52 protein-coding genes, 2 tRNA genes and 1 other RNA gene (1 of these 55 running past the window's edge) are annotated in these 57671 nt (G+C 30.4%); 35 read left to right on the top strand and 20 right to left on the bottom strand.

Going from position 1 to position 57671, the window contains the following annotated elements; genetic code table 4:
• A protein-coding gene (plsX, locus tag OF365_RS00275) for a phosphate acyltransferase PlsX (RefSeq protein ID WP_334307598.1) crosses the window boundary here: on the bottom strand, nucleotides 1-460 show its 5' end (the start). Its footprint begins 554 nt before the window's first position; only the first 460 of its 1014 coding nucleotides appear in the window; it begins with the start codon at nucleotides 458-460; the stop codon falls past the left edge of the window.
• Nucleotides 457-2139: a DAK2 domain-containing protein gene (locus OF365_RS00270; protein ID WP_263817626.1), complete on the bottom strand. Its 1683-nt coding sequence runs from the start codon at nucleotides 2137-2139 to the stop codon at nucleotides 457-459. Before OF365_RS00270 ends, plsX begins: the two co-directional genes overlap by 4 nt.
• Nucleotides 2140-2387: 248 nt before the next feature.
• Here OF365_RS00270 and rpmB point away from each other — a divergent pair, with 248 nt between their 5' ends.
• Entirely contained in the window at nucleotides 2388-2585 is a 198-nt protein-coding gene (gene rpmB / locus OF365_RS00265) for a 50S ribosomal protein L28 (RefSeq protein WP_263817625.1), read from the top strand.
• Between the two features lie 51 nt (nucleotides 2586-2636).
• On the opposite strand, the gene rpiB is transcribed toward rpmB, so the two are convergent.
• From rpiB to tyrS, 4 genes are all read right to left on the bottom strand, one after another.
• Complete coding sequence (gene rpiB / locus OF365_RS00260) at nucleotides 2637-3104, bottom strand: ribose 5-phosphate isomerase B (protein ID WP_263817624.1); 468 nt, start codon at nucleotides 3102-3104, stop codon at nucleotides 2637-2639.
• A complete protein-coding gene (gene upp, locus OF365_RS00255) occupies nucleotides 3091-3714 on the bottom strand; it encodes a uracil phosphoribosyltransferase (RefSeq protein ID WP_318031857.1) in 624 nt (207 codons plus the stop codon). The genes rpiB and upp overlap by 14 nt, the downstream gene beginning before the upstream one ends.
• 103 nt (nucleotides 3715-3817) lie before the next feature.
• Nucleotides 3818-3913, bottom strand: an RNA gene (ffs, locus tag OF365_RS00250) — signal recognition particle sRNA small type.
• 41 nt (nucleotides 3914-3954) lie between these two features.
• On the bottom strand, nucleotides 3955-5199 hold the full coding sequence (tyrS, locus tag OF365_RS00245) for a tyrosine--tRNA ligase (RefSeq protein ID WP_263817623.1): 1245 nt from the start codon (nucleotides 5197-5199) through the stop codon (nucleotides 3955-3957).
• A gap of 143 nt (nucleotides 5200-5342) precedes the next feature.
• On the opposite strand from tyrS, the gene OF365_RS00240 reads away from it, so the two are divergent.
• The 6 genes from OF365_RS00240 to OF365_RS00215 all read left to right on the top strand — a co-directional run bounded on the left by OF365_RS00240 (nucleotide 5343) and on the right by OF365_RS00215 (nucleotide 12838).
• On the top strand, nucleotides 5343-6230 hold the full coding sequence (locus OF365_RS00240) for an ABC transporter ATP-binding protein (RefSeq protein WP_416906738.1): 888 nt from the start codon (nucleotides 5343-5345) through the stop codon (nucleotides 6228-6230).
• 14 nt (nucleotides 6231-6244) lie between these two features.
• Nucleotides 6245-8650, top strand: a complete 2406-nt coding sequence (gene secA / locus OF365_RS00235; protein WP_318031856.1) for a preprotein translocase subunit SecA — start codon at nucleotides 6245-6247, stop codon at nucleotides 8648-8650.
• Nucleotides 8640-10646 (top strand): excinuclease ABC subunit UvrB, encoded by a 2007-nt coding sequence (gene uvrB, locus OF365_RS00230; RefSeq protein ID WP_263817621.1) that lies wholly within the window; start codon nucleotides 8640-8642, stop codon nucleotides 10644-10646. The genes secA and uvrB overlap by 11 nt, the downstream gene beginning before the upstream one ends.
• Nucleotides 10647-10760: 114 nt before the next feature.
• The gene (locus tag OF365_RS00225; RefSeq protein ID WP_263817620.1) at nucleotides 10761-11414 is read left to right on the top strand and encodes an MPN555 family protein chaperone; all 654 of its coding nucleotides are present in this window, start codon (nucleotides 10761-10763) and stop codon (nucleotides 11412-11414) included.
• Between the two features lie 72 nt (nucleotides 11415-11486).
• Nucleotides 11487-12161 carry a GntR family transcriptional regulator gene (locus OF365_RS00220; RefSeq protein WP_263817619.1) on the top strand — a complete coding sequence of 225 codons (675 nt, stop codon included), beginning with the start codon at nucleotides 11487-11489 and terminating at the stop codon, nucleotides 12159-12161.
• 77 nt (nucleotides 12162-12238) lie between these two features.
• A complete protein-coding gene (locus tag OF365_RS00215) occupies nucleotides 12239-12838 on the top strand; it encodes a hypothetical protein (protein ID WP_263817618.1) in 600 nt (199 codons plus the stop codon).
• Nucleotides 12839-12897: 59 nt separating this feature from the next.
• Here the strand turns inward: OF365_RS00215 and OF365_RS00210 are convergent, their stop codons facing one another.
• Entirely contained in the window at nucleotides 12898-13758 is an 861-nt protein-coding gene (locus OF365_RS00210) for an HAD family hydrolase (RefSeq protein ID WP_263817617.1), read from the bottom strand.
• Between the two features lie 79 nt (nucleotides 13759-13837).
• Nucleotides 13838-14845: a tryptophan--tRNA ligase gene (gene trpS, locus OF365_RS00205; RefSeq protein WP_263817616.1), complete on the bottom strand. Its 1008-nt coding sequence runs from the start codon at nucleotides 14843-14845 to the stop codon at nucleotides 13838-13840.
• A 64-nt stretch (nucleotides 14846-14909) separates the two neighbouring features.
• On the opposite strand from trpS, the gene OF365_RS00200 reads away from it, so the two are divergent.
• Genes OF365_RS00200 through OF365_RS00185 form a run of 4 tightly spaced genes read left to right on the top strand, consistent with a single transcriptional unit; the run spans nucleotide 14910 to nucleotide 16693 of the window.
• The gene (locus OF365_RS00200) at nucleotides 14910-15290 is read left to right on the top strand and encodes a Spx/MgsR family RNA polymerase-binding regulatory protein (protein ID WP_263817615.1); all 381 of its coding nucleotides are present in this window, start codon (nucleotides 14910-14912) and stop codon (nucleotides 15288-15290) included.
• Nucleotides 15250-16089, top strand: a complete 840-nt coding sequence (locus OF365_RS00195) for a diacylglycerol kinase catalytic domain-containing protein (RefSeq protein WP_263817614.1) — start codon at nucleotides 15250-15252, stop codon at nucleotides 16087-16089. Before OF365_RS00200 ends, OF365_RS00195 begins: the two co-directional genes overlap by 41 nt.
• Nucleotides 16090-16097: 8 nt before the next feature.
• Nucleotides 16098-16463 (top strand): PTS sugar transporter subunit IIB, encoded by a 366-nt coding sequence (locus tag OF365_RS00190; protein ID WP_263817613.1) that lies wholly within the window; start codon nucleotides 16098-16100, stop codon nucleotides 16461-16463.
• Between the two features lie 11 nt (nucleotides 16464-16474).
• Nucleotides 16475-16693, top strand: coding sequence for a hypothetical protein (locus OF365_RS00185; RefSeq protein ID WP_263817612.1), 219 nt, complete (start codon nucleotides 16475-16477; stop codon nucleotides 16691-16693).
• Between the two features lie 2 nt (nucleotides 16694-16695).
• Here OF365_RS00185 and rlmH read toward each other — a convergent pair whose 3' ends face one another.
• Nucleotides 16696-17172, bottom strand: a complete 477-nt coding sequence (gene rlmH / locus OF365_RS00180; protein ID WP_263817611.1) for a 23S rRNA (pseudouridine(1915)-N(3))-methyltransferase RlmH — start codon at nucleotides 17170-17172, stop codon at nucleotides 16696-16698.
• Between the two features lie 81 nt (nucleotides 17173-17253).
• On the opposite strand from rlmH, the gene OF365_RS00175 reads away from it, so the two are divergent.
• Nucleotides 17254-18000 (top strand): hypothetical protein, encoded by a 747-nt coding sequence (locus tag OF365_RS00175; protein WP_263817610.1) that lies wholly within the window; start codon nucleotides 17254-17256, stop codon nucleotides 17998-18000.
• Here OF365_RS00175 and OF365_RS00170 read toward each other — a convergent pair.
• Both OF365_RS00170 and OF365_RS00165 read right to left on the bottom strand, forming a co-directional pair.
• Complete coding sequence (locus OF365_RS00170; RefSeq protein ID WP_263817609.1) at nucleotides 17990-18148, bottom strand: hypothetical protein; 159 nt, start codon at nucleotides 18146-18148, stop codon at nucleotides 17990-17992. The two genes, OF365_RS00175 and OF365_RS00170, sit on opposite strands and share 11 nt — an antisense overlap.
• 4 nt (nucleotides 18149-18152) lie before the next feature.
• Complete coding sequence (locus tag OF365_RS00165; RefSeq protein ID WP_263817608.1) at nucleotides 18153-18986, bottom strand: Cof-type HAD-IIB family hydrolase; 834 nt, start codon at nucleotides 18984-18986, stop codon at nucleotides 18153-18155.
• 175 nt (nucleotides 18987-19161) lie between these two features.
• Here OF365_RS00165 and OF365_RS00160 point away from each other — a divergent pair, with 175 nt between their 5' ends.
• From OF365_RS00160 to OF365_RS00140, 5 genes are all read left to right on the top strand, one after another.
• Nucleotides 19162-20913: a ribonuclease J gene (locus tag OF365_RS00160; protein WP_263817607.1), complete on the top strand. Its 1752-nt coding sequence runs from the start codon at nucleotides 19162-19164 to the stop codon at nucleotides 20911-20913.
• Between the two features lie 256 nt (nucleotides 20914-21169).
• Nucleotides 21170-22972, top strand: a complete 1803-nt coding sequence (gene dnaK / locus OF365_RS00155) for a molecular chaperone DnaK (protein ID WP_263817606.1) — start codon at nucleotides 21170-21172, stop codon at nucleotides 22970-22972.
• 76 nt (nucleotides 22973-23048) lie between these two features.
• On the top strand, nucleotides 23049-24356 hold the full coding sequence (gene cysS, locus OF365_RS00150; RefSeq protein ID WP_263817605.1) for a cysteine--tRNA ligase: 1308 nt from the start codon (nucleotides 23049-23051) through the stop codon (nucleotides 24354-24356).
• Nucleotides 24357-24359: 3 nt separating this feature from the next.
• On the top strand, nucleotides 24360-25073 hold the full coding sequence (gene rlmB, locus OF365_RS00145; RefSeq protein ID WP_263817604.1) for a 23S rRNA (guanosine(2251)-2'-O)-methyltransferase RlmB: 714 nt from the start codon (nucleotides 24360-24362) through the stop codon (nucleotides 25071-25073).
• 72 nt (nucleotides 25074-25145) lie between these two features.
• Complete coding sequence (locus OF365_RS00140) at nucleotides 25146-25442, top strand: hypothetical protein (protein ID WP_263817603.1); 297 nt, start codon at nucleotides 25146-25148, stop codon at nucleotides 25440-25442.
• Nucleotides 25443-25464: 22 nt separating this feature from the next.
• Here OF365_RS00140 and OF365_RS00135 read toward each other — a convergent pair whose 3' ends face one another.
• Together OF365_RS00135 and OF365_RS00130 are read right to left on the bottom strand one after the other, a co-directional pair.
• Nucleotides 25465-26511, bottom strand: a complete 1047-nt coding sequence (locus OF365_RS00135; RefSeq protein WP_263817602.1) for an alcohol dehydrogenase catalytic domain-containing protein — start codon at nucleotides 26509-26511, stop codon at nucleotides 25465-25467.
• Nucleotides 26512-26631: 120 nt separating this feature from the next.
• Nucleotides 26632-27531: a DUF6856 family protein gene (locus OF365_RS00130; protein ID WP_263817601.1), complete on the bottom strand. Its 900-nt coding sequence runs from the start codon at nucleotides 27529-27531 to the stop codon at nucleotides 26632-26634.
• Nucleotides 27532-27613: 82 nt separating this feature from the next.
• On the opposite strand from OF365_RS00130, the gene mnmA reads away from it, so the two are divergent.
• Complete coding sequence (gene mnmA, locus OF365_RS00125; RefSeq protein WP_263817600.1) at nucleotides 27614-28750, top strand: tRNA 2-thiouridine(34) synthase MnmA; 1137 nt, start codon at nucleotides 27614-27616, stop codon at nucleotides 28748-28750.
• Here the strand turns inward: mnmA and tilS are convergent.
• On the bottom strand, nucleotides 28747-29994 hold the full coding sequence (gene tilS, locus OF365_RS00120) for a tRNA lysidine(34) synthetase TilS (protein ID WP_263817599.1): 1248 nt from the start codon (nucleotides 29992-29994) through the stop codon (nucleotides 28747-28749). The genes mnmA and tilS overlap by 4 nt on opposite strands.
• The gene (gene pth, locus OF365_RS00115; protein ID WP_263817598.1) at nucleotides 29966-30529 is read right to left on the bottom strand and encodes an aminoacyl-tRNA hydrolase; all 564 of its coding nucleotides are present in this window, start codon (nucleotides 30527-30529) and stop codon (nucleotides 29966-29968) included. Before pth ends, tilS begins: the two co-directional genes overlap by 29 nt.
• A gap of 594 nt (nucleotides 30530-31123) precedes the next feature.
• On the opposite strand from pth, the gene OF365_RS00110 reads away from it, so the two are divergent.
• The 9 genes from OF365_RS00110 (at nucleotide 31124) to OF365_RS00070 (ending at nucleotide 41335) form a co-directional block, all read left to right on the top strand.
• Nucleotides 31124-32269: a DNA polymerase III subunit beta gene (locus OF365_RS00110; RefSeq protein ID WP_263817597.1), complete on the top strand. Its 1146-nt coding sequence runs from the start codon at nucleotides 31124-31126 to the stop codon at nucleotides 32267-32269.
• Between the two features lie 87 nt (nucleotides 32270-32356).
• On the top strand, nucleotides 32357-32581 hold the full coding sequence (gene yaaA, locus OF365_RS00105; RefSeq protein WP_263817596.1) for a S4 domain-containing protein YaaA: 225 nt from the start codon (nucleotides 32357-32359) through the stop codon (nucleotides 32579-32581).
• Nucleotides 32582-32598: 17 nt separating this feature from the next.
• Nucleotides 32599-34548 (top strand): DNA topoisomerase (ATP-hydrolyzing) subunit B, encoded by a 1950-nt coding sequence (gene gyrB / locus OF365_RS00100; RefSeq protein WP_263817595.1) that lies wholly within the window; start codon nucleotides 32599-32601, stop codon nucleotides 34546-34548.
• Nucleotides 34549-34565: 17 nt separating this feature from the next.
• Entirely contained in the window at nucleotides 34566-37112 is a 2547-nt protein-coding gene (gene gyrA / locus OF365_RS00095; RefSeq protein ID WP_318031854.1) for a DNA topoisomerase (ATP-hydrolyzing) subunit A, read from the top strand.
• 72 nt (nucleotides 37113-37184) lie between these two features.
• The gene (gene smpB / locus OF365_RS00090) at nucleotides 37185-37622 is read left to right on the top strand and encodes an SsrA-binding protein SmpB (RefSeq protein ID WP_263817594.1); all 438 of its coding nucleotides are present in this window, start codon (nucleotides 37185-37187) and stop codon (nucleotides 37620-37622) included.
• On the top strand, nucleotides 37550-39352 hold the full coding sequence (locus tag OF365_RS00085; RefSeq protein WP_263817593.1) for an ABC transporter ATP-binding protein: 1803 nt from the start codon (nucleotides 37550-37552) through the stop codon (nucleotides 39350-39352). The genes smpB and OF365_RS00085 overlap by 73 nt, the downstream gene beginning before the upstream one ends.
• Before the next feature lie 7 nt (nucleotides 39353-39359).
• Nucleotides 39360-41126, top strand: coding sequence for an ABC transporter ATP-binding protein (locus OF365_RS00080; protein ID WP_263817592.1), 1767 nt, complete (start codon nucleotides 39360-39362; stop codon nucleotides 41124-41126).
• Nucleotides 41127-41181: 55 nt separating this feature from the next.
• A tRNA-Ile gene (locus OF365_RS00075) sits at nucleotides 41182-41258 on the top strand.
• Between the two features lies 1 nt (nucleotide 41259).
• Nucleotides 41260-41335 (top strand) — tRNA-Ala (locus tag OF365_RS00070).
• 132 nt (nucleotides 41336-41467) lie between these two features.
• Here the strand turns inward: OF365_RS00070 and rnr are convergent.
• From rnr to OF365_RS00045, 5 genes are all read right to left on the bottom strand, one after another.
• Nucleotides 41468-43699, bottom strand: coding sequence for a ribonuclease R (gene rnr, locus OF365_RS00065; protein WP_263817591.1), 2232 nt, complete (start codon nucleotides 43697-43699; stop codon nucleotides 41468-41470).
• A complete protein-coding gene (locus OF365_RS00060) occupies nucleotides 43699-43932 on the bottom strand; it encodes a preprotein translocase subunit SecG (protein ID WP_263817590.1) in 234 nt (77 codons plus the stop codon). The genes rnr and OF365_RS00060 overlap by 1 nt, the downstream gene beginning before the upstream one ends.
• Before the next feature lie 83 nt (nucleotides 43933-44015).
• On the bottom strand, nucleotides 44016-45605 hold the full coding sequence (locus OF365_RS00055; RefSeq protein WP_263817589.1) for a Vmc-like lipoprotein signal peptide domain-containing protein: 1590 nt from the start codon (nucleotides 45603-45605) through the stop codon (nucleotides 44016-44018).
• A 189-nt stretch (nucleotides 45606-45794) separates the two neighbouring features.
• Nucleotides 45795-46853, bottom strand: a complete 1059-nt coding sequence (locus tag OF365_RS00050) for an iron ABC transporter permease (RefSeq protein WP_263817588.1) — start codon at nucleotides 46851-46853, stop codon at nucleotides 45795-45797.
• Between the two features lies 1 nt (nucleotide 46854).
• A complete protein-coding gene (locus tag OF365_RS00045; protein WP_263817587.1) occupies nucleotides 46855-47904 on the bottom strand; it encodes an iron ABC transporter permease in 1050 nt (349 codons plus the stop codon).
• A 175-nt stretch (nucleotides 47905-48079) separates the two neighbouring features.
• On the opposite strand from OF365_RS00045, the gene OF365_RS00040 reads away from it, so the two are divergent.
• From OF365_RS00040 to OF365_RS00005, 8 genes are all read left to right on the top strand, one after another.
• Nucleotides 48080-49180, top strand: coding sequence for a Vmc-like lipoprotein signal peptide domain-containing protein (locus OF365_RS00040; protein ID WP_263817586.1), 1101 nt, complete (start codon nucleotides 48080-48082; stop codon nucleotides 49178-49180).
• A gap of 205 nt (nucleotides 49181-49385) precedes the next feature.
• Entirely contained in the window at nucleotides 49386-50918 is a 1533-nt protein-coding gene (locus tag OF365_RS00035) for an ABC transporter ATP-binding protein (RefSeq protein WP_263817585.1), read from the top strand.
• Entirely contained in the window at nucleotides 50893-51789 is an 897-nt protein-coding gene (locus OF365_RS00030) for an ABC transporter permease (protein ID WP_263817584.1), read from the top strand. Before OF365_RS00035 ends, OF365_RS00030 begins: the two co-directional genes overlap by 26 nt.
• Nucleotides 51789-52778 (top strand): ABC transporter permease, encoded by a 990-nt coding sequence (locus OF365_RS00025; RefSeq protein WP_263817583.1) that lies wholly within the window; start codon nucleotides 51789-51791, stop codon nucleotides 52776-52778. Before OF365_RS00030 ends, OF365_RS00025 begins: the two co-directional genes overlap by 1 nt.
• 3 nt (nucleotides 52779-52781) lie before the next feature.
• The gene (locus OF365_RS00020; protein ID WP_263817582.1) at nucleotides 52782-54791 is read left to right on the top strand and encodes a type 2 periplasmic-binding domain-containing protein; all 2010 of its coding nucleotides are present in this window, start codon (nucleotides 52782-52784) and stop codon (nucleotides 54789-54791) included.
• Between the two features lie 85 nt (nucleotides 54792-54876).
• The gene (locus tag OF365_RS00015) at nucleotides 54877-55482 is read left to right on the top strand and encodes a suppressor of fused domain protein (RefSeq protein ID WP_263817581.1); all 606 of its coding nucleotides are present in this window, start codon (nucleotides 54877-54879) and stop codon (nucleotides 55480-55482) included.
• Between the two features lie 5 nt (nucleotides 55483-55487).
• Nucleotides 55488-56510 carry a 3'-5' exonuclease gene (locus OF365_RS00010; protein ID WP_263817580.1) on the top strand — a complete coding sequence of 341 codons (1023 nt, stop codon included), beginning with the start codon at nucleotides 55488-55490 and terminating at the stop codon, nucleotides 56508-56510.
• A complete protein-coding gene (locus tag OF365_RS00005) occupies nucleotides 56504-57448 on the top strand; it encodes an RluA family pseudouridine synthase (RefSeq protein ID WP_263817579.1) in 945 nt (314 codons plus the stop codon). The genes OF365_RS00010 and OF365_RS00005 overlap by 7 nt, the downstream gene beginning before the upstream one ends.
• Nucleotides 57449-57671 lie beyond the last annotated feature (223 nt).

Below are 57671 nucleotides of genomic sequence, written 5' to 3'. Positions count from 1 at the left end.
ATAAATCGTATTCATCTACTTCAATGGATGCTCCAACATCTAATAAATTTAATCCAACACCATCAACCGTGGGGACAAAAGGCATAAATGCTGGTTTTTTAACATGCTCAATCAAACCAATAATGCTATAAGCATAGTATACAAATACAGCAGAATTAGCTGCTGATACTAATCCTTGAAAACTAGAGTCATCTTTTAATTTTTTAAATGCAATCGATAATGATGAGTCACGCTTATGACGAATACTTAAAACGCTGTCGTCTTGACTAATAAATTCACTTGCGTGTAAAATCGGAAATTCGTTTTCACAGACAAATAAAGGGCGAATTAATTGTTCATCACCAACCAGAGTGATTTGTACATTTGGGTGTGTTTTCACAAATGATCGAGCAGCGCTAATTGCATGTGAAAGAGGGTTTTCGTAACCCATAACATCAAATAAGATTTTGTACATATTTATTGAATTCCAATATAATAATCGTAAAGTTTTTGCTCAGTATGAATCACTTCACATAAAATGTTATGATGCATACTTAAGTGTTCATTAATTTGTTCAATATCACTTGCTTTAGCATTTTTACCTGCATATATGTAGCAAATTTCTGGGTGTTTTTTTAGATCAATTAATACCTGAATTGTTTGTTTTAGATTCTTTAGTGAATCATTGCTAGCGCTAACAATTTTTTTATTAATGATACCAATGTAATCATTTTTGTTGACTCGTAAATTTTCAAAATTAACATTCTTGATTGAACGAGAAATTTTCGCTGAAATAGCTTTTTTAATTCCTTTAATCATGTCTTTTGAGTTCTTTGCAGCATTATTGCGTTCATCAAATAACGAGATGGCAATCAATGCTTCAAAAACGTTTTTACCAGGAATAATAAAACAGTTAATATTTTGCTCCGCTGCAATTTTAGCGGCATGATCGGCTGCCATAATATAATTTGGATCATCAGTTACAATGAAAACGTTTTTTGACTCAGTTTTTAAAATTAAATCAACATAATCCTGGATAGACGGAATATTTTGGTCTTCAGTTACCAAAATATGTTCTAATCCATAATCAGTTACAAATAATGTTTTGAATTTTGCTGATGGAACACTCACGATAATTTGTTGATCATGCACAAAATCTGGTATTTTCTTTTTTTCTAAAGCAATCCCTTTTTGTTTTAATGTTTCATAGAATTGATTAGTCATGTTGTCGATTTTAATCTTGTCAAATTCACCATATTTTTGAGAAATTTGCAAAAGTTTATGTGGTGTTAGTGTATGAATGTGAACTTTTACATAGTTATCATCTTGTACCAAAACTAAACTATCACCTATTTGTTCTAATTCAGATTTATAATTTGATAAATTAAAAACTTTTTTATTAGGAGCATCAGGAATAATTTTGTGGTTTAAATTCATCACAATTTCGCTACAATAGCCAAAACTTTCAGTTTCGTCGTGTTGAGTTACAAAATCAGTTTTCTTGACGTTTTTTTGCTTATATGCTTCCCATTTTTTTTCTGTATTAATAATGGCATTATGATCCAAAACCGATAGCATACCTTTTAAAAAAGTTAATAATCCGTAAGCACCTGAATCTACAACATTAGCTTCTTTTAATGAATCTAGCATTTCGGTTGTTTGGCTCACCACATCTGAAGCAACTTCCACAATTTTTTGAAAGAAATCGTTTATGTTATTAAATTCCATTGGTGGAATTTTTTCAGAAAGAACGCGGATGACTGTAAGCATTGTTCCTTCCACTGGGTTGCTTACTGAATCATATGCTTTTTTCGCTGCTAAAATTAGACCTTGTTGAAAGTCTTTAATTTCCAAAATATCTGAATCAACATTTAAAGCGTCAAGGAATCCTCGGAAAATTTGTGAAAAAATTACTCCGGAATTTCCCCGCGCATTCATTAATAAACCTTTAGCGTATGCAGAACTAAAATTTGCATAATTTAAAGATTCATCACTAATGTATTCTAATGCTCCACTTGTTGTTGTTTTCATATTCGAACCTGTATCGCCGTCGGGCACAGGAAAGATATTGAGTTCGTTGATATAAGTATATTCTTCAGCAATTGATTTCGTTCCAGCAAAAATCATTTCACGAAATAAACTTATTGGTATATTTTTCATAATATCATCCTAAATCTTCTGAATATCTGGTGTCAATAATTCACATTATTAATTAATAATACCGTTTTTAATCAAAATATGATTTATTATAAACATTAATATATTATAATTTAATACTATTAAAAAACATCACTAGATATTAAATAAGCAACCGTTTGTCCAATATTTATGGACAAAACAGGAGTTTTTTAGTAAAATAAATAAGTAATTGTGTAATCACACAATATTGTTATTGAAAGGAACATCATATGGCACGAAGAGATCAGATAACTAATAAGAAAGCAATGTCTGGAAACACCAGATCACATGCTATGAACCACTCACGTCGTCGTTGAAACCTTAACTTACAATACGTAACCATTAAAACAGACAATGGTGGTACTCAAAGAGTTAAAGTTTCTGCAAAAACAATGAAAACGTTGCGTAAACATAATATGTTAGCGTAATCACACACGTGATTTTTTATAAAAAATAAACCTTGGTTAACCAAGGTTTTTTTATTTCTTTTTTTGTTTATTTTCATATTCAGAAATTAGTGTAATTCGTTCCTCGTGCCGTTCGTGCATAAATTCACTATCTAAATAAGTTTTTAACATTTTTTTTATTTCATCAATCGAATGTTCGCGTGCACCTATACAAACTACATTCGCATTATTGTGTTGTTTAGCTAAACTTGCTGAACTCTGGTTGTAAAGAAGAGCAGCGCGTATGCCATTAACCTTGTTAGCTGCAATACACATCCCAATTCCAGTACCACACAATAAAACGCCTATACTATGACTGTCTTTTTTAACGTTATCCGCTACTTTAACTGCATAATTAGGATAATCAACACGACCATCATTTATTTGCGATCCTTGATCTTCAACTACATATCCTAAAGTTTTTAAATAGTTTACTAATTCATTTTTGATTTCATAAACAGCGTGATCATTGCCGAAGTAAATTTTTTTATTTAGTTCCAAAAATACGATCTCCTGCGTCCCCTAATCCAGGCACAATATATCCTTGATCATTTAATTTTTCATCTAACGAACCTGCATAAATATCCACATCTGGATGTGCATCTTGAACGTTTTTAATTCCTTCTGGAGAAGCAACTATACAAATAAACTTAATTGATTTTGGATTGTGTTTTTTAATAATATTAGCTGCGGCAATCACTGATCCACCTGTTGCTAACATAGGATCTAAAATAATTACATCTGATTCATTAATATTTTGTGGGAATTTCTTAAAATATTCGATTGGTTGTAATGTTTCCTCGTTTCGATATAGACCGATATGCCCAATTGTCGCAGTGGGAATTAAACGTTTAACACCATCTACCATGCCAATTCCGGCACGCAAAATTGGTACTAAACAAATTTTATTTTTTAATTTAAAACCAACTGCTTCATTGGTTACTGGTGTGTCAATTAAAATATTTTTTAATGTTAAATCTTTAGTGGCTTCATAAACCATTAATTGAGTTAACTCTTCTAAATTAGTTCGAAAAACAGTTGAAACTGTTTCTTTTTTACGCATTCTTGTTAATTTATCTTTAACTAAAGGGTGGTCAATAATTTTATACACAATAATAATCCTCTTTTTTACTTTTATACATATTATAAAGGAATCATTTTTAAACTTAAAGATAAATAAAAAAAGTTAGCATAAATTGCTAACTTTTGTTTTCTTTAAAAAGTGTCATTACACATAAAAAGATTATGCTATTGCTGCTGGATCTCTCCCCTGACAAGATACGCCACTTAATATTGTAATGACATATAAATTATAAACAAATATTTGTATTTTGCAATATATCTCTTGTGTTTATTTAATAATACGTGCTAAAAAATAATTTCTTTTGCCTTTTTTCACCAAAATATATTGATTTAATAAGAGATCCTTGTTGACTAGAACATACTGTTCATCATTAATTTTTTGACCATTAATCAATAATGAATTATTGATAATTAATTCTCGCGCTACTCGTTTTGACGCAGCAATTTGCATTTCTATTAAAAAATCAACCAAAGAAACGGGTAGTTTTTTAATTTCAACACTTGGAATTGTTTTAAATGCAATTTCCAGATCATCAGGTGATAAAGCATTTATATTGCCATTAAATAAAGCTTGTGAAATGGCAATTGCTTGCTGTAATTTTTCTATTCCGTGTATATCAACTACAACTGTTTCGGCTAGTTTTTTTTGAGCTAAACGTAAATGTTTTTGCTCTTCGTGCTCGTTTAATAACTGCTTAATGTCAGGCACACTGATTAATGTTAATGAATAAAGCAATTGGGCGATATCATCATCTGCTTGGTTAATTAGAAATTGATACATTTCATATGCTGATGTGTATTTTTCAGACAAATAAATAGCACCTTTTTCAGATTTACCAAATTTTTTACCATCCTTATTTACTAATAAGTTAATTGTTAAGCCACAAGCAAGGTTATCATCACCCATGTTTTTTCTGATGATTTCAACCCCAGTAGTGATGTTTCCTCACTGATCTGAACCACCAGCCTGAATTGCTATTTGATGATTCTTATATAATTGCAAAAAGTCATATCCTTGCAAAAGGTTGTACGAAAATTCTGTAAAGGAAATTCCCGTAGCCAAACGCGAAGAGATAATCTCTTTTTCTAAAAGATAGTTGACATTAATACTTTTTCCAACATCTCGTAAAAAATCTAGAAAATTCATTTTTTCATAAAATTGATAGTTATTAAGAACTTCGCTTTGTGCATATGTAATTAATTGTTTAGTTACATTTGTTATGTTATGAGTTAATGTTTCCTTGTCTAATAAATTTCGTTCTTGACTTTTACCGCTAGGATCGCCAATCATTCCTGTTGCACCACCAACAATAGCTACTGTTTTAATGCCTGCTTGGTGAAATCTTCTAAGTAACATAATCATAATATAATTACCTAGATGCAATGAATCAAAGGAAGGGTCAAACCCCACATAAATGCCATAACCTTTTTTGAGTGCGTTGGCGAGTTTTTCTTCATTAGTAATATTGTTAATCAAGTTGCGATCACGTAGTTCACTGATAATGTTTTTCATTTTTATTTCCCTGTTTTTTTAATCGTTTAATACCTATTCAAAGCGAATAGTTAAACGCACTATATTATATAATATAATTAAATATTAGTATTATAGCAATATAATTCCAAATTATAGGAGATCAACTTATGAGCGAAAAAGTATTAACTACTCCCAAAACAAAAACCGATAGCATCTCTAAAACAACTAATAAAAAAGCTATCCTTTCTTCTTTGGATAAGGAAGAAAAAAAACTTTTAAAAAAACGAATTGCAGAGATTAAAAAAGCAAATAAGCCACATAAAGGTCCCATTGACACGTCTATGCACAATGAAGAGAACGTGATCGAGCTAGTTAATGTTAGCAAGACTTTTGAGAATTCATTAGTCATTTATGAGGCATTAAAAGACATTAATATTTCCATTAAAAAAGGTGATTTTGTAATCATTTTAGGGCCTTCTGGTTCAGGAAAAACCACTTTGATGAACATTATGTCAGGTTTAGACAGAGCGACATCAGGGGACGTTCGTGTTTGTAATAAAGCGTTGATTAATATGAAAGAATCACAACTAACAAAATTCCGTAAAGACCACGTCGGTTTTGTCTTTCAACAATATGGATTACTAAGTTTATTGTCTGTAATAGACAATGTCCGTATGGGTGCTGACTTGCAAAGTGATAAAAATTTACGCATAGACCCATTAAAAGCTTTGGAAGGTGTTGGAATGCTTGAATACCAAAATAAATACCCTAATGAATTGTCTGGTGGACAACAACAACGTGTTTCTATTGCTCGTGTTTTAGCTAAGAATCCTAAAATTATTTTTGGAGATGAACCTACTGGGGCTGTTGATGAAACAATGTCAAAAATGATCTTAAATCGGTTTGTGGAGGTTAATAAGGAATTAAAAACAACAATTATTATCGTTACACATAACCCTATTTTTGCTGACCTTGGAACTTTAGTTGTTAAAGTAAAAGATGGTCGGATTCATGAATTAATTCGCAACGAAAATCCTAAATCAGTTGCTGAGTTAAAATGAGATTCTTAAGAAGAGAGGTATCTATGAATTTATTCAGCCAAATATCACCAAAAAACCGTATTTTACACCAAGCTAATTTAATTGCCACAGACGTTTTAAAGTTAGAAAAAGAGTTTGCTATTAAAACCGATGAAGAATTACGCAGCATGTCTGCTAATTTAATTGATTTTTTAAATGATAACAACCCTTTAGACGACCGATTAGTTGAAGCCCTAGCTTTAATACGTGAAGTGGTTTATCGAGTACACAACAAATATGCGTATAAAGTTCAGCTAATTGGAGCAATTATTGTTTATTTTGGTGACTTTGCCGAAATGATGACAGGGGAAGGTAAAACACTTACCCTTGTTTTAGTTGGTTATTTAAATGCTCTTTATAAAAAAGGTGTGCATATGGTAACTGTTAATGAATATTTAGTAAAAGTAGGTGCCGAGTTCTGTACGCCTGTTTTTAGCTTTTTAAATATGTCTGTTGGTGTTAATTTAGCTAGTATGAGTGAGTACGAAAAAAGAACAAATTACAATTGCGATATTACTTATACAACCAACTCAGAATTAGGTTTTGATTATTTACGTGATAATATGGTGACTAATTACAATGACAAAGTTCAACGCGGCTTACATTTCGCTATTATTGATGAAGGCGATTCTGTTTTAATCGACGAAGCACGAACGCCTTTGATTATTTCTGGTGAGCCACAAGATGAAGTTAGTAATTATGTGAAAGCAGATCGTTTCGTTAAGAAACTCGATTCCAATGATTATTTAGTAGATCCGGAGTCACAATCAGTAATTTTAACTGTTTATGGAATCAAAAAAGCTGAAGAATTTTTTAATGTAACTAATTATTTTAATATTGAAAACTCCGACAATATTCATAAAGTAAACAATGCATTACGAGCTAATTTTACTTTTGTTAATGGTCGAGAATATATTGTTCGCCAAGATGAAAACGGCGAAGACGTTATTGCCCTTGTTGATCAATCAACAGGACGGATTATGGATGGAAGAAGTTATTCTGCTGGTTTGCAACAAGCTATTCAAGCGAAAGAGTATTTAAAAATTGAGCCCGAAAATTTGACAGTTGCTACCATTACTTATCAATCTTTATTCCGATTATATAAAAAATTATCTGCTGTTTCGGGAACGGCCATTACAGAAGCTGAAGAATTCTTGAATATATATAACATGGTTGTGGTAAGTATTCCTACCAACAAACCGATTCAACGGATTGATCATCCAGACTATATTTTTGATAACAAACGAACAAAATGAAAATATGTTATTGCGGATGTTATTCGACGACATGAAAAAGGCCAACCTATTTTAATTGGGACAGCTTCGGTTGAAGATTCAGAAATTTTACACCGTTTATTAGAAAAAGTACATATCCCCCATGAAGTTTTAAATGCTAAAAATCACGCTCGAGAATCAGAAATTGTAGCACGAGCTGGCGAGTTTAAAGCAGTGACTATTGCAACTAATATGGCTGGACGTGGAACTGATATTAAATTATCACCAGAATCCTTAGCTGTTGGTGGATTGTGTGTGATCGGAACGGAACGTGCAGATTCTCGTCGTATCGATAATCAGTTACGCGGTCGTTCAGGCCGTCAAGGAGATGTCGGTGAGTCGCGTTTCTTCATTTCAATGGAGGATACTTTATTCTCGCGTTTTGCTACTGACTCTTTAAATAAGGCTGATGAGGAGTTTTCTGAGGACGTCACTTCAACTAATTTCTTTACACGATTATTGAACAATACCCAAAAACGGGTTGAATCATTAAATTACGATACTCGTAAAAATTTAATTGACTATGATAGCGTTCTAAGTAATCAGCGGGAATTAATCTATAAACAACGGGATGCAATCTTAATGAGCAAAAACAATAAGGTGTTGTTTTATCGTATGCTAGATATAGTCATTGATGATTTATTATACCAAGCTCGTAATGTACCAAATCACGATATTATTGATCCTCATAAACTAATTGAAATTACTACGAATGAATTATTAGTTAATTACACGTTAGATGTTCATTTATATATTGGTAAGAATTATGAGCAGATGCGAGAACAATTGCGTTATGACTTACGTGCCTATTTTGATCAAAAAGAACAAAACATGACACCCGAATTCTTCAATCGTGATCTAAATACTTTAATGATTTCCATTATTGATCAAAAATGAACAAAACATTTAGATGTTACACAAAAAGTTCGTGAAGGTGTTAATTTGCGTGCTTATGAACAAAAAGTTCCTTTAAATATTTATGTGCAAGATACCGATAAGTTATTTGAAGAACTAAAAAACGAGGTTGCTCAAGAAACTGTTCGCATCGCTGGTAAGTGAAATTACGCTTTTAATAATGATATTAATGAAGAAGATAATTTAAGTTTTGATTTTGGTCAACTAGACTATGTTAGTTAATAAACCTTTTAAAATTGTCAGCAAACACACTCCTGCAGGTGATCAAAAACAAGCTATTGATCAAATGGTCAGAAATATTCAATCAAACGAAATTAAACGCCAAGTTTTATTAGGGGCAACGGGTACTGGGAAAACTTTTAGTGTCGCTAATGTCATTGCTCAAACACAAATGAAAACATTAGTTTTAGCACATAACAAAACTTTAGCTGCTCAATTATATACAGAATTAAAAGAGTTATTTCCCGAAAATAAAGTGGAATATTTTATTTCATATTTTGATTATTATCAACCAGAAGCTTATAAACCCAATACAGACACGTATATCGAAAAAGATGCTATTACTAATCAAGAAATAGAACGTATGCGTTTATCAACTATCAATTCGTTAGCTACTGCTAATGATGTAATTGTTGTCGCGAGTGTTGCTTGTATTTATGCTTCGGTTTCTACAGCCGAATTTATTAAACATCAAATTTTCTTAAAACAACACAGTACCCTTGATTTTAGTAATTTTAAAAAACAGTTAATCTTATTGGGTTATGAACGTGTTACAAACGACCTACTCCCTGGGACTTTTAAAATAAAAGGGGGAGTTGTCGAAATAATGTTTGGTTATGCAGATGATTATAAAATCGAAATTGTTTTAGATTTTGATGAAATAGCTACTATTTCAAAGAAAGAATTATTAACAAATAAGTTAATAGAAAATTATAGTGAAATTTCAATATATGCAGCTACTGAATATATTTTTAACGAAGAAAAGTTGGATATTGCTATCCAAAATATTCGTGATGAATTAAAATCGCGTGTAGCTTTTTTTAATAAGGAGAATAAGTTGATTGAAAGTCAACGTATTGAACAACGAACAAATCAGGATATTGAAGCTATTCTTGAATTTGGTTATTGTTCAGGTGTAGAAAATTATTATCGACACTTAGAACATCGCGAGCCTGAACAAACCCCGTGAACTATTTTTGATTTTTTTAGCATTAAACAAGAGCCTTGATTAATGATTATCGACGAATCACATAACACTTTACCGCAAGTCAAGGGAATGCACAATACCGATCGTTCTCGTAAACAAACATTGGTTGATTACGGATTTCGTTTACCGTCCGCTTTAGATAATAGACCATTAAATTATGATGAATTTAATCAAACTTTGGATAATGTTATTTACGTTTCAGCCACACCTAATGATGAGGAAATTGCTCTGTCAAACGGCGTTATCGTTAGTCAAATTGTCCGACCAACTGGTTTACTTGATCCTGTAATTGAAATCCGTCCTACCGAATTTCAAATCGATGATTTAATCCGTGAGTTAAATATTTTACACGACAAAAATGAGCGTGCTTTTATTAATGTTATGACTATTAAAATGGCCGAAGAATTATCTAGTTACTTAAATAATACAAGTATTAAGTCAGCATATTTACATAATGAGTTAAAAACACTTGAAAGGACATATATCATCAACCGAATGAGGGCTGGTGTTTTTGATTGCATTGTCGGAATTAATTTGCTAAGAGAAGGAATTGATGCTCCCGAAGTTTCTACTGTTTTCATCTTTGATGCAGATAAACCTGGCTTTTTTCGAAGTGATAAGTCTTTAATTCAAATTATAGGTCGTGCGGCTCGTAATGCTAACGGCAAGGTTATTATGTATGCTGATATCATTACTCCAGCTATGCAGACAGCTATCGATGAAACTAACCGCCGTCGCCAAATTCAAATGAAATATAATGAAATTAATAATATAGTTCCAAAAACAATTGTAAAACCTATTCCAATGGACTTGAATGAACCTAAGAATTATAAAAAATACGAAAGAATGATTGGTGTGAAAGATCCTAAAGCGTTCAACGATCAAATTCGTGAACTTAAAAAACTGATGCAGGATGCAGCTTTTAACCAAGAATATGAACAAGCGGCTTATTACCGCGATTTAATTTTTGAATTACAAGCTAATAAGAAAATTAAGGATGGCGATAAATAGCATTTTTTTCGCTTGTTTTTCTTTGTTTATTTTAAACATTGCGCGCACCTTGATAATATGGTTTATAATTAAAATTATTAAAGCAACAACGACGAAAGAAAAGGAAGAATAAATATGGAATTTAAATCAGAAATTAAAAACAAACGTCCGATTGATTGAAATCACACGATTGAAATTGAAGAATTGCGAATTGATCCTAAAATGTTGGAAATGCACCGCGAACGTGTTAACCAAGTATTCGCAAATGAAACAGAAGAAAAGAAAGCTCAACAAATCCACAATATTGTCATCCGTGAAAACGCATTCAATTTAGCTATGGACTATTTGGTTGGTTTTTATGATGTTGATGTGCATGAAGATGATGTTAAAGAATTAGAGCCTAAAATTAAACAAGTTTATGGTGATCAAATTAAAGACGATCAAGTAGAACAAGTTTTAAATAAAATTATATACCGTGGATTAATTTTTAAAGATCTACAAAAGGCATTGTCAATTAGTGTAAACGATGAAGAGTTAGATTCGATTTTAGATAATTACTACGAACAATCAAACCAATCAATTCGTAATTTCAAGGAAAATAAAGCACAATACGAAGCTGCGCGTGAAACATTGTTAGATGAAAAAACAGTTGCTGAAATTATTGGTAGATTTACAATTGATACATCTAAATACGAAAAAAATCTTCGAGATTCTTTAGGTGAAAAAATGGAATTAGACAAAAAGATCGAGGATATAAAAAAAGAAGGCAAACTTGCTGAAGAAAAATAAAAACAGGAATATTGTTGAAGCAGACATCGCTTGGGTTTAGTGATGTCTTTTGTTTTTATAGGAGGAAAATGTATGACTAATAAATCATATATTTTGCGTTATATACTTTATAAAATTGCTGTTGGCGAGTATGCCTTAAATGCAAATATCCCCAGTGAACATAGCCTTGCTGAATACTTATCAAGTTCGCGCATAACTATTCATAACGCTTTAGAAACTTTAAAAAGTAATTGCTTATTAAAATCTGTTAAAGGGAGTGGCTATTATGTTGATATGAGTATTGATGCTTATTTAAATTATCCCTTAGCTCACTTATACACTCGCACATCTGATATCAAGGTTAAAAAAATGGATTTTTCTGATTTTGTTTTCAATGGTCGCAAGTTTAATTATGGATATCAATTAACTTTTTTGCAAAAGCAAAAAATTTTGTGCACGCATTATGTTTTTTCTTGTCAGAAAATTTATTGAAAACTCAAGAATCACGAATGAAACCTTGCCCGCTCATATATTCTTTCTGGCATTGATGACTTCTTTTCAGTTAAATCATTAATTTTACCTAATTTCAATGAAGTCCAACATCAATCATCATACGCTTTTTTATGCCCCTTAATTGTTGATGAGTTATTAAGATCTGTTGTTGCCATTCATGAATATGATAATATAAAAGAAGAAATCCAATTATTGACAGTTACAAAATTTCCGTCCAAAAACTTTCTTTTGCGAGATAAAAAGAAAGTTAGTTAACTTCATGAATAACATATTAACAAGGTTTTTTCTGATATACTTATATAATTATCAAATTTTAATAAGGAGAGTTAGCTGTGATCAAAATTAAACGTTCAGGCGTCAGTATTATTGTCTCATGAATTTTTATGTTAATTTTTATAATTGCTGGTTTTTCAATACTTTATGGTCTAATACAATTAGTTAATCAAGGGAATCCTAATCCTAATCACGTAGGTGATTTAAAATTCAGTTTTTCAACCGTACGTGCTATTTATGAAGTAGCCATTTATAACGGAAAAGTTTATCCTTACCAAAATGACTTTCATGCATTTGTTCAATACCAACATGTTTTGCAATTTTTAAAAAACATCTATTCAAGTACTGTTTTTGCTTTTGCTGGTATTGGTTCTGTGGATAGCGTATTCCCAGCGTTATGTAGCCTTTCTGCTTTCTTCTTATTTTTAACTGTTCTAATATATATTATTATGAAAATTAGAATGCTTGTTTTATGGAGAAGATTGCGAAAAATTGATCGTGATATTTTATCGCTACTATGTTTAATTGGTGCTTTTTTACCATTAATTTTTCTAGATTGATGAGTGGCCATTTCAAGTATTCGTTTATATAAAAAAGCTAAGAAACTAAAAGAAGAATCTACAAATATCACCAAAAACCCGTGAGATATTCGAAAATAATTATTCTAATAATACCCAGACAAAATAAAAAAACAAGCAAGATTAATTTGCTTGTTTTTTTATTTTTTTAGTTGGCTTAGGAAATAATTTATCTCTCAAACAACGCCGTCTTCTGTGTTTGTGTGTTTTGTAATGTGGCGTGCTAATAATTTAGCTGCTCTTGTTCCGTTTTTCATAGCAAATCCATAACCTGCCTGATTTAACATTGTTAAGTCATTTTCTCCGTCCCCAAAGGCAATACAACGATCTAGCGGGATTCCATAGTACGATGATAAATAACGCATTGCCATTGCTTTATCTGCAAATGCTGAGTTAATTTCAATTACCTCAAAATTTTCTCATTGTGGTAATGATCAACTACGAACAGCTAATGTTGGTGCAATTTTTTTAACATGGTATACGATAGAGTCGAAAATGTTTTTATCTTTAACATATAGTAATAACGAGTTTACATCACGGCTACAATTATCTAAAGAAAATAAGACTTTGTCTTGCGTTTCAAAAGGGATATGAAAAAAGTGTTTAAATGATTCTAAAAATTGTTCATCTTCAGTATCGTTAAAAATTAACGCATGATCGTCCGATTCAATAACTGCATTTGTTATATTTTTATTGATAAAAGGATCATTTAATATCGTTGATACGATTTGCGCGTTAAATTTCATATTGATTGGATCAAAATCAGGATCTGAAGGATTAGAAATATAAGAACCATTATAGTTAGCCATTAAGGTTTTTAAGCCTAATTGATTATAGATGTGAATTGCCCCACGGTATGGACGACCTGTAATAATACAGAAAATATGCCCAGCATCAATTATTTTTTTAACTTCTTTAATTGTTCGTTCTGATAAAGTTTGGTCATTTTGTAACAAGGTTCCATCTAAATCACAAGCAATTAAATATCGGTTATCATTCATTTTAATTCCTCCTTCTATTCCTTAATAATAGCATATAAAAAGCGAAACGGAGCACAAGAAAAAAAGATATGAAAATATCTTATTTCAAGTGCATTAATTTCATTGTATCGTTCACAATTTTTTCGGCTATTTCATTAGCTTTTTGATTACTTTTTTCAATAATCGCATTTAATTCTTCGGAATTTAATCAGTAATCAATTTTCGTTTGTAAATTTTGAATAAAATTAGCAACAATTTCAGCTAAATCATTTTTGAAAACACCGTAATTACTTTCAGCATACTGTTTTTCAATTTCTGAAATTGATTTGTTTGTTAAAGCATGATAAATGACAATTAAGTTAGCAACACCTGGTTGGTTCTTCGGATCGTATTTTATTTTATTAAACGAATCTGTTACAGCAGCGCGAATTTTTTTTATAATTGATTCTTTGCTATCTGATAAAAAAATTGTTCCTTTTGGATTCTCAGAAGATTTAGACATCTTTTTGTTAGGATCTTGTAGATCCATAATTTTGGCTGTTGTCTGACTGATATACGTTTGTGGATAATGAAAATGTTTTATTTTAAACTTCTTATTAAAACGTTCAACTATACTTTGAGCTAATTCCATATGTTGTTTTTGATCTGCGCCGACGGGTACCAAGTCTGCGTTAAATGCTAATATATCAGCCGCCATAAGTATAGGATATGTTAGTAAACCAGTTGGGATAGATATGGTGTTGTTTTCCTGCTTTTTCACTTTTTGCGATTTATCTTTAAATTGAGTCATACGCTCAAGTTCACCCAGATTAGACATACACAATAAAATATGTGATAGTAAAGGTATACTGCTAACACTTGACTGAAAAAATAGTGTGGCTTTTTGCACATCAATTCCTGCAGCTAAATATGTTGCAATAATACTACGTTTAACGTCCTGAAAATTTTTAGGTAGTGGTTCTTGAGTTGTTAGGGAGTGCAAGTCTGCTACAAACAAAAAGACCTCAAACTCATTTTGTAAATTAACAAAATTACAAATTGCTCCTAAAAAATTGCCCAATGTTAGATTGTTTGTGGGCTGGATCCCAGAAAGCAGTCTTTTTTTCATTATGTTGTTCCTTTAATTCGTAATTATTAGTTTATATATATTATAATAAAAGGCAATTAATATTATGATATTTGTTTTATATTCCTTAAACTCACGTTCGTGTAAGCGTGTCATTAGTTTTTTTAGAACTCATCAAATTTCCTTCAATCGTATTTTGCTTGGCAAAGATCCAGTCCCTATTCAACTAATTAAGGACATTTTGGAATTAACATTTGACGGATATGAAGAGATTTTCAGTTTCAAAACACAAGCTTTTTTAAGGCTAAATATTAGTAAAAATAAGTTATTTGAGATGCATACAAATGAAGTTCTTGAATTGCTATCTCGAGATTCTGAGCTCTTAAAACGTCCAATTGTTTTTCAATACGATAAATTTAACAAACCTTTAAGGTTAATGGTTGGTTATGACAACGAGGAAATTGAAATCTTTTTGCGCGATGAATAAAAAAATGATTTTTAATTATGAAATTCTGTGTTCTAAAAAATGTAACGATTATGCTATTCACAATGAACTGCATCAACACTTAAATAGTAATCCATCATATGAATTTAAACAATCACAAGATAGTTTATCGTACTTGTTTGTTTTGGGCGGTGATGGAACTTTTATAAACCAATTAAAACCTTATATCCCATCAAAAAAACCTTTACGTGTTATTATGATTAATTTTGGCAGTTTAGGTTTCAATGCAAGTTATGAAACGATTCAAGAAATTGTTATAGAAGATATAGTTAACGAAAAATATTTCCAAGCTATTAACGTTTTGGAAACTATCATCAATAAGAAGGTAAGGGTTCATAGCATTAACGAATTAATGTTGTGAACACCAAAAATTATGCACTTGGATGTTTGTATTAATCATCATCATCTTGAATTTTTCAAGGGTTCGGGTGTTATTGTCAGTACTCAAATTGGTTCCTCAGCAACTAATAAATCAAATCAAGGTGCTATTATTGTTGAAAATCAAAATGTTTACCAATATTCAAAAGTATTAGCATGAAATGTTAAGGATAATATTTCTTTAGCAAATCCCTTAATTTTGCATCTTGATCACTCATTAGAATTTGAAAACATTAATCAAAATGAGCCATTTGAAATTATAAATGATGGGCAAAAAGTTGAAATAAGTTGTAAAATTAAACATATTTTATCGAAATTAATTCCTACGAATTTGTTCATTTTTAACGAACATCGATTAATTTCATATATCACAGCCTTGCGTAAGGCATTTATTAAGGATTAGATAATCAAATGAAAAATTGAAAAATTGTTTTACTAATTATTTGTACGTTCGGAATAGCTTATTTTATTCTAAAAAAGAAGGCAAAAGAAAAAGCGTTGCAAACTAATACAGAGCTTACTGTCAGCAAAAAAATTCCTTTTCATATGGATCAGTTTTACCAAGCTGTAGGAGGTGTGCAAAACATTGAATCATCAACAGCAACTCTAAATTCTTTAAAGTTGGTTTTAAAGAAACCAGAGCTGGTGAATGTTACTTCATTAAAGGCATTAAATGCTAAAGGAATTTTAAAATCGAACAATTCCTACCGGATGACATTAGGTGATTTCGCCATGTCTCTATCAGAAACTATTAATCAAGAATTGTCTAATCAATAGGAGTGAATTACATGATTACTATACACCCGCAGAAGCGGAATGATAAAATTTACGAAATTATCTCGATTAACGAAGATAAAATTACGATAAAAAACGACTTTGATGATGTTAAAGTCCTTAATTTGTATGAATTTGATATTCAAAATATAAACCCAGAAATCAATAAAACAATTGTGTTGGTTCGTTTTGAACCAAATGGTTGTTCAATTATCGAAGAAAATTTTGAATAAAATTATTTGTGATATTTTGTATTGTTTAAAATATTAAAAGCGCGATATATCTGTTCCACTAGGATGACTTTTGCTAAATTATGAGCAAAGGTCATTTTTGACATTGATAGTAATACATTCGCACGCTTGTAGACTATTTCATCTAAACCATGGGACCCACCTATCACAAAAACCATCGACTTAGAAATATTTTGATTGTTTTTAATTAATTCTGCCAATTGAACACTGTCAAAACTTTTCCCTTCAATAGCTAAGCAAACCACAAATTCTTCCGGTTTAATCTTTTTTAAAATAGCTTCTGATTCATTTTTTTTAATTTGTTTTATTAGAGAATCATTGAGGTTGTTTGGTTCTTTTAAATCGTTGACCACCTCTTCTTGAACTTTACAAAAAACGCTAGTGCGCCCAATATAGTCCTTAATTGCTTTTGATCAATATTCTGTTTTGATTTTACCAACCGAAATGATTTTAATATACATAAAAAGCTCCTAAAATAAAAAAGATTACCTAATAACATATTATACTTTTATACAGATAAAGAAAAAAAGGAAAGCATACATATGAACCAAAAAATTTACATTAATTTAAGTTATCCCGAACAAGATAAGGGTAAGTATATCAGCGGTTTACCTGTCATTCTTGAATCGCCTGAAAATGCTACGCATATCCTAGAATATTTGAAGTTAAAATATAATAATCAAAAAGTCGACTTATTTGATAACATTTTAACTTTTAAGTTTGACGAATTATACTTACACGTATACATTCCTACAATAGAAGAAAAACCTAATATATTTGATCAACAAACACACGCTAAACACGTCAAAGAATTCGTGTATTTTGATTTGAAACCTGTAAACACACCATGAATGTTTTATGAGTCTAAGTACATTAAAAAACTCCACGCCTTGTTGTGTGAAGTTTTAGAACGCTTTATGAATTATGTTAAATTTGTTGATTTTTGAGCAGTTCACATGCACATTAATAGCTGAGTTGTCTTTAGCAATTATGATTTCCGAGATGTTCACGTTAAGAATCCTGATTATTTAAAAGAAATTTTTTACACTAAGAAAAACGATTTGCCTGGGTATACATTTGTTATGCATTTACGAGCTTATGGCTTTATTAATCTAGCTTTTAAAAATGACTACTTTAATGTTAAACAAATCGAAATCTACGACTTTATACGCCAATTAGTAGCTGCTGATGACGAAACTGTGGTTGCATTATATAAAAATTGACAGAATGAACACCAAACGTCAAAAATTAAAAATAAAGAGGAGTTATTCTTAGTTTCTAAAGATTAATATCTAAGCAAGCATCGTCCATGTCTGCGCAATGCTTTTCGTGCTGGAACATGAAATCCTCATAATAATCTTTTGAAAGAGAAATCTGATAAAAACAATTGTTGCAAATATATTTATTATCTTTCTTTGTTCATAATAATTTTTCCATGTCATTATTCCTTTAACAGGTGTTGGATAAACTTTCCAACACTATTTTTGTTATTTTTTTTATGCATAACTAGATCAACATAATCTAAAATTTTTTTATTGCGAACTTTAGCAGCAGCTCTTAGATTTGTTTTTAAAAACATAGCCAGGTCATTCATGCTATCGCCAATGGAAGCAGATGTTTTTAAATTAATTTCCATATAGTTAGCTAACCACTCAATAGCATAACCTTTGTTAATGTTTCGATTAGTTATTTCAATAATTCAAGGGTTTGTAAAAATTATTTGTAATCGATCTTTAAAGTATTTTATTATTTGTTCGTAAAAATTTGTTGGAATTTTTTTAAAAATACTTGGAGACAAAACATTTATTTTAAAAACGCCTGTGTTATCAAAGTTTAGAGGATTGATATCAAATTGATATTCTTTATGTCATAAACGAATTCATCGTCAATATGGTATGTTTTTAAACTGAATTGTTTGTTGATTTGTAAAAAGATTATTGTATGGTCATAAACCAAACCTTTTTTCTAATACATAGTCAAAAGCTTCTTGGGCAAGTAATGGATCTATTTGCGATGACAATAAAACTTTTTTACGTAAATTATCATAAATAAGAGCACCACCAAAACAGATGAAATAAGGTACAATGTATCCGGTCTTTTCAAGGATTTGATCAGCAATTACAACTGTTCGTTCTAACGACCGACCCGTAACAAAAATGAGTGTTCCACCAGCTTCATAAAATTTCTTAATCATCTGGTAGTTAAATTTACTAATTTTTTTATTTTTTTGTAATAGTGTTTGATCTAGATCACTAAAAAGATATGGGTGTTTCATAATATTTTCCTTAATTTTAATTTAAAATGTACTTCCTAGTGTTTTTCATATAAAATTATAGTATATACATATCATAAATTATGGTAATACCATTTTGTTATAAAAAAATAGTAAATATAATATATAGCATATAGCCATTTGCAAAAATGGTGTTTTATAAATATAGGAGAAATTAATGAATCAAACTAAACAAACTCCCACTTATCTTTTTGCTTTAGGTGGTTTAGATGAAGTTGGAAAAAATACATATATTATTGAACATGATGATGAAATTCTAATTATTGATTGCGGAATTAAATTTGCTAATGCTAAAATGCCAGGTTTCGATGGCTTGGTCGCAAATTATGATTATTTAATTCAAAATGCACATAAAATTCACTCGTTAGTAATTACTCATGGGCATGAGGATCACATTGGTGGAATCCCTCATTTATTGCGGCGTGTAAATATTAAAAAAATTTATGCCCCACCTTTGGCTGTTAAATTAATTGAACGACGTTTACAAGAAAACAAGGATATTAAACCGCCTCAAATTGTTTCCTTTTTAGATGACGACCGTTTTAGTTCAAAACATTTTAAAGTAGATTATTTTAGAGTTTGTCACTCTATTCCTGACTCTTTTGGAATTGTTATTGATACACCTAATGGTATTGTTGTAGAAACTGGGGATTACCGATTCGATTTTGCTACAGCAGGGGATCAAACGAATTTACACAAAATTGCGGAAGTGGCTAAACGAGGTGTAGCTGTATTAATGTCAGAATCAACATCGGCTGAAATACCTGGATTCTCGGAGTCAGAATTGTACATTATTCAAAATATTTACGATTACATCAAGAAAGCTAAGCACCGTGTTTTCATTTCGACATTCGCATCTAACCTTGGTCGTGTAGAACAAATCATTGCGATTGCTGTTTCAATGAAGCGAAAAATTGTTATTGCAGGAAAGTCAATGGAAGCAAACGTGAAAACTTCTCGCCGTTTAAATTATTTAAATATCGATGATCGCTCTTTTGTTTCAATTAAAGAAATTGATAATTATAAGGATGAAGAGATTTGTGTTATCTTAACTGGTTCACAAGGTGAAGAACACGCTGCTCTTAATGTCATGGCGAATGGCGAACACTCGCGCATCACTTTAAAACCGACTGATACAATAATTCTTTCATCTAACCCAATTCCTGGGAATTATATGCAAGTTGAGAAGATGATTAATAAGCTTTATCGTTTAGGAGTTACTGTTTACGAGAACTCTGGTGACAAAAAAATTCACTCTTCAGGACATGCAACACGAAGTGAACAACAACTGATGATTCAAGCTGTTAGTCCTGATTATATTTTCCCGATCCATGGGGAGCATAAAATGTTAAAAGGGATTAAACAAAATGCGATTGATTTAGGTTTTGATCCTGAAAAGATCATTGTAGCCACTAACGGGGAACGTTTGATGTTATTAAATGGAGTCTTATCTGCTACTAACGAATTCATAGATGCAACACCTAACTACATTAATGGAGCCGATGTTTCTTCACGTTTTAATGAATTACTAACTCAACGGAATATTTTATCTAGTGATGGTGTTGTTAATTTGGTTGTTTGCATTAACAAAAACAAAGTTACAACAAACCCAACAATTAGTACGCGTGGATGTTTTTTTGCAAAAGAATCAGTTAATTTAGTTAATAAGTTAACAAACACAATTAAAGAAAAGACAAACGCTTTATTAGCAAAAAACGAATCATTAGAAAATATTCGCCAAGAGTTAATAAAAGAAGTTAAATCTATCGTTTGAATCTGAAGAAAGAAAAATCCATTAATTGATATCAATTTAATTAACAACGACATTTTTGTTAAGAAAATTAAAAATAGAAATTACATTAAACCTGTTGAAGTGTCAAAAGAAAAAGCAGAAGTGCAAGTAAATTAATAAAAAAAACGCCACAAAGGGCGTTTTTTATAAACTCTACTAATCTAATATCTATACTATAGCCACTGATATAAATAATAAACAAGCTTCGTTTGTAGAAAGTAATAAACCGTTTTTAGTCCTCTTAAAATTCTACATACATTATTATATAACTTAAGAAAGAAATAAAAAAGATTTCTTTTTTAGCACTCTGGCTTGCTATCTGCTAAAATTGTGTTATAATTTAGTATAGTTTAATCAAAGGAGAATACAAATTATGGCTAAAGAAATAATTTTAGGAATTGATTTAGGTACAACCAATTCATGTGTGGCAGTCTACCGTGATAACACCCCATCAGTTATTGAAACGCCCGAAGGAAAACGAACTGTCCCTTCTGTGGTTTCGTTTAAAAAAGGGGAAGTAATCATTGGAGATGCTGCTAAACGCCAACAAATTACAAACCCAAACACTATCTCATCTGTTAAGAGATTTATGGGTACTGATAAAAAAATTAAAATTGTTGATAAGGAATATACACCAGAAGAGATTTCGGCAAAAATTTTATCTTATATTAAAGAATATGCTGAAAAAAAACTGGGAACAACTGTTAAAAAGGCTGTAATTACAGTCCCAGCATATTTTAATGATGCACAGCGTCAAGCAACAAAAAACGCGGGTGTAATTGCGGGGCTTGAGGTTGCTCGAATCATCAACGAACCTACAGCTGCAGCACTTGCTTATGGTATTGAAAAATTAGATAAAGAACAAAAAGTTCTTGTTTTCGACTTAGGTGGTGGGACGTTTGACGTTTCTATTCTAGATATGGCTGATGGAACTTTTGAAGTTCTATCAACATCTGGAGATAACGAATTAGGTGGAGATGATTTTGATGATGTGGTAATTAACTGATTATTAAAATCAATTATTGAAGACCACAACATTGATTTAACTAATAACACAATGGCTAAGCAACGTCTTAAAGATGCTGCAGAAAAGGCGAAAATTGAATTGTCTGGTGTTAATTCAACATTGATTTCATTACCTTTTATAGCAATGGATGAAAATCAAAACCCCGTAAACTTCGAACGTGAGTTAAACCGTGCTACTTTTGATAAATTAACAGCGCATTTAATTGAACGATTGAAAAAACCGGTTTTAGATGCGATTAACGAATCGAAAATTGGCTTGAACGAAATTGATCAAGTTTTACTTGTTGGTGGTTCAACAAGAATTCCAGCTGTTCAAAAATTAGTGGCTGAATTGACAAATAAAGAACCAAACCGTTCATTAAACCCCGATGAAGTTGTGGCTATTGGTGCAAGTATCCAAGGTGGGGTATTAGCTGGTGATATTGATGATATTTTATTATTAGACGTAACACCATTAACTTTATCAATCGAAACTATGGGTGGAGTTGCCACTCCATTAATCCCAAGAAACACGAAAATTCCAGTTTCGAAATCACAAGTTTTCTCAACTGCAGCTGATAATCAACCATCAGTCGACGTTCGTGTTTTCCAAGGTGAACGACCTATGGCCGCTGATAACAAATTCTTAGGTCAATTTGAACTTTCAGGTATTGAACCAGCGCCACGTGGAACACCTCAAATTGAAATTAAGTTCAGCATTGATGCCAACGGTATTATTACAGTTACTGCCAAGGATTTAAAAACACAAAAAGAAACTATGACAACAATTAAAGATGCTCAAGGTTTAAGTGAAGAAGAAATCCAACGAATGGTTAAAGAAGCAGAAGATAACAAAGAAAAAGATGCTAAAATTAAAAAAGAAAAAGAATTAGTGAACGAAGCCGATGCTTTAATTAATCAGTTGGAAACAATTACTAAGGATGAAAAATTCCCAGCAGAGCAAAAAACAAAATTCGAAGAAGAAATTGCTAGTTTAAAGAAATACAAAGATGCTGAAGATTTTGAAAATTTAGAAAAAAAGATTAATGAAATGAAAACGTTAATTAACCAAGCAATGCAATTTGCTCAACAGGCAAGTCAATCTCAAGACAAACCAAAAGATGACGAAGTTACAGAAGCTAAAGTTAACGAAGCAGAAGATAAAAAATAGTTAATTAAATGTTTCCTCTAATAAGGAAACATTTTTTTGTCTATAATTATAAAGATAGACGATAAAGGGTGATCATATGAAATTATTTGACTCTTATACTAATGCACTTGTTGACTTCAACGAAAGTGATATCAGTATTTATAATTGTGGTCCTACAGTGTATAACCACATACACATCGGAAACGCTCGTCCGTTAGTGAGTATGGACGTTTTATATCGTTTCCTTTTAGCAAAAAACAAAAATGTAAAATATGTTTTAAATATTACCGATATTGATGACAAAATAATTAATTATGCACTGGAAAACAACCGTAAAGAATTAGAAGTTTCAGAAGAATTTTTCCAGGCTTATTTACAAATTAAGAAACAACTTAATACGTTAACAATGGTTAATCCTAAGGTGTCAGACCACATGAATGAAATTATTGATTATATTAGTGTTTTACTATCACAGGATAAAGCTTATATCGTTGGTGATGATGTTTATTTTGACACAAGTTGTGTTAATAATTACGGTGAGTTATCAAAAATCAAAGTCGATGAGAATATTCATGGTAAACGAATATTTAATGTTAAAGAAAAGCGTAACCCCAATGATTTTGTTTTATGAAAAAAGACTGATAAAGGCTTAGTTTGAACAACACCTTTTGGCGTAGGTAGGCCTGGGTGACATACTGAATGCGTTTGTTTGATTAACAAATATCTAGGAAAGCAAATTAGTATTCATGGTGGTGGAATGGATTTAAAATTCCCTCATCATGAAAACGAAAACGCTCAAAATAATGCGATATACAATCAAAACTTAGCACGTATTTGAATGCATTTTGGTTTGATTAACATTGATAATCAAAAAATGTCTAAATCGTTAAATAATTTCATTCTAATGAAAGATCTTTTAAAACAATATTCATACCAAGTTATTCGCTGATTCTTCTACCAAACTAAATATTCGCAACCATTAAATTTTTCGCACGAAATTTTAAAACAATGCGAAAACGATGTTTTAAAAATCAAACAAACAATGATTCGATTGATCAATTTCTTCGTTATTAATGAATGTGAATTCACAAATTTAAAAAAAGAGGTGTGTGTTGAGTTTGACGAATATGCTGAAAATGATTTGAATTTCGCGAACATGATTAAAGTAGTTTTTGATTTAGTTAAAAATGCTAATTTGTTATTGAAATCAAAAGATTTATTAAAAATCAGTCGCGTTTATCAACAACTTATTTATTGTTTAGATGTTTTAGGGATTGAATTTACAAACGTGCACACCCCAGATAATATTGCACTTCTAAGAAAATGACACAATAGTGTTAAGCACCAAAATTATGAAGAAGCCGATAGATTAAGAACAGAATTGATCGGTCTAGGATTGTTATAAATAATGTTAAATTTTAATAAAAAAGCTTTATACGACGCAATTAATGCTCATATTGCCATTTCTAAAGTATATATTGGTTCTTATGATCAAAAAATTATTGATTTGTTAGAAGAAAGAAATATTCCATATGAAATTGTTAACCGCGTTTGATTTAACCGTTTTGATAAACAATTAAATCATCAGTTCCTAGCATTCGAAACTAAACAAGTTATCAAAAACGTTGCTTTAAATGAATTTTTAACATCTCATCAGGATTCCCCTGGCTTAATTCTTATGTTAGACGAGATCCAGGATCCCCATAATTTTGGTGCTATTTTAAGAAGTGCTGATGCTTTTGGTGTTAAGGCTGTTATTTATAAGAAAAATAATCAGGCAAGTGTGAATGAATTAGTTATTAAAACCAGTATGGGAGCCATTAATTATCTAAACTTAATTTGTGTTGCTAATTTATCACAAAGCATTAAATTATTGCAAGAACATGGTTATTGAGTTTATGCTAGCGCATTAAATCATCAAGCACAACCATACAATCAAATTAATTATCCAAATAAAACGGTAATTATTGTTGGCAATGAGAATAAAGGAATTTCACCTTTAGTTTTAAAAAATGCTGATCAGCAAGTTTATGTTCCGATGTATGGACACGTTCAGTCATTAAATGTATCAGTGGCAACTGGAATTTTATTAGCTTTTATTAGTCAACATTTAAATAAATAATTCTGGTACCTATATAAAGACATTTTTTTCTTTTTTTTGTTTAATAAAATATGATGATTGTGGAGGTATTGTATGTCTCATCATGTATCTTATAGTTTTGACACGGAATTGCAAAAACTTTCTTTTTTAGTTTTGACTAAAAAAATGTCTTTAAAAGAGTTCGAAAAAATTTTGTTGGCAAGAGAAAAACAACTAGCACTTTTGGTTAATAGCAAAACAGAAACAACTAATTTGTGCTGTTTAAAAAAACAAATTGATGTTTTACAAAAACAAATTAACGATTTAAAGATCCAAATTAAAAAAATCCGAACAAACATAGAAGTGTTGAATCAACAAATTCTTATTTTGCAAAAACAAGAAAACAACTAATGTTCATACATTAGTTGTTTTCTTAAAAGTTAATGATGATTTTTATTGCTTTAGAATTTTTTGCATCTTTAAAAGCTTGGTATGCTTCACAAATATCAGCGAAGTTAAAACTGTGTGTTATTAGCTGACTTACTTGTTTTTGTATTTTAGGTAGTTTTGCATATAGTTCATTTGTTGTGTTCGTATTTACTAGACCTGTGCTAATCTTAATATTTTTTATTCACAAATCTTGTAGATTAAATTCAACAGGTTTTCCATGAACACCAACGATTGCTATTCGCCCTCCGACTCTAACTATTTTTTCAGCTAATGCTCATGTGTGAGGGATACCCACTGCCTCAATCACTACATCTGCATCAGTAGAACCAATTGTGTTTTCTAAATGATCCGTTAGTTTATCATCCACAAGCAAAGCATGTGTTGCTCCCATTTTTTTAGCTATTTGCAAGCGATTCTCATCTAAATCTAAAACTGTAATAGATTTTGGTTCATATTGTTGTGCAGTAATCAAGGCACTTAAACCAATTGGACCTGCTCCGATGATAATCACATCATCACCTTTTTTAACTTCACCATACAGAACACCAATTTCGTGTCCTGTAGGCAGTGCGTCAGATAACATTACACTTAAATCTAAATCGGTTTCGTCATTAATTAAATGTAAACTATTGTCAGCAAAGGGAATACGAACAAATTGTGCTTGTGTTCCGTCAATCATATATCCTAATTTTCATCCGCCCTCTACTTCTTGACAGTGTGAATATAATTCTTGTGCACACATAGAGCACGTCTGGCACTTACTAATGCATGAAATAATCACTTTATCATTGGGTTTAAAGTTTTTTACTTCTGAACCAATAGCATACACAACCCCTATTCCTTCATGCCCTAATATCCGTGGAGTTCGTACTTCTGGATTTTTATTTTTGATAATCCCTAGATCAGTACCACAAATTGTTGTTTTTATCATTTTAATAATTACATCTGTCGGTTTTTTAATAATTGGCATGGGCATATCTTTTAGTTCGATTTTTTCATTACCCAAATAAACAAGTGCACGATTTTTCATAACTTACCTCTTTTTTATTAATTATATTGTAATTAAAAATTATTTTGTTTTAGAAAAAACAAAGAATATAGAAAAAACGAACCGTTTTTTTGGTTCGTTTTTGTTTCTATTCAATGTTTCTTAGATGTCTTTATGATAAATAGCTCCAACAGCTGCGTTAAATTGGCCACCAAACGCATCATTACTTGAATTTCATGGCATTGCACCGTCAGGATAATTATTTGGTTGTTGCGGGTTTTGGGGATTCTGTGAATTTTGTTGTGGTTTTGAGAAGTTATAAACAAGGGGCATTTTTTCATTTTCTTTGTAAAACAAAATAATCCCTGGAGCTGTTGGTGTGTTTAGGTCAGCTATTTTATCAGCACCGATAAAGTTCTTTAAATATTCCATTGTTTCACGCATCATTTTAGCTTGGTTATCTGAACGATAAAATACTTTTTTGTTATTCACATCCATGTATGATGCTTGTGGATCAAAGACATAAGAAGAGCTGGCATTATTTGCTCAGCGTTTTTCATTAGCGATCGATGATTGAGAAAATTTATTATATTCTTTTAAATAAGCTTCTTGTTGAGCAAAAACTTCCTCATTTATAACATCGATTAAGCAAACGATTTCTGGTGGATTTTGATATTCATTATTGTATTTCTGCAAATTTTTTAAAACCTTTGCTAAAGCACCTTCAAACTTAAGATGAGGGTTGTTTTTTAGAGATTCAACGTGACTAATTTTATTTGCGTCGTTGTCATAAATAAAATTATTGTGTTGTAAATTAGCTTGCGTTCCAATATATAAAATGTAGTTGCCGTTATTAATTTTTTTAGTTCCTAGAATTAAATCGTGTAGGGTTGCACTTGTATTTTTTAATGAAGTTAAGGTCAATGGTTTATTAACTTGTTCGGGATCCAATATTTTTGCGTAATTTTTTGCTTTACTTTTTAACACAACGAATGTTGTTGTGGTTGTAATTGCAGCCACAGCCGTTAAAACAGCGGTTGTAATTAAAATACCTTTTTTCATAATTCTCCTTTTATATATGAACAAAAGTCCATTATATTATTATATTATATATAGAATAAAGTTCAAAGAATATCAAGGAATAATGATGATTAATAAAAAAAACAAAACTGTTGTCGTTGGTTTAAGCGGTGGAGTTGATTCAGCTGTAACTGCCTTGTTATTAAAACAACAAGGATATGATGTTATTGGTTTGTTTATGACCAACTGAGACGCTAGTGTTAACCAAGAATTAAATTTTAAATCAAAGCAAAAACACGGATGCGATAACCAAAAAGATTTATTGGATGCCAAAAGAGTTGCTGAACAAATCGGTATTAAATTCGAGACTATTGAATTTATTAATGAATACTGGGATAATGTATTCCAACATTTCTTAAATGAATACCAAAATAATCGAACACCCAATCCCGATATATTATGTAACCAATTTATTAAATTTGACGCCTTCTTAGATTATGCTGTTAAACATTTTAATTGTGATTTTATAGCGATGGGGCATTATGCTCAGATCGTGCACACACCCAAACAATCTACACTTTTGAAGGCTGTTGATGAAGATAAGGATCAAACTTATTTTTTGTGTAACTTAAAACAAGATCAATTACAAAAAGCTCTATTTCCTATAGGGCATTTAACCAAAAAAGAAGTTCGTCAGATTGCTTACGAAAATCAATTAAATGTTTTTGATAAAAAAGATTCTACTGGGATTTGTTTTATTGGAGAACGTAATTTTGTCGAATTTATGAATAATTACATACCTAATCAACCAGGCGATATTATCGATATTACAACAAACAAAAAAATAGGTGAACATGTTGGTACTATGTATTACACAATTGGTCAAAACAAAGGACTTCATTTGGGCGGTCAAAAAAGTAAAATGTTTGTTTGTCAAAAAGATTTAAAAAATAAAATTATTTACGTTGCTCCTAGTGAATTAGAATGGGATTATTTAATGTCCAATAAAGCGGTGGTTAAAAATTGCAATTGAAACCAAAATGTTAGACCAGAAAAACCATTACAAGTTCGTTTTCGACATCGTCAAAAACTCATCAATGTTGATGTCATTGATTTTATTAACAATAATGATGTTCTTATTAATTATGCGTATGCTAGAGCTATCACGCCAGGACAATATGCTGTTTTTTACCAAGATGATGTTTGTCTAGGTGGTGGAGTTATAGATAGTGTCTATCAAGATGATAAAAAACTAAATTAGTTTTTTGTAATTTTGAAAAAACCGTATTCGTTAATAAAAATAAATAATTCTTCGTTAACTTTGTATTTTACATTGGGTGCTGGTTTTTGATCTATAAATATTTTTAGTGGGAAAATATCATAATCGGTTGGGTTATTGTTTGTAATATCAATTAATCATTCTCTGATTAATTGATATTTTTCGTTGTCTGTTAAATTAACATAAAACCCAAGGGGGAAGTGTTTATCTTTAAATTCTTGATATTTATTTTGGTATATTTTTTGTATTTGTGATTCGTCTTGATCAATAAAAGCTTCATCAATATCATTGCTTATTTTAGGGTCAATGATCACTTGGAGATTGTTTTGTTTATTAATAATTAAAAACTGGTCTTCTTTTAATCGGTATTGTTTATTTGCGATATCCTTTTTATTTAAGAAAGCCATAATTCCATTAATCTTATTCTCACTAACATTCGAAATTTTATTATCATTCAAAAAATAAAAAAGTAAGAAAAACTGTTGTGTGTCACTTAGTTGTTTAAAAAAATCATAATCAAATTGTTTTTTTGTTCAATCTTGATAAGTTGTGTCAATAACAATACTTTGAACTTCGTGTTCTTTGTTGTATTTGTTTATTTCTTTTTGAAAATTAAAAATTTTTCCATGATCCCAAGTAGCTATCGTTTTGCGCACTTGATTGCGTTCGTAAATGTCTTTAAAATTCGTTTCATCGATTGCATATTTAATATCGTGTTCCTCACAATAACGTAACAAAGTTGATTTTCGGAGTTTTAGAACCGGTCGATAAATTAGAACGTTGTTAATCATAACTCGTTCGCGAATCCCATAAAATAAAGCTTTTGATTCACGCTGTTTTTGCATATAAGCTGTTTCAAGAAAATCATCTTGGTTGTGCGCAACAATTACTGTATCAATATTTTTTTCTCTAGCAATTTCAGCAAAAAAAGCATAACGGATAGCTCGGGCTTTTGCTTGAAAATTATTAATATGACTAAATTTTTCTAAAACGTTGTTGTCTACATGTAAAACATAATATTCAATATTGTATTTACGACAATATTCTTGAACAACTTGCATATCATAATCAGAATTTTCGCGGATATGATAATTCACATGGCAAACTACTTTAATTTGTTTCCGATACATATCTAGCATAGCCATAGAATCTGGTCCACCGGACACTGCTGCAATATAATTTTTAGGTTTGAATAAACTAATTATTCGTGCTCATAACTTTTTCAAAACTATCACCTTTTAATCACTGCATAATTGCGTTTGTTACCTTGTTTAAGACTGGCTGAATTGAAATTAATTCTTCTGGTTTAAACCTCGATAAAACATAATTAGCTAAGTCCTTGTGTTCTTCTTTACCAATACCAATACGAACTCTTTTTAATTCGTTATTAGGGAAATGCAATAAAATATTTTTCATTCCATTCTGACCACCAGACGATCCTTTAAGGCGCATTTTAAAATTTCCAATTTTTGTATCAACATCGTCATAAATAATTAAAACATTGTTTTTTGGTATATCAAAAAAGTTTATAAATTTACTAACAAAGTCACCAGACAAGTTCATATAAGTACTAGGTTTGGCAAAATAAACTACTCGGTTATTAATAAGAGTTTTTGTATAATCTCCATTAAATTTATGATCAGTCATTTGTAAATTTAGAAAATGTAAAATATTATCAATTGACAAAAAACCAATATTATGGCGAGTGTGATTATATTTTGATCCCGGATTTCCTAAACCAACAATTAATATTTTTTCCATATAATATTCTACCCTTTTCTTTAATATTTTCATTATGTTATATACTTTAAACTTTTTTTAATTATTTAGCAATAAAATTAACAATCATACAATTCTCTTTTTACATCTTAACTCTAGAAGTATAAATTTTACTTTTTTAACAAAATCAAGAAAAAAACAAATTTTTTTGACAAATTTTGTGTCGATAAAAACAATCTTATCGACAGGTTTCTTTTGTTCTTTTTCTTAAAAAAGTTTTCGACATTGTTTCGACATGTTTATCGACAAATTTACAAGGTTTTTTATTTTTTTGAAGTTTTTATTCACAATTTTTGTTTTTTGTTCTTTTAGACATAGATATCGACTTACATTATCGACAATCTTAGACAATAATAGACATGATTTCGACTTGTTTTTCAACACGCTAAGTTGTTAAAAAACCCTTATTTTATCGGGTATTTTTTATTTATTGACATTTAGACACAGCGTATAGTAATAATAATAGTGAATTAAATATAAATATATAAAAAATATATTATAAAAAATATTTATTTATTTTCTTTCTTTTGTGTGTTTCATAATAAAATTAATATATTGTAGTTAAGTAGGAATATTATGCAATTAACAGTTAACACTAAAAAATTTATTCAAGGTATTAAATTCAATCAAACTATTGCTAATTTAAATATCACTAATCAATTCTTAACGGGTGTTTTAATTAGATTAAAAGATAACAGAATAGAAATCAAAGCAACGAACACACAATTATCAAGTTTTTTTTATATTGATAAAGAAGATTTTGAAACTGATAGTGAAGGTTTTGCGCTATTAATAAATGCAAAAATACTTTACGGGTTAATAAACAAGGTGACCGAAGAAAAAATTATTTTAAATTTAATTGATGAAAATACATTGATTATCAAAACAAAGAAGTTTGAAACGCAAATTAATACAATTGATTTACAAGTCTTCCCAATTTTTGAATTAGATCTTAATAACTCCGAAGAAGTTTGTCTTCCAAAAAACTTATTTAACGAAATAAATAACAAAATCCTCCCTGCTATACCAAATTTAAACGGCACAGAAAAGATGCTAACGTTCGCAGGTGTGAACATTAACAGTACAACTAAGCCAAACACCTTGACAATTCTAGGAACAGATAAAATTCGTGCTGCAATTTTAAATAAAAACTTTGATAAAGGTACATACAACTTTATTATTAGTTACCAATCGATGCGTATTACACTAGATATTTTAAAAAACAACATTAATAATACAGTTGATGTCAAACTTTTTTTGAAAGAAAAAAATATAATTTTCGCCTTTGAAAATGCTTATTTAATAACCAAAGCAATTGAAGGGGAATATCCCAAAATTACTAGTTTGTTTGAAGTGGATGAGACAAAGTGTGACTTTAAAATTGGTTTGTCAAAACAAAAAATCCTTGAAGCTATCGAACGTGGAATGACGATTATGACACAAGAAAAGAAACCAAAAATGTCTTTTGATATAAACGGAATATACGCTCAATTAAGATTTCAAACTTACGAGATAGGAAATTTTAATGAAGAAATTGAAATTACAAATTATTCAAATAATGATGTTTCTATTAAAATCAATCCTGTTATTCTGACAAATGTTCTAAAAAGCTTTGTAAACGACGAAATTATTTTAATTAAAGAAATTAAAAAAAATATTATTGTTTTCATCGACGAAAAAGATCTTAGTTTCAGACAAATCATCTCATTAATCAAAGAATAATATATATTTATATATATTAGCTTTTACATGATATAATAAAGAGTATATTAAATATATATTTTTTTGTTATCTAGAAGAAAATTTTTCATGAAGAAAATTTTAATTACTACAGAATACATTACACTTGGTCAATTTTTAAAATTATCAAATGCAATTAGCTCGGGTTCGCAGGCTAAATTTTTTTTATTATCTAATGATGTACTTGTTAATGGAGATAAAGATGAACGACGCGGGCGCAAACTTTACCATGCTGATAAAATTAAAATCCAAGATGAAGAATATCAAATAGTGCAACAAAACAAAGATAACTAAAGAGTCAGGAGCAAACTATGACTGATGACAAACAAAAAAAATCAGATTATACATCTTCAAGCATTAAAGTTTTAGAAGGTCTTGAAGCAGTCCGAAAACGTCCGGGAATGTATATTGGAAGTACGCAATCAGAAGGATTACACCATTTAATTTGAGAAATAGTTGACAACTCAATTGATGAGGCTATGGGAGGTTATGCGAGTTTTGTTCGGGTAACTATTACTAAGGATAATCAAATTCGTGTCGAAGATGACGGTCGAGGTATTCCTGTTGGAATTCACGAAAAAACAGGTCGTTCAGGTGTAGAAACCGTTTTAACCGTTTTGCATGCTGGTGGAAAATTTGACAATGATGCATATAAAATGTCTGGGGGATTACATGGTGTTGGTGCATCTTGTGTTAATGCTTTAAGTGAAACCTTTGAAGTATGAGTAAACAAAAATCATAGTGTGCACTATGTTAAATTTGTTAATGGTGGTCACGCTGAAGCTCCACTACGTGTAATTGCTGAAAATGATGAAAAAGAACATGGAACAACGATCCAATTCTATCCAGATTTTTCTATTATGGAAAAAAATGACTGAGATGAAATGAAAATTACAAGTCGTTTGCGACAATTAGCATATTTAAACAAAGGGATTCGAATTCAATTTGAATCAGAAATCACAAACGCTAAAGAAGAATGATTGTTTGAGGGTGGTTTGGTTGAATATATTAAAGATTTAAACGAACAAAAAACACCACTTTTTGAAACGGTAATTTTCGGAGAAGAAGAACGTAATATAAAAGCTCATAATGGTGATCAAACATATGATGTAATTTGTGATTTAGCTTTTCAATATAGTAATTGTTATACATCTTCAGTGCATTCTTTTTGTAATAACATAAACACAACAGAAGGTGGGACTCACGAAGAAGGTTTTAAATTAGCGATTTTACGGATTATTAATCGTTATGCAATCGACAAAAAATTAATAAAAGAAGATGAAAAATTCACTAAAGACGATGTTGTTGAAGGGCTAACAGCGATTATCTCGATTAAACATCCTAATCCACAATACGAAGGACAAACAAAAAAGAAATTAGGAAATAGTGAAGTTCGACCATTCGTTAATGAAGTAACATCAGTTGTTTTTGAAAAATTCTTAAACGAAAATCCAGATGAAGCTAAGATCATTATTAATAAAGCGAAAATAGCCGCTGAATCTCGTCGTCGTTCTAATGAAGCGCGGGAAGCTACTAGACGTAAATCTCCATTTGAATCAAATTCGTTACCCGGCAAACTAGCTGATTGTTCAAATCGTGATTCATCTGTAACTGAATTGTACATTGTCGAAGGGGATTCAGCTGGTGGTTCAGCTAAAACTGGACGAGAACGTGAATATCAAGCGATTTTACCATTGAAAGGTAAGATCATTAATGTTGAAAAAGCAAAAATTGAAAAGATTTTTGGAAACGAAGAAATTCAAAATATGATCACAGCGATTGGTGCTGGAATTGGTTCGGAATTTAATTACGAAAAACTACGTTATAATAAAATAATTATTATGACCGATGCGGACGTTGATGGTTCGCATATCCGAATTCTATTATTAACTTTCTTTTATCGATACATGTTGGAATTAGTTCAAAAAGGTAATATATACATCGCACAACCGCCGTTGTATAAAGTAAGTTATGGAAAAAAAGTTTTGTATGCGTATACAGAAAAAGAATTACAAGAAATAAGAGAAAACGTTGGAAACACTCGCTTGAATTTACAACGTTATAAAGGGTTAGGTGAAATGAATCCTGAACAATTATGAGAAACAACAATGGATCCACAACATCGAATGTTGTTAAAAGTTGATGTCCAGGATGCAGCTGAGGCTGATAAAACATTTTCACTACTAATGGGGGATGATGTCACACCTCGTAAAGACTTCATCGCTAAAAATGCAAAATACGCAAAGAACATTGACGCTTAGTATAGAGGGGGTTAACAATGAAAAAAAGTAAAAAAAGTCGTTTAACAACCGAACAAATTAAAGAACAATTATCCGTTTCAAAAATTATTGACCACGAAATTGTTAAAGAAGTAAAAACATCGTTTTTAGATTATGCAATGTCTGTTATCATTTCACGAGCATTACCTGATGTTCGTGATGGTTTAAAACCAGTTCACAGACGAGCGTTATATGCTGCTTATGAAAATGGGATGACACATGATAAACCATATAAAAAATCTGCTCGTTGAGTTGGGGATGTAATTGGTAAATACCACCCACACGGCGATAGTGCTGTATATTCTACTATTGTGCGGATGGCACAAGAATTCTCGTTGCGTTATTTATTAGTTGACGGTCATGGTAACTTTGGATCTATTGATGGTGATTCACCAGCTGCGATGCGTTATACAGAAGCGCGTTTATCAAAAATTGCTAATGAATTATTAAAATATATTGATAAGGATACTGTTTTATTTGCTCCTAACTATGATGGCTCAGAAAGCGAACCAACTGTTTTACCTTCTGGTTTCCCTAATTTATTAGTTAATGGTACAACCGGGATCGCTGTAGGTATGGCGACAAATATGCCTCCCCACAACTTAACTGAAGTTTGTGAAGGTATTAAATTATATGCATATAATCATGAAATTAGTATTGATGAATTAAAAGAAGTTATTAAAGGTCCTGATTTTCCAACAGGGGGGTTAATTTACGGAGACCAAGGAATCAATGATTACTTTACTACTGGTCGAGGATCAGTAACAATGCGTAGCACGTATGAAATCGAAGAACTAAACCACGGAAAACAAGCGGTTATTGTAACAGAAATTCCATACATGGTTAATAAACAAACTCTAATCGAAAAGATTGTTGAATTAGTAACAAATAAAGAAATTGACGAAATTTCAGATTTACGTGATGAATCATCACGTGATGGTATCCGAATTGTTATTGAATTAAAACGGGATGTAATACCTGAGGTATTGGTGAACAAATTATTTAAACAAACACCTCTACAAACAAACTTTGCTGTAAATAATTTAGCTTTAGTCAATAATGAACCAAAAGTTTTAAACTTGCACGACTTAATTAAATATTATTTTGAACACCAAGTTGAGGTTTTAGTTCGCCGAACAAATTTTGATTTAAATAAAGCTAAAGATAGAATTCACATAGTTGAAGGTTTGGTAATTGCTGTTAATAACATTGATGAAGTGGTTCGTATCATTAAACAATCGGGTGATGACGAAATAGCTATGAAAACACTCCAATCAACTTTTTCATTAACTGAAATTCAAGCTAAAGCAATTTTAGAAATGAAATTGCGTTCATTGACTGGTTTAAACATTGATAAACTAAAAAATGAACACGCGGAATTACTAGCTGTTATTGCGGATTTAGAAGATATTTTAAACAACTACGACCGCCAAGTAAAAATCATTGTTGAATATTTGGATTATTTAATCGAAAAATTCGGAGACGAAAGACGAAGTGAAATCATCTATGGAATAAGTTCTTCGATTGATGATGAAGATTTGATCCCTCAAGAAGATATTGTTATTACAATGTCAAAACGTGGTTATTTCAAACGTTTAGCAGTTGACACATATAAAGCACAACGCCGAGGTGGTGTTGGTGTTATCGGTGCGAAAACTTATGATGATGATGATGTTGAAAAGATTTTAATCGCTAATACGCATGTTGATATTTTATTATTCTCGGATTACGGTAAAATTTATCGAATTCGAGGGCATGAAATACCATTGGGTTCAAGAACTGCAAAAGGGGTTATGGCTCTTAACTTCTTACAATTAGAAAAAACAGAAAGAATTTTAACTTTCATCGCAATCGATAATTATGACGAGGGTTCATTAGTATTCACAACTCTTAGAGGAATTGTAAAACAAACAGATTTAAAAGAATTTGTCAACATTCCATCAAAAGGTAAAATTGCGATAAAATTACGTGAAAACGACCGATTAGTTTCTGTATTACAAGCTACAACAGATGACAATTTATTCATTGCTGCAAGTAATGGAAAAGTTGTTCAATTTAGTTTGGACAAAGTGCGTCAAATGGGTCGTAATGCAGCTGGTGTTAAAGGGATTAACATTGCTGAAAAAGAATTTGTTCTTGGATCCGGATTATTATCACAAGGTAATTATGTTTTAGCGATAGGGGCACACGGTATTGGTAAGTTAACAAATGTTGATAATTATTCATTAACTAATCGTGGTGCCAAAGGTGTCTTAACACTTAATGTGAACAAAAAAACAGGTCCACTAGTAGCTATTAAATTAGTAAATAGCGATGAAGAATTACTAATTATCACTAGTGCAAATAAAGTCATTCGAATTGCAATTTCGAGCATTAGCGTTCAATCACGAAACACATCAGGAGTTAAATTAATTAATTTAGACCAAGATAAAAATGAAGTAATTAGATCGGTTACAGTCTTTAAAAAAAGTGATGAAGACTTAATTGATGAAGATTATGAAATCGACAACACAACCGAACAAATATTAGCAAATGATGTAAAATAAGAATAAATAATAAAAAATTAAACAAGAACTATTAATAGTTGTGTTTATTTTTTTATATACTGGAGCCAAAAAATGAATATAGTTAATAAAAATGCTAACCGTAATTATTTTATAGAAGATACAATAGAAGCTGGAATCAGTCTGTTAGGGAGTGAAGTAAAACCATTAATTAATAATGATGCATCTATTAATGAAGCGTACATTATGATTCGTCAAAACGAAGCATATATTTATCAAATGCACATAGCCTCTTATAATTTTGCTCACCACAAACAACATGATCCATTACGTAACCGTAAATTATTAATGCACAAAAACGAAATTATAAAATTTGCGCACTGACAAAAAACGCAAAGGATTAACTTAATTCCGATGAAGTTATTTTTTAAAAATAATAAAATAAAACTTTTGGTAGGAATTGGAAAAGGGAAAAAGTTATGAGACAAGCGAACAGATTTGAAGAAACGAACCCAAAATTTAGAAATAAAAAAACAAGTAAATTCACTTTAATTTGAAGTGCTTTAAATAAAAAAGGACGTTTTTTAATCGTTCTAGTTTTAATTTTAAACTTAATTCAAGTATCAGCAATGGTCGTTTCACCGATCATTATGAAACAAATGCAAAATAGCATCAACCCTTATCTTGAAGATTACGGTCAAAGTCTATTAGTCAAAAACTGTTTAATTATGTTTGGTGTTTTACTGATTTGAGCCACTCTTGCAATTATAGGTAACTATTTATCTGTTCTTGTTGATGTTTTGTTGATGCGCAGTCTACAAAAAACAATCTTAACAAAAACATTAAGCTTAACTAAAGCCGATGATGGTTATTTTAATCAGGATAAAATATTAACAATTACTACTAATGATACTTTGCAAATTCAAGATGGTATTCGAGCACTCACACGTGGTTTATTAATTGGTATTGTATATATTATTGGAGGCTTCATTGCTCTTGTTGTTTTAAGTCAGCAAACCTATAGCATCTATATCACTATTTTTGCTTTCATGATTTTAGTTTTCGGAATCGAATTTATCTTCATAAAATCATTGCGAACAAATTTTAGAAAAATGACGAAAGAAAACGATGCAGTTATCGCACTAACAAATGATTATACGAACGGTTATCGAACCATCAAGACTTTTTTATTACAAAGTTTTTTCTTAAACGATCTAGTTAAACAGTGAAAAAAATATCAAAAAGTATCACAAAAAGCTTTTATGATTTTGTACACATTAATTGTAGTGATTAGTCAACTATCATTCATTATTCAACCAGTTATTTTATTGATTATGTTTTATAGTGATCCTAAAATTGCTAATACCAACGTTTTCCCTATTTTTCAAGCAATCAACATTTTTGTGTTAGGAATTTTTATTACTTCTGGATCACTATCATTATTTTTAAAAACAATTATTAACTTTAATCGTGTAACACAATTTTTAGGCTACCAACCACAAATTATTTACTCTGGCCAATGTATAACCAACCTTAATGATATTGTATTTGAAAATGTTAGTTTTAAATTTCCGAATCAAGAAAATTATGTATTAAAAAATATTTCGTTTACTTTGAAACATAATCAATCATTAGGAATTATAGGTAAAACAGGTAGCGGCAAAACAGTACTTTTAGATTTATTAACTCATCAATTACAACCAACAAGCGGACGAATATTTATTGATAAAAAAAATTTAAAAGAGATTGATATCAATCATTGGAAACAACGATATTCATTATGTGAATCTCGACCCACTTTAATTAACGATACAATTGCTAATAACATTTATATTAATCATCAAAAATATGAAAGATCTGAATTAATTAAGAATCTAAAAATAGCTCAAGCATACGATTTTGTTAATAACCTAGAAAAGAAGGAACAGACAATCATCAATACGAAAGGAACGAATTTTTCGGGTGGACAAAAACAACGAATTGCTCTTTGTCGGGCAATTAGTAAAAAAGCACCTTTATTAATTATTGATGATGCCACAAGTGCACTAGATGTTTTAACTGAAAAAGCATTTATGAAAGGCTTAGCAGAACTTGATAGTTTTCAACAAAAGATCATTGTTTCGCAGCGCGTTAGCAACATTATGAATTGCGATCATATTTTAGTTCTAAATAATGGAGAATTAATTAGTCAAGGAGACAATCAAACCCTTTTAAGAAATTGTCCTTTTTATAAAAATATTTACAAAACGCAAATTGATCGGATGGTAGATAGTTATGAATAGTCGACAGATGAATAAAATTTTATGCAAATTTTATTTAAAAGATTTTCGGAAATATTTCCTAACAATTTCCTTTTTAACATTATTCTTTGTTATTAGTTATGTAGCTGCTTCGTATTTAATGCAACTAGCTACAGCTAAATATGGATTAAACGAAAGCAATAGTTTCCTAATGTATTTTGGTCTAACAATAGCAGGATATGTTTTAATGGGTTTATTTAATTTTGGGATTTCGTTAACCTCGAATAAAGTAGCGCATAAAATCGAAATTAATTTAGCAATGACAATTAATCAAAAACTAAGAACAATGAGTATTGGTTTTTTTGAACAAAATAAACCAGGTGAATTGTATACAAAAGCATTAACAGATCCTCAAATTATTAAAAATGCACTTACTACTTATTATGAAAAAATTAATGTCTTAGTGATTGGTGGAATTGGTTTTGGAATAGCTTTATTAGTGATTAACCCTTATGTCGTTCTAATTGCAATTCTTGCTTATTTAATTGTTATGATTCCATCGTTTGTCATAGTTAAAAAAGCTTATTTTTATAAAACAAAAACGAGAAAGGTAACCGGAGAAATTAACGACTATGTGGAAGAATTAATTCGAACACGTAAAACAATTAGTGAATTTGATGCTCAAGAGCATTTTATTAATAAATACGATCAGAAAATTGATGATATGAAAAAATCATGAATTCGATCAGAATTTCTGAGCATCATTCCCTTCCCATTAAGTGTGACAGCTAATAGAGTGATGGGAGTTGTTATCGCCTTCACTTATCTACTTTTTACCATCCATAATATCCATTTACCTTCAGGTTTCATGAGTAATTTTATAACTCGAGAAATCAATAACGAAATGATTGAAGTGCCAAACTTTGCACCACTAATCACTCTATCTTTTAGCGCTGTTTTATGTGGCCAATATGTTACTGATTTGGTTCAACAAACACCAACAACTTTAGCAGGAAAAACAGCACTAGTTAAAATATATGAATTATTAAGTATACCAAGTGAAAAAGATAACCGTGAAATACTAAAAATTGATTCGTCAAGCGGGGTTGATATTCAATTAAAAAATCTAACTTTCCAATATAATAGCGATGTTATTTTAGATGATATATCATTGCATATTCCTAAAAATAAAACGACAGCCATCATTGGTCCGACAGGGTCAGGAAAAACAACTTTAGCTAGCTTAGTTATGCGTTTTTATGATTTTCAAAAAGGTGACATACTTTTTAATGGGATCTCAATTAGCAATAAAGCGCGAGATAGTGTTCGGAGTTATTTAACATCAGTTCTTCAAGAGCCATATTTATTTAAAAAAACACTGTATGATAATTTTTGAATGGTGAATAAAAATGTGTCAAAAGAACGAATTCATGAAGTTTGTCGAATGGTAGGTATTCATGACACAATTATGCAATTGGATCATAAATATGACACAATTATGGATGAGAAACATGGTTTATCGAATGGTCAAAAACAATTAATTACGATTGCTCGTGCAATGATTAAAGATGCCCCCGTTGTTATTTTGGATGAGGCCACATCAAACGTTGATGTTCACACAGAACAACAAATTCAAAAAGCAATGAAGAAGTTGATTGAAAATAAAACATCAATAGTAATTGCACACCGTCTATCAACCATTGTCGAGGCGGATCAAATTGTCATGTTGAATAACAAAAAAATCGTTGCCATTGGTCGACATGAAGAATTATTAAAAACAAACGAGGCATATAAAAAATTATTTACTAATAACTAAAAAACAAAAAAACTTGCTTTTTAGAATTAAATACACTATAATAATATGGTGTATTGGAAGTATAGCTCAGCTGGTTAGAGCACACCCCTGATAAGGGTGAGGTCGATGGTTCGAGTCCATTTACTTCCACCATGGGGACGTAGCTCAATTGATAGAGCACCTGATTTGCACTCAGGAGGTCGAGGGTTTGACCCCCTTCGTCTCCACCATTAAAACTTAATCTAGCTCAGGCTAGATTTTTTTATTCCTCAAAAAACCTATCTGTTATTTTAAAAAAAGTCTAACAGGCAACAAGTAGATTAAAAAAACTATAGGAACCCCTATAGTTTTTTTAATTGCTTTTAAATAAATTTAACTAATTCGAAATCAATTTTGCGCGTAACTTTGTTAGCACCAATAACCTTAACAATTACACGTTTACCAACAGTAATAATTGTTTGGGTTTTTTCCCCAACAAGGGTATTATTTTCTTTGACATAGTTATAAAAATCATTTTTCAAAGATTTAACAGCAATTAAACCTTCGATAGTATTATCTAATTCAACGAAACAACCAAACGTATTAACTGATGAAATAACACCTTCAAATTCTGTGTTTAAGTGCTCTGACATATATTCAGCGAACTTCATACTATTAACATCTCGCTCCGTACGTACAGCAACCACTTCTTTTTCGTTACATTGGTCGCAAACGTTTTTTAAATTACTCATCAATTCCAATCGTTGTTGATCTGTATAAGCTTGAGGATCAAAAATAAAAGATCATAAAATTCGATGAACAATTAAATCTGAATAACGACGAATTGGTGAAGTGAAGTGAGTATAGTGTTCAGATGCTAGACCGAAGTGGCCAATATTATTTACTGAATAAGCAGCTTTTTCCATTGAACGTAACAACAATTTGTTTACTAATGTTAAATTGTAATGATTAGCATTGTTATCGAGTCAAGTTGAAATCGTTTTTTCGTCTATACTCAAGAAGTCTTCAGTAATTTTAAAACCCAACTTTTTAGCTTCAATAGCAAACATCTCTAGCTTCTTAATTTGTGGTCTATCATGGGTACGATAAATAAAACGAAGTGGTGTCTTAATATTTGTTAATAAATAATCATCCGAATTATTTATTGTTTTAGGGTTTTCTTGATAATTAATTTGCTTATCTACAAAACGCGTAACCGCTTCGTTAGCTGCAACCATAAAATCTTCGATCATCATCTGAGCGGTTTTTTGCTGCTTAACTTGAATTTCAATAATTTTGTTATTTTTATCTAAAACAATCTTTGGTTCTTTAATATCGAAATTAACATAACCGTCCCGAGATTTTTTAGCACGTAAAATCTCATGTAACTCTTTAGCCTCACGTAACATTTGATGAACGGAAATTACGTATTCAGGTAGCTTACTTTTCTCTTCAAAAAAGTCATTTACTTCATCATAGGACATTTGGTACTTACTAGTAATTACAGAAGGATAGACATCCTCGAAAACTACTTGCCCTTCGTCACTAATAATCATATCGCACGTTACAGCCATTCTTTGGACATTTGGGTTTAATGAACAAATATTATTAGATAAATTATGAGGTAACATAGGAATTACACGATCTACTAAATATACAGATGTGCTACGGTCGAAAGCGTTTTTATCTAAAGCAGTATCTGGTTGAACATAATACGAAACATCAGCGATACTAACTCCTAAGAAATAAAACTGCTTGCCATTGACTCCTTTTGGCAATTTTTGTACAAAAACTGCATCATCGATATCTTTAGAACCCGCTGGATCAATAGATATGATTTCGCGTTCATTTAAGAAACGACGAATCTTTTGTTGGTGCTCATTTAATTCGAAAACAGCCTTATTAGCTATTTGCTCAGCTTCAGGATGAAATTCGGGTTTAATGTTATTATCATAAACAATAGATAAAATATCTACCCCAACATCGTTTTGGTGTCCTAAAACCAATTCAACTGATGCATACGCATTTTGTAAATCGCGTTGATAAACGTGAAATAAAATTTTATGACCAGTAACCAAACCTGGATATTTATCAAGAACAATATTTAAATAAAAAGCAGGATCATCACAAGAAACACTAAGTGTTTTGCCATCAAAAACAACAACACCTACATAAAAATCTTTGGAATGCTCGATCACCGAGGTAATTGCTGCATCATAAAGACCAGGTCTTTTGGGTTCTTTTTTTAATAAGGCAAATTCAACACGATCCTTTTTTAAAGCACCGTTTAAATATTTCTTATTAACATAATAGTCAACTTCTTCTTCCTCTACACGAACAAATCCATCACCTTTTGAATTGATTGATAAAACACCAACCATTTTCTTAGATAAATCTATTTCATAATCACCGTAATTGTAGATCAAATAATTATTTTCTAAACGTCTTACACTAGAGTCAGCTACTAATTGACTAACTGTTTGGTAAAAAGTATTTTTTTTCAAATCAGGATATGTTTTTAATATTTTTTTAAGGAGAATGCCTGGAGGGATTGGTTTATAATTTTCCTTTTCTAATTGGTTTAAAATTAGTGTGCGCAATGATTTAATATCCATTATGAATTACTAGTAGCTCGATAAATAATAACAATTAATATTAATGTAATAGTAATAAAAAACATGAAGACTTGAAATCCCTTCATTCAACCACGATCTTTAGTTTTTTGAAAGATTTCTAAATCTTGACCATTTAAACTAGATAAACCACCTGTTGCAGATGTTCTTGATAATAACAAACCAATAATTAATGCCAAAATACTTAAAAGTATTAATGTAATTGTTAATCCCATACACAGCTCCCTAAATGTTATATTCTTTAATTATAACAAATAAAAACCATAACAATGAAGTTACGGTTTTTATTTATCATCTTCTATGCTTTGTTTTTTTGTAATTCTTTAATGTATTCATCATAACCAATTAAAGAGGCATCTTGTGAGAACTTTCTATCTGCTCCCTTCGGATCAACACGATCTTGGTCACGGAAACGGCGAGATGTAAAGACAATATTTGAAACTAATTCAGGATATTCCTCTCAGTTTTGTGGTTGCATAATATTTCCTTGTTTTGTCAAGTTGTGCACCCCTGAAGTCATTGTATTAACATTTTGTGCGTAAATAATTTTAAGATAAGTGTTTTTTAATTCTTCTACAGACTCAGTCCCTTTGATTTCACCAAAGCGAGGTAGTTCCTTGATCCAATTCCCTGATGTTTCAATTAAATAATTAATACTTGTTGGGCGATCGTGACCAGAAGTACTTAATGCACCCTTAATGTAAAGGTTCGGTTTTAATCCGAGAGTAATTGATTGGTCTAATGTATGGACACTTGTTACTCAGAAATTAATATCTGTTTTGTCGGAACGGTGTTTTTTGTATGGACTACGCCCTTCTTTAAAAACTTTTTTGCCATCAGATGTAGTTGTTAAATCATCTTCAGTAAATAACGGCAAAGGGTTTTGATTAACTTTAAATTTTTCTTTAGCGATTAGTCCGTCTAGTTCATCTTTAGGCATTCCAAATAATTTTGAATATTCACGTAATAATCAATGGATCCCAATAACCCCGTAGGTTGCGATTCATCCTGATCGACCCATAAAGTGAATTTGATCTGTTGAATCTTTTACTAAACGAGCAGGTAAGAAATTTTTTGTTTTGGCTAATTCTTGTTCATATGATTGACCAAGATCACTTTTATATTTTTCAGTTTTTTCACCATCATTATATACATAGATTAAATGATCGAAACTATTAGAGAATGAATTAATTAATTGATTAATTGCTTTGTTTTTGACGTTTACATCTCCGTATGAAGCCTTTCATCCAAAAGAGAATCAGTCATCAAGTAAATCAGCACCGTCATCAGTTTTTGGTGTAGGGAATTTAAGACCTAAACCGGGCAACTCATCATATTCAGGGGAAGTATACAATAATGAATTTTCTGTTGGTTGTAATAGTCCGAATGAATTCATGTTGCTAACATCTAAATCAGAAGGTCCGCCACGAGTAGTGAAACCAACTGTAGTGTTGTTGTCACGCAATTTTTTTCAAAAAGGTGAATTTGCATACATTTTAATATCTTCTTTAATTAATTTAATTTGTTTTTCAGCTTCAAGAGCGAAGGTTGCTTCGTGTTGACCTTTTTCGATCAATGGTTTGAAGGTTGATGATTTAGACAAATCAACAGCTTTATCTAAATCGACAGCAAGTGATTTTAATTGGGCAAACGGGGAGTTTCATCAGCTTCGTCATAATATTTCTGTTTGACCACTATCTTCGTTAAGTCCTTTTTTAGTTAAAATCTCATGAATAATTTTTGATCTATTTGTTAATTTTTTTAATATATTCTCTTCCTTGTTGTTTTTTTTACAACTAGCTGCAACCGCTGCCACTGAGGCTAGAACGGAAATTGTTGCTAAACCAGAAAGTGCGCTAAATAAAATTTTTCTTTTATTAATAGTCATTGGTGACTCCTTTAATACTTACAATATAAAAATTATAGTTTTTGTTATTTTTTTTACTTTCTTTTAGCAAGTTTCTAATACCAAAAAAACGCAAATGTTCCATAAATTTTGCGAATTAAATAAAAATAACAAAATAATGAAAAATAAAAACTACAAAAAATTGTAGTTTTAAATTTTTGATGTTTTTAATTATTCTTTTTTAGAAATTAGAATTATGAAGTAAGGAGAGATTAATAGAGGGACAGCAAGATTAACTCATTGTTCTGGAATGTTGATAATTAAGAACAAGAACCCAAAGGCTGCCATATAAAATGTTGCGCCTAAAGAACTTGATGTGATCATACCTGTCTTATAATTGTGTTTATTAATATTACGAGCAATATTTCCTGCTACTAAACCAACAAAGACCAAGTTTCCGTTTAATGAATAACTTGCACCTACCATCAAACAAATAGCAATTAAAGTTGCTAAAGACACCAAGTTAACTTTAATACCTAATTGGCTAGCGATTTGCTGGTTTGCAACAATAATTTTAATTTTATTAGAAAGAATAGCTACGATAAAGATACCGAATATGATAAGACCTAAAGAGATATAGAAGGTTTTCATAAAATCTCCGCCTCCAACACCAACAGTACCAAATGAAAGATTAGATATTAATATACGACCTAATTCATGTAAGTGTTGAGAAACGATTAAGGCAATCGACGTAGAAAGAAAGTTCACTAAAATCCCTGCGATAATCATTTTCTTAAAATTGAAACTACTCACTTCTTTAGAAGCTACATAGTAGATAATCATTAGGATTAAAGGTGATACAAAATAAAGAAAGGGTTGAAAAGCGATTACGAAATTAAACTTCTCCATACTTACTGTTTGAAACCCGATCATTTGAACGAAAATCATCAAACCAAGCAAATTAATGTTACCGATTCCTAAAATGGATGTATCACTAAAACGATTGTTTGTAAGAGTTTGAATTAAATAACCACTTAATCCCATACAAATTCCCGTTAAAAGAAGTTTACCAACCATTACATGTCGAATTACTTCCTTAGGATCTACCTTCCACCCTTGATTTCAAAAGAAAACTATTAGGAACATGGTACACATTACAAAAACATTGACTGCTGTTTTTATGTAGCTTTTTCGATTTATAGCTTTTAAAGGATTTTTAAAACCCCAAGCTCTATTTCATCTTTTTTTGAATTTATATTCATCTGTTTGCGTAAAATCTAGTGTTGACATACTATTTAACACCCTTTCTTCTAAATAACACATATACGAATGCTGGGATAGCTAAAATAGCAATAATGATTTCACGAGATCCAGCAAAAAATTCAGCTATATAACCAGAGAAAGATAAGATGGCTGAACCAAATAATCCCGCATAGAGCATGGCTGAAGGAACGTTCATACGTTTAAACAATGCTGAGATAATAACGTTAATAACAACTCCAATTAATGCGATAATTCCAATTAGTACAATCGCAGAAACAGTAATAATGACCAGTGAAAAAGCAACTGTTCAATAAATTAAGTTAACGTGAATACCTAAAGATTTAGCTAAAATAAAATCTTTTTTTATTACTGTTAATTTTGAAGACAGTAGGAACAAAATAACAGTTACAACCACCATTAAGATATTACTAGTTAAAAATCTAGTCAATGAAATAGGGTATGGTTTGAAACCAACATAAGAATCAAAGTCACGTCGTAAATCTTCAATCTGCGAAATTACAACAATATTAATAGCAGATACAGTTGCACCAATAGCAAAAGAGATTAAAATAGGACGGAAACTAGCTCCTTGTACATTACCCTTTGTTAGTAAGAAGTTTGTTGTAATTAAAATAAAACAAAAAGCTAAACCAAGTGAATATAAAATTGCAGTTGAAGCTTGTTCTTTAATAGTAATCATATGCGTTGATGTATTTGCCAAAATAATCATTGGTGTAAATCCAAGAGTAGTTGGCCCACTTAATACATTTCTTGATGTAACCGTAATGGCGATGGAAGCAGATGCTATGCAAAAACCGACCAGAAAGTTACTAATTGGGGTATAAGCATATAAACCAATATCATATTGATTGCCTGAAAATAAACGGTTAAGGTTATTTAGTGATTTACCATCAAAGAAAATATTGATGATCAAAAATAAAACACCTACAATTACCGATAAAGCGATAAACATTATTTGTCATTTACCATATTTTACTTTTTTTGGCTTATCAAAAGTATCGTATTTAGGTAGTGAATATTGAAATATAGAAGTTTCAGAAGTATTGTTCGCTGTCAAAGTAAAAATCTCCCCTCTTTTGTTTCATATATTAGTTTACTAAAAATTACTTAAAAAAACATAAAGCAGGTACCAAAAAAGTAAAAAAATTAGGGGGGAATCTATATCAAAAAGAAAAACGAATATGCTAAAATTTAGATATAGTTTACATTTCTAAACAAAACGAGGTAAAAACATGAAAAAAATTAATAAGAAGTTTTTTTTATCGATGTTAGGGGGTATAGCTGTTTGCGGGTTAGCAGCGGGTATAGCTACATCGTGTAAAAACAACAATGAGTTGATCACTGCAGTTAATGAGTACAACAATTACGTAAGTCAAATAAAAACAACAGATTTTTATAAAAAAAATACAGTAAACGCTCAAGAAATAGACAAAATCTTAAAAATAACAAAAGACGAAATCGACAAACATAAAAAAGATGCTAATTTTATAGTTATTTTAAATGACAAACTAAGTTCATTAAAAACTAAGATAGATCCCATGGTGAAAACATTTAATGCTTTTGTTGAATTGAACAAGAAAGTCCAAGTCGGATATAAGAATGCTAATAAAATTTTATTTGCTGATGCAACTGTAGATGGTAAAAATTTTACACTAACTCATCCTGAAGTTAAAATAGAGTTTGTTAAAGCTGACAAAAAAGAAAATAGTATTGTTGTTTCTTACATAATTAAAAATCAAAACAAAGAACAATCAACAGTATTTACAAAAGAAATTCCGTCTTCATTATTTAAAGTGGATTTTGAATCAGCTAACAGGGGTACAAGTGTAACTTATAAAGGTGCGTCTGAAGTAACTTTCACCGATGCATCACTTGTGGTAGATAACTACCAATTAAATGTATCTGATAATACATTCACGATTGCTTTTATTAGTGCTCAAAAAGCTGCGGACAAATCTAGAATAACTGTTTCATATAAATTGAGCAAAAACAATCAAGAACATCAATTTACTAAAGACATTTTAGCAGATGTATTCAAAAAAGAAGCTCCTAAGGTCGAACCTATTGATTTTGAGTCAGCAAACAAAGAGGTGACTATAACATACAAAGGTGCTAATGAAGTTACTTTCACGGACGCTTCAATCGAAGTTAGTAACTACCAATCGAATGTACCAGACAAAACCTATGTCCTTAATGTAAAAGATGTGAAAAAAGACGAGACAAATAAGAAAATAATTGTTTCTTACACGCTAACAAAAAATCTGCAAGAATCAAATGTTTATATTAAGGAAATTCCTGAATCAAATTTTAAATCAAAAAAAACAAGTATGTAGGTTGTTCATTACTAAATAAAAAAATATGCAAAAATAACTTTTATCCCGATAAATAGCTAATATAAATGCTCTTTAGACGTTTAAAAAAATGGTGCAAAAAAATAAACATTTTGAATTATTTTTTATAAAAGTTTTTATGTGTTATTATTAATATGTTTTCTTTTTTAGGGAAACATATTTTTTTATCTTTTTAAAGGAGATTTTGATGCAAAAAACAATTTTACATTTAAACAATATTTCTAAATCTTATGATGATGGTTTTACAGCTGTTCATAACTTTGATTTGGAAATTAAGAAAGGTGAATTTGTTACACTTTTAGGACCAAGTGGTTGTGGTAAAACCACCGTCCTTAAAATGATTGCAGGTTTTGAACAACCTACAAACGGGAAAATTTTGTATAACGGGATTGATATCAAAGATATGTCGATTCGTATGCGACCAACATCAACTGTGTTTCAAGATTATGCACTTTTTCCAAATATGACTGTTGCTCAAAATATTAAATACGGCATTAAATTGATGCGTAAGCCCAAAGAAAATGTCGATCCAAAAATATATGAGGCCGCTGAAAGAGTTTATCAATTAGCAAAGAAAAAAAGTCAAACCAAAATAAAAGAAATTGAACTAAAAAAAGCAAATTTATACAATGATATCAAAAAACTTGAGAGATTTTATGAATCTAATGCTTATTTAAGTGAAATTAAAACTATGCGTAAAAATCAATACGCAGCTTATTTGGATGAGCTAAAAACGAAGAAGAATGATCTAATAACACAATCTAATCTAGAAAATAAGGATTTCTTAATCAAGGAAGTTGATAAAGAAATTAGCTTATTAAAAACAAATTATGAGAAAAAAGTTCGTGTAGACAAAAAATATGATCGTTTAACTTTTAAATATAATGATTTAGATTATTGAAACTCATACTGACAAATCTACCCATCAAACAAAAAAGAAGAGTTTGAAAACAAAAACATTACACGTTTATTAACAAAAGCAGAAATTAACGAAAAAGCTCGACAAATTATTGAATTAGTCGGTTTAACTGAGAAAGTTAATAATTTTCCTAATGAATTATCCGGTGGAATGCAACAAAGAGTAGCTTTAGCTAGATCAATTGTAATTGAACCGGAAATTATTCTATTAGACGAACCATTAAGTGCTTTAGATGCTAAAGTTCGCCAACAATTACAAAATGAATTAAAAAAACTACATGAAACATTGGGAATAACATTCATTTTAGTAACCCATGACCAAGAAGAAGCCCTTTCTTTATCAGACAAGGTTGTAGTTATGTCAAATGGTCAAATTGAGCAAATAGGAACACCATCTGAAGTTTATGATTCACCAAACTCATTATGAACAGCTAACTTTGTTGGTCGTGCAAACATCTTTAATGGTTATTACAAAACAAAAGGAGAAGTTGTTTTTGATGACATATCTTCGACAACAGATGTAGTAGAAGGTTTTGAAGAAAATGAAGAAGTTTACATTATGATTCGACCAGAGGATTTTGATGTGGTACCTAAAGATCAAGGAAGTATTAATGCAACAGTTGAATCAGTTTTATATAAAGGTTTAATGTGAGATATTAAATGTAAATATCAAGACATGATCATTAATGTTGAAGATATTAACAGCTCTGCTGTTGGAGATGTTGTTGGTCTTGATTGAGACGACATAGATGTACACGTAATTAAGAAGGGAGTGAATGATGAAACAACAATTACAAAATAAACGTCAATCATTTAGTTGGAGACGCATTAAACCCTCAAAAGGGTTAATTTTAACGATCCCTTACTTTTTATTAACCATTTTTTTATTTATTGTTCCATTGGTTGTTGTTTTAGTTACAGCATTTAAAGGTGCACAACACCCTAATGTGGGTGAAATGAATGTGGCAGATAACTGAGATGTTTTAACACAAACAATCGGTTTAAAAATCTGAAACACTATTTGAATTAGTTGCTTGTCAACTTTTATTGGCCTATTAATCGCTTTTCCTTTCACTTATTTTTTAGCTAAGGCAAAAAACGTAGTTTTAAAAGTTATTGCTATCGCTTTGATTACAGCTCCTATTTGAATGACTATGTTAATAAAACTAATCGGGATTAAAACATTTCTTGATGTGTTACATGGGCACAACAACTCAACATATGGCCATTTTTATACAATTATAGGTCATGTGTTTATCTATATGCCATTTATGCTTTTACCTTTATATACAGCATTATCACACATGCCCAAAAACTTAGAACAAGCAAGTTATGACTTAGGTAGAGGGCACATATACACCTTTTTTCATATTACCATTCCTTATGTTCGTAATGCTTTGATTTCAGGGGTTACAGTCATGTTCTTATCTTGTTTAACATCTGTAGTAATTTCTGGATTCATGAATATGTCAAACGATTCGGGACTACTTGGCGGATTGATTTTAAACTTAGGTGAAGGGGGTATTTCTAACCCTGCGCAATTAAGTCGTGCTGCGACTTTAACATTGATGATTAGTGTAGTAATTTTGGCTATGTATGTCATTTTCTTAATTATTCCTAAATTAATTATTAAAGCTTATAAAAAAGCTCAAATTAAGAAAGGAGCCTTATAATGTCATATAACTTCTTTTATAAAACACCTAAAAAAAATCTAAGTAAAATCAATAATCAAAACAACCTGTTAGAAAAGGTACAAAATTTTCAAGAAAAGAGTACTTTCGAACAAGTTTCAGCGATGAAAAATATTAACAAGGGTCAATTATTAATTAGTTGACTGCGACGATTTTACATCTTCATTGTTTTAGCTGTTATTTATATCCCTCTGATTGTTATTATTTTCTTAGCTTTCACGCAACCTTCAATACGCGGAAACATTACAACTGCTTTTCAATGAAATGGTGGTGAAAATTTCTTAGAACTAGCAAGTAGTCAATTTACCTCAGCTTTACTAAACACTTTAATCATTTCGGTTATTGTAATCCCTATTTCTATTTTTTTAGGATTAATCACTACCTTTGGTATTTGACACGCGCGTTCAATTTATAAGAAAAGTGTTTTAAATACATCTAAAACAAATATAGCTGTACCAGACATCATTACTGGTATTTCTTTAGCTTTATTGTTTACTTCAACGTTTTTACCATTGGGCATTAATTTCGGTTTCACAACGATAGTTTTAGCTCACATTTCTTATTGCACTCCGTATGCCATTATGATTTTTTATCCGCGAATGATGAAGATGAATAAGAATTTAATCCTTGCTTCTTATGATTTAGGGTATTCAAAAATTCAAACTTTCTTTAAAATTGTCATTCCTCATTTATTGCCCTCTTTATTTTCAGCTATCATTGTCGTGTTTGCAATCACTTTTGACGATTATGCTATTACACGTTTGGTAGGGGGCAAAGTGAATACAATTTCAACAGAACTTTACCAAATGGCTAAAGGGGTCAAGGCCTGAGCTATTGCCTTCGGTGCGTTGATGATTTTATTAACGCTTTTGATTATTATAATCATTGCTATTTATCAGATTATCAAAACGAGCAATCGTAAACGAACAACCAACAAGATTCGCTTATTGGTTTGAAAAAAACAGGAGTAAGCTATGAGTAAAAAATGAATTAAAAAAACACTTTTTGGCTTAGGTTTGAGTGCTTTAGTAATTCCTATTACAACTGCATGTGCAGTTGGGACAAACAAATTTGTCGTAGGTAATTATGATGCTTATGTTGATCCGGATGTAAGTAAGGAACTACAAACTAATTTCAAAACAAACACGAACGGCTTTTTAAGTTATGTTTATTATTCAAATAACGAAATTGTCGAAGGGTATTTAAAATCAAGATCACTGGACATCGCTATTATTTCTCAATATACAGTAGCAAAATTGGCTAAACGAAAAGTGATTAAAAAAATTGATTGATCTAAGTTCGATTTACATGATGCGAACGGGAAATTAATCACTAAAACAGAACAGCTAAAACCATTTTTTAGCGATACAACATGACAATTATCACAAGCGTATAGTGACTATTTGGGTGATTTGGACAACGATCAACAAAACGAGCAATTATTAGATTACATGGTACCTTATTTTTACCAAGACTTAATTTTTGCTTATCGAGGAAAAGAAATTCCAGCATTAAAACCAGAAAACAACCCAACATGAGCAGATATTTTCTGAGCTATTCAAAATGAGGATCGATTTAACCCTGAAATTAAAACAAAGTTGTATGAAAGAGATGGATCTGTGATTTATACTAATGATAATCCTGCGCGTTTAACATTTATTAGTGACCCACGAACTATTTATGATTTAGCACGAATTATGCAAACTTCAGAATCATTAACAGAAAAAGATTATGCTGATTTAGTTAAATGACAAACATGAATTAAGTTAGAAGAAACTAAAGCACATCCTGACTTACAAAAGATAAAAGAGTGAAAACAACTCTTTGCAAACAAAGCACCAAATGTACAAAACCAACCGAAAGCAAGTATTGATGATATAGAAACAACATTTAATGCATTGAACCACTATACAGAAAAATTACCCAAAAACACAATTCGCTTCGATCCTAACTCGAATAATGTTTTAAATAATTTAGCTACTTTAGAAACAGTAGGTGTGATTGGCTATAATGGTGATATTTCATTTGCCTTAAATGGTGGAGAATATGCTGATGTAAAAAAATATGAACAGCTTTTACCAACAACCAAAGATTTCCATTTTGTTCGCCCGCGGTATACATTAAATGTTATGGACGGTTTGGTTATTAATGATTTAATTGATGAAAAACATCTAGACGGAGCTTATGATTACATCAAAAACCTGGTTTTTGAAGGAATTAATGATACGGATAATGATGGTGTTTTACGATGAGGGTTAAATGTTCATAAAGGTTTAACTGATGAAGAAATTAATAAGTATGAATCAACTGATTTAGAAGCCAAAGAAGAAGGTAATATCTTAGAAGACCAATCTTATTTTTATATGCCTATGCGTAATTTTGATTATTTAAATTATACGCCAACACTGCGAGCGGTTTACGAGCATGTTTTAGATATTAATGAAGGTTATTTAGGTAATACAGCTTTTCAAATTGATTTAGTTAAAAACCTAATTGCCAATGAGGATCCAAAGGATTTTATGACGTCAGAAACCTTTGGCTTTGATCCTCGATATTATACAAAACAAGAACGGCAAAAAAAACATACCTTCTTTGATGCATTAGCAGAAATTCTTTACGAAGTATATACAAACAACAAGAAACCCGATGTTGAATTTGTCTATGCGAAAGAATTTTTAGATGATCAAATTAATTGGGAAGAAAATAAAACATCAGTCTTTTTAGCTCTTAAACAATTATTAATCGACTATCAAATTATTGATAAAAAAGTTGATGATCAAGAATTAAAAAATGTATTAGAAAAGAAAATGTTGGCATTTTATACTGATTTGGACGACCAAATAACTGATAAAATTCAGTTAAACAATATTAATAGAGAGATCTTTAACGTACGTTATAACCCTTCTACATTGGAATTCCCGATTAACGACTTGATTCTTTCAAATATTGCTATTGGGTATGACGATTTTGTAGCCAAAAATTAATTTTTATGAAAAGATAGTCTTTAGGGACTATTCTTTTTTATCTATTCCTTTATAATTAATATATTGAATAGAGGGCTAAGAAAATATGATTTACACGTATACAATTGAACAAAAAAGAAAAGTTTTAAATTTTATATCAAAACACTACGGATCACCCGTAAAAATTATTAATTTAAATGACTATAATCGTACCATCCCCATCAATTATGATTTGCTGTTAATAGAAACTAAAAATTCTTATTTATTAATGACTATTGGATTAGGCGCTTTTGACTCTCACAATCATACTGAGGAATCACACGAAAGATCAGAAATTTATTTAGAATTACCCCTTAATTGAGACTTAAACAATCCCCAAAACTATTGAGCAATTAATTTTTTAATTAACATTGTTAAGTATTCATATGAACAGCATTTAACACTGAAGTGATTACAAGTCTTTATTAATCCGAATTATTTTAGTCATTCAAATAAAGTTGCCGGGTATTTAGATCTTCCCTGAAATAAAATTGATGCAAATGATTTTGTGTTAACCAACGATTTTGTTGTTTCTTTTTATCAAGTTGTAATTTTAAGTGATGACGAATTATTCTTTGGAAAAGTTAATAGTTTCAAAGAATTAGCAGAATATTTTGAAAAAGAAGAAAACAGAATTGTTAATTTAAGTCGAAAGTCTTTAATTAAAATTTAGAATCAATGATTAATTATGAAACCAAAATAAATCAAGATTGCATCGTTTTCCTAGATATTGAAGCAACAGGACAAAAAAATCCCGAAATCATTCAATTATGTGGTTATAAAATTCATAATTACAATTTTGATAGACCAATAATTTTTAATCAAAAATATTATTCGAATCAGCAAATCCCTTCAATGTTGAAAAACAAAATAAACTTTAACAAAAACTTTGTTAACTTTAAAGAATACCAGAAAATGAGTCTAAAAAAAGCAGAGGAAATACATGCATTTTTAGAAAATACTATTATTGTTACATATGGAAACTTTGATGAGATTCTTTTAAAGAGATTGTTTGAAAAATATAAATTAGATATTAAAAAGATGTCTTTTTTAGATATCACGCACCTTTTTGAAAATCCTTTAAAAATTAATTATAGTTTGAACGAATTAGCTCAAATTCTTAACATTAAATATCAAACTAATAATTTGCACGATGCCAAATATGATGCTTGGTTATTAATGAAAATAACCCAAGCACTTAATATTAAAAAAATTCAGGAACTAAAAAAAGTCTTGATTTTTTATCCAAAACAAAAAATTAGTTTTAACAATCCCCTAAAGAAATCAATTACTGAAAGACGAAAACAATCATCCACTGCCATGATCATTAAACATTTTGATTTCCAACAAAAGATTTTAGATTATGAAATCTACAATTATAAAAGCAATACCTTTAGCTCCTATAAAATAAGTTTCAATAAAAACAAAGGCGAAAGAAATAAAATTGTTGAAATTTTGCAAAAATATCCCTTGTATATTAGTTTTCATAATAAATCGGGTCTACGTGCGTTGTGTGCTTGGGCAAATAATTTAAACATTGATTTAAAATATATTAATTTATTACATTTACACCGATCAATTTTACCAACTAACAAAAATGTTGATTGGCAAAAAGAAACAGCAGCATTAATTAAATATATAGGCGAATATTTTTATTCTAAAAAAATTCAAGGAACAAAGGAATACTGAATTAAATGTTAAAAATTTTAAAAATTTCAAAAAACGAAGCGGACCAACGTTTAGACCGTTATCTTTTAAAGATGTTTAAAAATGTTAGTCGGTTTAATATATACAAAATGGTACGGACAAAAGATGTAAAGGTTAACAACAAAAAATCTGATATTAAATATATGCTTCAAGTTGGTGATGAGGTGCGTGTTTTTATGCCCGCAGAGCTATTGCAGGAAAATAAAAACCTTGATTTTTTAAAAGCAAAAGATGATTTAGAAGTTATATACGAAGATAATAATATTTTAGTAATTCACAAACCTGTAGGTTTAATAGTTCATGACGATATACACGAACAAGAGGACACACTTGCTAAACGCGTGAAAAAATATTTAGCAAAAACTAAACAATACAACCCTTTTGACGAGTCATCATTTACACCAAGTTTATGCCACCGCTTAGATTTAAACACATCAGGTTTAGTAGTGGCTGCTAAAAATGCCATGGCTTTAAGAAATATTACAGAAATGTTTCAAAAAAATGATGTTGTGCGCAAATACTATTGTTTAACTTATTCTAAAACACCAAAAAACCAAGACTTAATCCAAAACTTTATGTACAAAAAACCGGAAGATAACTTGATGCTTGTACAGGATTTTAAAACCAAAGAAAACAAAACAGCTTTAACCAAATATAAATTCATTAAACAAATTAACAATTATTATTTGTACGAAATCGAACTTTTAACAGGCCGAACTCATCAAATTCGCGCAGTGATGAATTATTTGAATGCTCCCTTGGTCGGCGAAACCCGCTATATTAATAAAAGAATTGATAAAGATGAACGATATCGCCAACAATGCCTAGTTTCTTATTATATAAGTTTTAAAGATCTAGCAAAATACGACCCTGAATTACATTATTTATCTAATAAAGAATTTAAATTGCAAAATATTTGATTTTTGCATTAAATTCTTTTTTTATTTATAGTATAATTTTATTTAGTGTCTTTGATGACAACAATGTTTAAAGAAAAAAATAAAAAAGCTTGACATTGTTTAAAAAAAGCACTATAATAATATGGTGTGTTTAACGAAACACATTATAAAATGATCTTTGAAAACTAAATAGAATCCGTCAATTTTTAAGAGTTTGATCCTGGCTCAGGATTAACGCTGGCGGCATGCCTAATAC

Origin of the sequence: Ureaplasma zalophigenitalium, from assembly GCF_025780055.1 — a bacterium.
GTDB classification, from domain to species: domain Bacteria; phylum Bacillota_I; class Bacilli_A; order Mycoplasmatales; family Mycoplasmoidaceae; genus Ureaplasma; species Ureaplasma zalophigenitalium.
The sequence above is the reverse complement of the archived record's forward strand: the minus strand, read 5'-3'. Positions and strand labels throughout refer to the sequence as shown.